This is a genomic window from Pseudomonas sp. IT-P4 (genome assembly GCF_949767755.1).
Classification (GTDB): domain Bacteria; phylum Pseudomonadota; class Gammaproteobacteria; order Pseudomonadales; family Pseudomonadaceae; genus Aquipseudomonas; species Aquipseudomonas monachiensis.
Genome location: NZ_CATKPX010000023.1, coordinates 445264 through 501900 on the forward strand (window position 1 = coordinate 445264; position 56637 = coordinate 501900).

The window sequence follows — 56637 nt, forward strand, 5'->3', positions numbered from 1 at the left end:
AGCGGGCTTGCTCGCGAAGGCGTCGTGTCAGTCGACATTAATGTTGTCTGATGCACCGCTTTCGCGAGCAAGCCCGCTCCCACAGTTGTTTTAAGGTGTGGCTGAGATCAGCGGCGGTCTGCCACAACGCCAATCAACACCAACACTACCAGCAACACCGGCGCGAGGCTGTAGTTATTGAACTGGCTCAAGCCGCGCACGACCCACGGCGTGGCATAGATCAGCGCCGCGCCGCTGCCGATCATGCACAGCAGGGACATCAGTGGCACGCGCAACGCGCCGGCGATGCTGCCCAGGCGTTGCTCGACCCAGCCTTTGAAATCCGCACCAAACAGCACCAGCAGGCAGCCCACCAGGGCCAGGGCGATTTCCGAGAGGTTGCTGCGGCTCCAGCGAGACACGGTGGCAAGCAGGTCGAGTACCAAATCCATTCGATTTCCTTATGTCAGAAATTTCTGCAGCAAGTCGTTGAGGAAGAGTTGTCCGCGTTCGGTGGCTACCAGACGTGACGGTTCGACCTGCAACAGGCCGCTTTGTTCGGCTTCGCGGCGGCCTTCAGCAAGGCTTTCCAGTGTCATGCCGGTGCGTTCCGGGTACAGCCGTGATTCGACGCCTTTAGTCAGGCGCAGCGCGTTCATCAGGAATTCGAACGGCATTTCATCGTTGCCCAGCGCTTTCTCGCCGGCCTGGAAGTTTTTTGCCGGATTCAGGTAATCCTTCGGCAGGCGGGTCTTCCAGGTGCGAATGATGCGCCCGTCCGGATGGCTGAGCTTGCCATGGGCGCCGGCGCCGATGCCAATGAAGTCGCCAAAACTCCAGTAATTGAGGTTGTGCCGTGCCGGGCGACCGGGCAGGGCGTAGGCCGAGACTTCGTATTGCGCGTAACCGTGTTCAGCCAGCAGCGCTTGCCCGGCTTCCTGGATGTCCCACAGCGTGTCGTCTTCCGGCAGCGTCGGCGGCTGGTTCCAGAACACCGTGTTCGGTTCCAGGGTCAGTTGATACCACGACAGGTGTGTCGGCTTCAGGGCGATGGCTGTGCGCAGGTCGGCCAAGGCATCGTCCAGGGACTGATTGGGCAAGCCATGCATCAAGTCCAGGTTGAAGTTGTCGAACCCGGCCTGCCGCGCCATGCCAGCGGCGCGTACGGCTTCGTCGCCGTTGTGGATGCGGCCCAAAGCCTGAAGCTTTTCTTGCTGGAAGCTCTGGATGCCGATCGACAGGCGATTGATCCCCAGTTTCCGGTACGCGACGAACTTGTCTTGCTCGAAGGTCCCCGGATTGGCTTCCAGCGTGATTTCGATGTCGCTGGCAAACGGGATGCGTTGTTCGATGCCTTTGAGCAAGCGACCCAGCGAATCAGCACTGAACAGGCTTGGCGTGCCGCCACCAAAGAAAATCGAGCTCAGCTCACGACCATAAACGGCGTGCAGGTCCTGGTCGAGATCGGCCAGCAATGCGTCGACGTACTCTTCTTCCGGCAACACAGGGCTGGCGGTGTGGGAGTTGAAGTCGCAATAAGGGCATTTGCGCACGCACCACGGGATGTGGATATACAGCGCCAGTGGCGGCAGCACAGGCAGGGCTGCCCGAGGCGATTGAGCATCGCCGCCGAAGATCAGCGGCGACGCGGATGATTCACGGGTCATTTCAAGCCCAGACGCTGGCGCAGCAGATCCATTGCACGGGCGCGGTGGCTGATCTGGTTCTTGTCGCCCGGGCTCAGCTCGGCGCTGGAGCAATCGCGCTCCGGCACCCAGAACAGCGGGTCGTAGCCAAAGCCGTGTTCGCCGCTGGCCTGGGTCAAGATTCGCCCGTGCCACAAACCTTCGCAGAGAATCGGCAATGGATCATCGGCGTGGCGCACCAGTGCCAGCACGCACACGAACTGCGCACCGCGCTCGGCTTCAGGCACGTCTTTCAATGCGTCGAGCAGCTTGGCGTTGTTCGCCGCATCGCCCTTGCCGTCGGCATAACGCGCCGAGTAGATGCCTGGCGCGCCGCCAAGGAAATCCACCGCCAGCCCGGAATCGTCGGCCAACGCCGGCAGGCCGGAAATGCGCGCGGCATTGCGGGCCTTGAGGATGGCGTTTTCGACGAACGACAAACCAGTCTCTTCGGGCTCGACACTGCTGAACTCGCCGATTGAGCGCAGATGCACCGACTCGCCGAGCATGGCCTGGAGTTCCTTGAGTTTGCCGGCGTTATGGCTGGCCAGTACGAGTTGCGTGAAGTTGATCATTGGCCAGGGAAGAGCTCTTGGTTGAAATTGATGGTGTTTATCTTGTCGCCGGTCTGCACCTTGATGTTGAAGGTGCGGACTTCCTGCTGGGGTACCGGGTATTGGGCGATGTAGTAGATCGCTCCTTGCTCGGTGACCTGCTTGAAGTTCAGTGTATAGCTTTGGCTGGTCAGGTCTTTGACGGTGCCGCTGACCTCGGCCGTCATCGGCGTGCCGGCCTTGATCACCGTAATGTTGATCACGCCCTGATCCTTGCTGCGAGTCAGTTGGGCGGCCTTGGCAACGTCCGGTAGCAGGTAGGTGGAGTTGAAGGTGTTGTAGTGCACCGTCACGTCACCGAAGGTTTCCTTGCGTTCGCTCTTGATGGCGTCGGCGGCCATGGCGGTGATGCTCAGGCAGGCAGTGAGTAAAAACAACGCTAGACGACCCATGATCGTTCTCCTTGAAATAGGGTGGATCAGACTGCGACCTTGTGATCGGAAAGTCCCGGGCTGCTGACCCGGTAGATACCGATCTCACCTAACAGATTAGGCCATAGCTTGCTGGCCCACCCGTGCCGATGCTGTTGATCCACGGCAAGCCGATCAATGACCTTCGCTTCACGTTCGCGACACAAGGCTTCAAAGTCCGCGAAGGTGCAGAAGTGAATGTTCGGCGTGTTGTACCAGGTGTACGGCAGGAACTCGGAAACCGGCATGCGGCCCTTGCTCGCCAGGTACCAGCGGCAGCGCCAATGACCGAAATTCGGGAAAGTGATGATGCACTGACGGCCGACGCGCAGCATTTCCTCGAGGATCCTGTCCGGGTAGTGCACCGCTTGCAGCGCCTGGGTCATGACCACGACATCGAAACTGTTGCTGGCAAAGTTGCCCAGGCCCTTGTCCAGGTCCTGTTCGATGACGTTGATGCCCTTGGCCACGCACTCGGCGATGTTGTCGGCGTCGTTTTCCAGGCCATAACCGGTGACTTGCTTGTTATCGCGCAGCCAGGTCAGCAGCTCGCCATCGCCGCACCCGAGGTCGAGCACGCGGCTGCCGGCGGGGATCCATTCCTGGATGATTTCCAGATCAGCTCTCATGGCTTTCTCACAACGTAATGCGGTTCATGTAATTGCCGAATGCCTGCAGGTAGCGCGGGATCGGAATCAGGAAGGCGTCGTGGCCTTGCGGAGCGTCGATCTCGAGGTAGCAGACGTCCTTGCGCGCGGCCATCAGTGCGTCCACCAGCTCCCGCGAGCGGGCAGGGGAGAAGCGCCAGTCGGTGGTGAACGACATTACGCAGAACCTGGCTTTTGCACCTTCAAAGGTTTTCGCCAGGTTATCGTCGAAGTTCGCTGCCGGATCGAAGTAATCGAGCGCTTTGGTCATCAACAGGTACGTGTTGGCATCGAAGCGTCCGGAGAACTCTTCGCCCTGATAGCGCAGGTAGCTTTCCACCTGGAACTCGACGCTGTGGAAGTCGTAGTTGAGCTTCTCGCTCTTGAGCCCGCGGCCGAATTTCTCGCCCATGGAGTCGTCGGACAGGTAGGTGATATGCCCGACCATCCGCGCCAGCATCAGGCCGCGCTTGGGGATCACGTTGTGTTCCTGGAACGAGCCGCCGTGGAATTCAGGGTCGGTGAGGATCGCCTGGCGCGCCACTTCGTTGAACGCGATGTTCTGTGCAGACAGCTTGGGCGCCGAGGCGATGGCCAGGCAATGACGGATGCGGTCTGGGTAGGTGATGCTCCATTGCATCGCCTGCATGCCGCCGAGGCTGCCGCCGATCACGGCCGCGAACTGGGCGATGCCGAGACGATCGGCCAGGCGCGCCTGGCTGTGCACCCAATCCTCGACGGTTAACACCGGGAAGTCGGCGCCGAACGGCTTGCCGGTGTCCGGGTTGATGCTGCTCGGGCCGGTGGAGCCGTTGCAGCCGCCGAGGTTGTTCAGGCTGACCACGAAGAACTTGCTGGTGTCGATCGGCTTGCCGGGACCGATGCAGCTGTCCCACCAACCGGGCTTGCGGTCGTCGACGCTGTGGTAGCCGGCGGCGTGGTGGTGACCGGACAGGGCGTGGCAGATCAGCACGGCGTTGCTCGCCGTGGCATTGAGCGTGCCGTAGGTTTCGTAAATCAGGTCATAGGCCGGAAGCGAACGGCCGCAGGCCAACGCCAGGGGTTCGCTGAAGTGCGCCACTTGCGGCGTCACCAGACCAACAGAATCGGGGGGAAAGGCAGCTGGCATCGACCCTGCTCTCATTGAAATGAGGCGTAAGTCTAAAGACCGCTGGGGTAAGCGGCAAGCAAAGGCCGGGCCTGATTTCATTCAGTAAGACTGAGGTGCACCATTCGCGAGCAAGCCCGCTCCCACAGGGGGACGCATTCCAATGTGGGAGCGGGCTTGCTCGCGAATGAGGCGACTCGGTGGATCAGGCTGGACGCACCAGATCAGGCAAGTCCGGCAGCTTCTTCGGCGAACAGATCCGCACCCGTTTCTGCCGGTTCAACTCGCCGCTGAGCAGGCTGACCTGGCTCTTGGATACGCCAAAGGCCTTGGCCAGGAACGCCATCAGATACGCGTTTGCCTTGCCCTCGACCGGCGGCGCGGTCAGGCGGATCTTCAGGCGATCGCCGTGCAGCCCGCAGAAGTCATCGCTACGGGCTGCCGGTTGCAGGTGACACTCCAGAATCAGGTCGTCACCGTCCCAGCGAAACCAGCTCACCGGGTCAGATCAACACGCGGAGGATTTCCGGCATCATGGTCATGGCGGCGAGGTTGTTGATCACCAGCATGTCGAACAGCTTGAGTGCCAGGAACGCAAAGATCGGCGACAGGTCCAGACCGCCCAGGTTCGGCAGGAACTTGCGGAACGGCGCCAGGGCCGGTTCGCAGACGTCGTTCACCAGTTCGGCGCCGGGGTTATGGCTGCCCGGGGCGACCCAGGACAGGATCACGCTGATGATCAGGGCGAAGAAGAAAATCTTCATGAACAGCGCGGTCACCCCGATGATCGACCAGATCAGCAGTTGCAGCGGGTTGCCGGTGGTGCCGTAGGTCAGCAGCAGGGTCAGGGCCATCAGCGCCAGTTGCACCAGGATCGCCAGCACCAGCGAGGACATGTCCAGGCCGAACACGCTCGGGATGATCCGGCGCAGTGGCTTGAGCAGTGGCTGAGTGGCCTTGACGATGAACTGGCAGATCGGGTTGTAGAAGTTCGCCCGCACCAGTTGCAGCACGAAGCGCATCAGCACGATCAGCAGGTACAGGCTGCCGAGGGTTTGCAGCACGTAGACCGCTGCGGTGTTCAATCCAATCATGAAAAGCTCCTTATTGACCCAGTTGTTCGGCCATCTCGGCCGAGCGATGCGCGGCAGCGCCGAGTGCTTTTTCGACCAGGGCTTCAAAGCCATTGGCCTGGAACGACTTGATTGCAGCTTCCGTGGTGCCCGCAGGCGAGGTGACGCGGCGGCGCAGCTCGGCGGCGTCGACGTCGCTGGAGACCGCCATGTGTGCGGCGCCCAGGGCGGTTTGCAGGGTCAGTTGCGCGGCGATGTCCGCCGGCAGGCCGAGCTTCACGCCGGCGGCGGTCATGGCTTCGATCAACAGGAAAAAGTACGCCGGGCCCGAGCCGGAAACGGCGGTGACGGCATCCAGTTGCTGTTCTTCATTCAGCCATAGGGCGATGCCGACCGCGGACAGCAACTCCTGGGCCTGCTGACGTTGTTCGGCGGACACCTCGGCTGTCGCAAACAGGCCGCTCGCGCCCTGACGCACCAGCGCCGGGGTGTTGGGCATGCAGCGCACGATCGGCTGGGCGCCGAGCCAGTTGTTCATGCTGGCGCAGGTGATGCCCGCTGCAATCGAAACCACCAGTTGATCGGGCTTGAGGCTTGGGCGAATGGCTTCGCACACGGCTTTCATCGCCTGCGGCTTGACCGCCAGCACGACCACGTTGGCGCCATCGATGGCCTGGGCGTTGTCGGCAAAGGTTTCGATGCCGTGTTCAGCGCTCATGCGGGCGCGGGTTTCTTCGCCCGGATCGCTGGCGCGGATCTGCGCTGCTTCCAGACCCTTGGCCCGCAGGCCGCCGATCAGGCTGGCGGCCATGTTGCCGGCACCGATAAAGGCAATACGTGTCTTGCTCATGTCAGGTCCTTATAAAGAGAGGAGTCAGCCATTTTTCAAGGCTGACCGTAGTCGCGGGCGCCAAACAGGGCGGTGCCGATCCGCACCCAAGTGGCGCCTTGGGCGATGGCCGATTCGAGATCGTGGCTCATACCCATGGAAAGTGTGTCGAGCGGCAGGTTCAGGCTGGCTTGCAGGCTTTGCACGGCCGCGAAAGAGGCATCCTGGGCGGCGCGATCTTCAGTCGGCTCCGGAATGGCCATCAATCCGCGCAGTTTCAGGCGCGGCAGGTTACTGATGGCGTTGGCCAAGGCTGGCAGGTCGGCCGGGGTGCAGCCGGATTTGCTGGCTTCACCGCTGACATTGACCTGAATGCAGATGTTCAGGGGCGGCAGATCGGCGGGACGTTGTTCGGACAGGCGTTGTGCGATTTTCAGGCGATCCACGGAATGCACCCAGTCGAAGTGCTCGGCGATAGCGCGAGTCTTGTTCGATTGAATGGGGCCGATGAAGTGCCAGATCAAGGGCAGGTCGGCCAGTTCCAGCTGTTTGCCCAGCGCTTCCTGCAAGTAGTTCTCGCCAAAGTCGCGCAGGCCGGCAGCGTAGGCTTCACGCAGGTCCTGAGCGGGTTTGGTCTTGCTCACAGCCAGCAACCGGACGCTGTTTTCGGCGCGGTTCGCGGCAAGTGTTGCGGCATGTATGCGCGAACTAACCTGAAGAATGTTGTCTGCTATGGTGGACATCAAGAGGCGCCAGCGGTCTGAAGGTTCGCGGCATTCTACTGGAATTGAGAGGCGCTATGGATATCACTGAGCTGCTGGCATTCAGCGCCAAACAGGGGGCATCCGACCTGCACCTGTCCGCCGGCCTGCCACCGATGATTCGGGTGGATGGCGATGTGCGGCGCATCAACCTGCCGGCCATGGACCACCAGCAGGTGCAGGCGCTGATCCATGCCATCATGAATGACACCCAGCGGGCGGACTTCGAAAAGCATCTGGAAACCGATTTTTCCTTTGAAGTGCCCGGCGTGGCGCGCTTTCGGGTCAATGTGTTCAACCAGAACCGTGGCGCGGGCGCCGTGTTTCGCACCATCCCGGCGAAAGTGCAGAGTATGGACGAACTGGGCATGGGCGACGTGTTTCGCAAGATGACCGACGCTCCCCGTGGCCTGGTGCTGGTGACCGGCCCGACCGGTTCCGGCAAGTCCACCACGCTGGCAGCGATGATCGATTACCTCAATACCCATCGTCATCACCACATTCTCACCATTGAGGACCCCATCGAGTTTGTTCACGAGTCGCGCAAATGCCTGATCAATCAGCGTGAAGTCCATCGCGATACCCGTAGTTTCGCCACCGCGTTGCGTTCGGCACTCCGGGAAGACCCGGATGTGATCCTGGTGGGGGAGATGCGCGATCAGGAGACCATTCGCCTGGCGTTGACCGCAGCCGAAACCGGCCATCTGGTGTTCGGCACGCTGCACACCACGTCGGCGGCGAAAACCATCGACCGGGTGGTCGACGTGTTTCCGGGGGACGAGAAGTCGATGGTGCGTTCTATGCTCTCCGAGTCGCTGCTGGCGGTGGTATCCCAGACCCTGGTGAAGAAAATCGGCGGCGGACGCATCGCGGCACACGAGATCATGCTGGGGACATCGGCGATCCGGAACCTGATCCGCGAGGACAAGGTGGCGCAGATGTACTCGGCGATTCAGTCGGGAGGGTCGCTGGGGATGCAGACGCTGGATATGAGCCTGAAGGATCTGGTGACCAAGGGGTTGGTCAGTCGTGATCATGCGCGGGAGAAGGCGCGGTCACCGGATGGTTTTTGATGACCCTGAAAGCAAAGGGTCGCAGCCTTCGGCAGGTCCTACACAGGAATATGCGATTCCATGTAGGAGCTGCCGAAGGCTGCGAGCCTTTGATCTTGCTTCAATCAGCGCTGAACAACCCGCAACGCATTTTGTTCTTTCGGCAGAACCCGCTTGGCAACTACGTAGTGGTTTTCCCAGTACGGCTTCTTCAAGGTGTCGATGGACACCGACTTGCCGCGGCGTGGCGCGTGGATGAAACGGTCGTTGCCCAGGTAAATGGCAACATGATTGACCCGACGGCTCTTGATGTTGAAGAAAATCAGGTCGCCCGGCTTCAGGTCGTCGCGATCGACTTTCTCCCCATGACCGCTGGCCATGGCGTTGGAGGTGCGTGGCAGGTCGAACGTGGCGTCGTTGAACGCGTATTTCACCAGGCCGCTGCAATCGAAGCCTTTGCTTGGGCTGCTGCCGCCCCAACGATAGGGAGTGCCAAGGACGTTCACGGCGCGGCTCAGCACGTCGCTGCTTTCCTTGGTGCCCATCGGTGGAACCAGGCCGCTTTTGCTGCTGGCCAGGCTTGGAGCGTATTTAGCGGATTTCTTGTCTTTGCTCGAAGGAGCAGAGGCATGGGATTTCGGGGTGTAACCATTAACGTTTGGAAGACGTTGCTCACGATTGGTGGCGTGGGCGGCCAGTGGCATCAAAAGGCAAATGGTTAGCCATGTCTTGAAAAATGAACGCATTAGGCAAGGCTCTTAATAAGTTAGCGCGCAACTTTATAACAGCTTTTTTCCCGCTTCCGAGGCCGTTGGTCGATTCAATAAGGGGGGCAATGGTGGCAAAAAAGCAGCAAAATGGCGCCATTGTCGGACAGGAGTCCGGTGTTACAAGGCTTTGACAGGTGCGAAGGTAGCACTTGCCATACGTCGGGTGCCTGTAAAAAAGTCACAAAGAATTAAAGAATATTTATCTATCGTGTGAATCGAGGTCATTCATGAACCCCTATCAACAGGCTGTCCAGCAGCAAGACACCCACAGCAAAGTGATCGGTTACCTGCTGTGGATTTTCGGTTTTACCGGTGCTCACCGCTTCTATTACGGCAGGCCGGTGACCGGGACGATCTGGTTCTTCACCTTCGGCTTGCTGGGGATCGGTTGGCTGATCGACCTTTTCCTGATTCCGGCGATGGACCGAGAGGCTGACCTGCGGTTTACCGCGGGCCCGATCGAATACAACGTGGCGTGGATCCTGCTGACGTTTCTCGGGGTGTTCGGCGTTCACCGGATGTATCAGGGGAAATGGATCAGCGGGTTGCTGTACCTGCTGACCGGCGGGTTGTTCTTTCTTGGGGTGCTGTATGACTTCTGGACGTTGAATGACCAGGTTTCTGTGCGTAATGCGCAGAATCGCGGCGCCTTTTAGTCAGTTGTGGCGAGGGAGCTTGCTCCCGTTGGGTCGCGAAGCGACCCCAAAACAGGTCTGCTGCGCAGCCCAGCGGGAGCAAGCTCCCTCGCCACAGTCTTAAGCCTGGTGGCTAATGCGCCCATCCACCAGGGTATAACGCACCACGCCTGGCAGGCTGTGGCCAATGAACGGGCAGTTTTCGCCCTTGGACAGCCAGCGTTCACCCGCCACGGTCGAGGCCGCAGGGTCGAACAGCACGATGTCCGCCGCGCCACCCACCGCCAGTTTGCCTGCCGGCAGACGCAAGGCCTCGGCAGGGCCGGCGCTCAGACGCTTGAGCAACGTCGGCAGGTCCAGCAAGCCGTCTTCGACCAGGGTCATTGCCAATGGCAAGAGCAGTTCAACGCTGCTGATGCCCGGCTCGGTCGCACCGAACGGTGCCAGTTTGGCGTCACGCTCATGGGGTTGGTGATGACTGGAGATGGCCGAGATCACGCCGGATTTCACCGCAGTGCGCAGGCCCTCGCGGTCGGCGCGGGTGCGTAGCGGCGGCTGGACGTGATACAGGCTGCTGAAGCCGATCAGGGCTTCGTCGGTCAGGATCAGCTGGTACAGGGCGACATCCGCGGTCACCTTCAGGCCTCGGGCCTGGGCTTGGGCGATGAGCTCCACGCCGCGGGTGCTGGTGAGCTGGCTGAAGTGTGCGCGTACGCCGGTCTGTTCAACCAGCAGCAGATCCCGGGCCAGGGCGACGGTTTCAGCGCTTTCCGGGATGCCCGGCAAGCCCAGGAAGCTGGCGGTCGGACCTTCGTGAGCCAGGCCACCTTCGGCCAGGTCGTAATCCTGGGAGTTGAAAATCACCGTCAGGTCGAAAGTCGCTGCATAGTCCAGTGCCCGGCACAGGGTGCGGGTGTTGCGGAAACTCTCCAGGCCGTTGCCGAAGGCCACGCAGCCGGCGTCGCGCAGTGCCACGAGCTCTGCCAGTTGCTCACCGTCCAGGCCTTTGCTCAGGGCGCCAATCGGGAAGACTTTGGTGTTGCCGGCCTCACGGGCGCGGTCGAGGATCAGCTCGGCCACCGCCGAGGTGTCCAGCACCGGTTTGGTCTTTGGCGGGCAGCACAGGCTGGTCACGCCGCCAGCCGCCGCCGCGCGGGTTTCGCTGACAATCGAGCCTTTGCGGCTGTAGCCCGGCTCGCGCAGGGCAACGTTGAGGTCGACCAGGCCGGGAGCGGCCACCAGGCCTTTGGCGTCGATGGTGTCGACTGCGACAAAACCGGCCGGCGCGGCGCCAAGGGCGACGATCTTGCAGGCTTCAATATGGATATCGGTGATTTGATCCAGGCCGCTGGCCGGGTCGATGACGCGTGCGCCGAGAATGCTGAGCTTCACTGAACGTTCTCCTGGTCGAATTGGCGCTGCGCAGTCTGCCCGCTCATGGCCATGGACAATACGGCCATACGAATGGCGATCCCGTAGGTCACTTGGTTGAGGATCACCGAGTGGGGGCCATCGGCCACCGCCGACTCGATTTCCACCCCACGGTTGATCGGCCCCGGGTGCATGACGATGCAATCGGGTTTGGCCCCGGCCAGGCGCGCGGTAGTCAGCCCGAACAGGCGATAGAACTCGCCTTCGCTCGGCAACAGGCCGCCGGTCATGCGTTCACGCTGCAGGCGCAGCATGATCACCACGTCGACGTCTTTGAGGCCTTCGGTCATGTCGGTGTAGACCTTCACGCCGTACTGCTCGATGCCGATCGGCAGCAAGGTTTTCGGCGCGATCACGCGGATGTCCGGGCAGCCCAGGGTTTTCAGGGCCAGCATGTTCGAGCGCGCAACCCGCGAGTGCAGGATGTCGCCGACGATGGCCACCGAAAGGTTTTCGAAGCCGCCCTTGTGCCGGCGGATGGTCAGCATGTCGAGCATGCCCTGGGTCGGGTGTGCGTGCCGGCCGTCACCGCCGTTGATGATCGCCACTTGCGGGCAGACATGTTCGGCGATGAAGTGCGCTGCGCCGGAATCACCGTGACGCACGACGAACATGTCGGCGGCCATGGCTTCCAGGTTGCGCAGGGTATCGAGCAGCGTTTCGCCCTTGCTCGCCGACGATGTCGACACGTTCAGGGTGATCACGTCCGCCGAGAGCCGCTGGGCCGCCAGTTCGAAGGTGGTGCGGGTGCGGGTCGAGTTTTCGAAGAACACGTTGCACACGGTCTTGCCGCGCAGCAACGGGACTTTCTTCACGGCCCGGGCGCCGACTTCAAGGAAGGAGTCGGCGGTGTCGAGAATTTCCGTCAACAGCTCGCGGCGCAAACCGTCGAGCGAGAGGAAGTGGCGCAACTGGCCCTGATCATTGAGTTGCAGCGGGCGCTTGGTTTCTAGAGGCGTCATCGCGATGGGGACTCTCAATAGGGCGAATTAAAGGGCGAGGTCTTGCAGTTCGAGCGCAAGCTCCGGGCCGGACAGCTTCACCCGTTCGTGGGCCGCCAGCGACAGGGTCGCGCCAACCACGTTCGGGCGGATCGGCAGTTCGCCGGCGTCCAGGTCCAGCAGACACACCAGCGTCACGCTGGCCGGGCGGCCGTAGTCGAACAGTTCGTTCATGGCGGCGCGGATGGTCCGGCCGCTCATCAGCACGTCGTCGATCAGCACCAGGTGCTGGCCTTCGATCTCGAACGGCAGCGCCGAAGGGCGAACCTGTGGGTGCAAGCCGTTCTGGCTGAAGTCGTCGCGGTAGAAGGACACGTCCAGGGTGCCGAGGGGCTCATTGCTGCCCAGCTCCTTGAGCAGGGCCTGGGCCACCCAGACACCACCGGTACGGATGCCGATGAAGCGCGGGTCGCTGATGCCTCGTTTGGCCAGATAGGCGTCAAGTCGGATCGCCATCTGGCTGATCAGTTCGGCGGGATTGGGCAGGCTCATGGTTGCTCCTTCTTTGGCCCGGGCCAGCCTGTGCGGGAGTGGCTCGGGTTGTAGCTAAGAGAGACGGACAGCGGCTCTTCAGGATTCAAACAGTGCGGTGTTTTCGTCGAGCCAGCCTTGCAGCAGCAGGGCGGCGGCGATGGCGTCGACCGGGTTGTCGCGGTAACTGCCTTTCTGGCCGCCGCGAGCCAGGCGTTCGCCCTTGGCCTCGAAGGTAGTCAGGCGTTCATCGTGGGTATAGAAGGGCAGATTGAAGCGGCCGTTCAGGCGCCGGGCGAACTTTTCCGCGCGGGCGCACATGTCACTGGGTGTGCCGTCCATATTCAACGGCAGGCCGACCACCACGGCATCGGGTTTCCACTCTTTGATGAGGGCTTCGACCTGGTTCCAGTCGGGAATGCCGTTCTGCGCCTTCAGGGTGCACAGCTCGCGGGCCTGGCCGGTAATCACTTGGCCGACCGCGACGCCGATCTGTTTGGTGCCGTAGTCAAAACCCAGAATCAGCTTCAGGGCCATCAAGCGTGCCCCGCCTGGCTGGTCAGCAGGCTGAGGTTGACGCCCAGGTGCCTGGCCGCCGCCTCCAGGCGCAACTCACTGCTGGTATTGAACAGGATGTCCGCGTCAAACGGGCAGGTCAGCCAGGCGTTTTGCGCCAGTTCGGCTTCAAGCTGCCCGGCTTCCCAACCGGCATAGCCGAGCGCAATCAGGCTTTTTGCCGGGCCGACGCCGTCAGCGATGGCGAACAGCACGTCCTGGGAGGTTGACAGGGCCAGTTCGTCTTCCAGATCAACGGTCGCCTGGAAGCTCAGGCCTTTGGGGTGAAGGACGAAACCGCGATCGGTCTGCACCGGGCCACCGATGAAGATCGGCACATGCTGGCAGAGCGCTGGCGGTTCGATTTCCGGGCGCAATTGCTCAAGGATATCGGCCAGGCTCAGATCTTGCGGACGGTTGACCACCAGCCCCATGGCGCCATTGGCCGTGTGCTCGACGATGTAGGTCAATGTGTGCGCAAAGTTCGGGTCGGCCATGTGCGGCATGGCGATCAGGAATTGATGCTTGAGGTAGCTGGGGCTGACGTTTTTCATGACCGCTAGTGTGGCGTTCGAGGGGCGAACTGACAAGCTTGAGCGAGCCAAAAGATCGTCCGAACGCGGCCCGAGCCTTCGGCAGCTCCTACAGGGGAATGTGTACATCTGTAGGAGCTGCCGAAGGCTGCGATCTTTTAATTACTGGAAAGTCGATCCCCGCGGGCAAATTTCCAGGTGCGGATGATCTCCAACCGGTCGATATCCGACAAATCCCCGGTAAACGGTGCAAACGGCGCCGCCAGCCGCACAATCCGTTGCGCTGCCTGGTCCAGCAGCGGTTGGCCCGAAGACTCCAGCACCAGCACTTCATACAGCGAACCGTCGCGGTTGATCGACACCATCAGGCGCAAGTTACCGTAGATCTGTTTGCGCCGCGCTTCATCGGGGTAGTTGAGGTTGCCGATGCGCTCGACCTTCTTGCGCCATTCGTCCTTGTACCAGGCGCCCTTGTCGCGCATGGTCGATGCCGCGCTCAAGCGGTGGATGCGCGGGCGCTTGGCGTACAACTGTTGTTCGGCGGCCAGTTCCGCTTCGAGGCTGGCGATGTCGCTGGACAGTTGCTCGCTGTCGAAGGTCGGCGCCTGGACCTGGGGCTTGACCTCTGTCTTGGGTTCCTCGGTCTTGGCGGGGGCCTTTTTCGGCTTCGGCGCCACTGTGGTCACGGCAGCCTTGGGCGGGGCTTCCTGAATTTCAGGCTTGGCGGCCGGCGGTGGCGTGACCTTTTGCACCTTGTTGTCCTGGAACGGCGCGACCTCGGTGGTCTTGGGAATCGCCTTTTTATCCAGGGTGCCGCTGCCTTGCTGATTCTCCTGAGCCAGGAAATCGGCTTTCTCGGGCTTCTTTTCGCTCTTGAAGGTGGCGAGGGTGATTTCCAGGGTTTTGCTGATCTGCTTGGGCTCGACGACTGCAAACCCGACACCCAACAGCAAGGCCAGGTGGATCAGCGCCGCCAGAAACAGGGTAAAACCGAGGCGATCGGCCGGGCGCACGCCACGGTGGGCGAGTTCGGCAGGCAGATCGGACGGGAGTGTCATGACAAGGAAACCAACATCGCGTTTTCACAGGCCGCGCATGATAACGCAATGTTGGTTTGGCTAATCAACGTGCCTTGAGCTTCTGATCGATGGCATCCATCAGCATGCCGCCGATGTCGGTGCCAAACGCATTATCGATCTCGCGAATGCAGGTCGGGCTGGTGACGTTGATTTCGGTCAGGTGTTCGCCGATCACGTCCAGGCCAACGAACAACAGGCCTTTTTCACGCAGGGTCGGGCCGACTTGCGCGGCGATCCAGCGGTCCTTGTCGGTCAGTGGGCGCGCTTCGCCACGGCCACCGGCGGCCAGGTTGCCACGGGTTTCGCCCGCCGCGGGAATTCGCGCCAGGCAGTAATCCACGGGCTCGCCGTCGATCATCAGGATGCGCTTGTCGCCATCGACGATGGCCGGCAGGTAACCCTGGATCATGATTTGCTGTTGACCATGCAGGGTCAGGGTTTCGAGGATCACCGACAGGTTCGGATGCCCTGCGGTGTGGCGGAAGATCGAAGAGCCGCCCATGCCGTCCAGCGGCTTGAGGATCACATCGCCATGATGGTCGGCGAATTCGCGCAGCACGTCAGGACGACGGCTGACGATAGTCGGCGGTGTGCACTGCGGGAACAACGTGGCAAACAGCTTTTCGTTGCAGTCACGCAGGCTTTGCGGCTTGTTGACCACCAGCACGCCAGCGCGCTCGGCCTGCTCCAGCAAATAGGTGGAGTAGACGAACTCCATGTCGAACGGCGGATCCTTGCGCATCAGGATCACGTCCAGATCGCTCAGCAGCGCGTCGCTTTCGGCGCCCAGTTCGAACCATTTTTCCGGGTTGGCGAAAACCTGCAGCGGACGCATCCGGGCCCGGGCCTGGCCTTCGCCCTGATACAGGTCGCGCTGTTCCATATAGAACAATTCCCAGCCACGCTTCTGCGCGGCCAGCAGCATGGCCAGCGAGCTATCCTTTTTATAGGAAATGCTGGCGATAGGGTCCATGACAATCCCGACGCGAACGCTCATTGGGTTTTCCTCGAAAATTGGCTACCGGATCGGTATGAAAAAAGTGGCGTCAGAGTGGCGCTGAGAGTGTTCCCGGTCAAGGAAAAACCACCTTGCGGGTCGTCCGATAGATTGGTTCTGGAGACTGTGCTAAAAAGGCTGCCATGTCGTGCCGGCCCTTGAGCATCAAGGGTTTCGAGCCGCGTTAACCGGCAAACGGACAATTTGTTTCGCAAAGGCGACGGTAGAGCATTTTATGGAACAGCACCCCAGCGCCTTGAAGGTCATGGTGATCGACGATTCGAAGACGATCCGTCGCACCGCCGAAACACTGCTCAAGAACGTGGGTTGTGAGGTCATCACGGCCATCGACGGTTTTGATGCCCTGGCCAAGATTGCCGACAACCACCCCGGCATCATCTTTGTCGACATCATGATGCCGCGCCTTGATGGCTATCAGACCTGCGCCCTGATCAAGAACAACAGCGCGTTCAAGTCCACGCCTGTGATTATGCTGTCGTCCAAGGACGGGCTGTTTGACAAGGCCAAGGGGCGCATCGTCGGCTCCGACCAGTTTTTGACCAAGCCGTTCAGCAAGGAAGAATTGCTTGATGCGATCCAGGCCCATGTTCCTGGCTTCGCCGCCGTTTTGCCGCAGTAGGACACGCACAGTGACGCTCGGCCATCGGGCCCGGCGTCGACAAGAATGGGGAAGACCATGGCACGTATTCTGATCGTCGATGATTCGCCGACCGAAATGTACAAACTGACCGGCATGCTGGAAAAGCACGGTCATGAAGTGTTGAAAGCCGAAAACGGCGCCGACGGCGTGGCCCTGGCCCGCCAGGAAAAGCCCGATGCGGTGCTGATGGACATCGTCATGCCCGGCCTCAACGGCTTCCAGGCCACCCGCCAACTGACCAAGGACCCGGAAACCGGGCACATCCCGGTGATCATCATCACCACCAAGGATCAGGAAACCGACAAGGTCTGGGGCACGCGCCAGGGTGCCAAGGACTACCTGACCAAGCCGGTCGATGAAGACACCCTGATCAAGACCCTGAATAACGTGCTGGCCGGTTGATCGTCGGGTCATGAACGAGTCGCTGACGGCTTTCGAACTGCTGCTGCAAATCGACCAGCGCTGTCGTCTGCTGGCGGCGGACCTGCCGTCCCAGCCTGCCCGGCGGGACAGCTGGAGCGGCATTGGTTTTCGCCTGGGCGAACACTGGTATGTCGCGCCCATGAGCGAAGTCAGCGAAGTCCTGCACGAGCCGCGCTCCACTCAGTTGCCGGGGGTCAAGCCTTGGGTCAAGGGTGTCGCCAACCTGCGCGGGCGTTTGTTGCCGGTCATGGATTTGTGCGGCTTCTTCGGGCACGAGCTTTCGGCGGCGCGCCGGCAGCGGCGGGTGTTGGTGGTGGAACATGAAGAGGTGTTTGCCGGGTTGCTGGTCGATGAAGTCTTCGGCCTCCAGCACTTTGCCCAGGACAGCCTGGAGCCAGTGCCGACGGACGAGTTGAAGGGCCCGGTGGCGGCGTTCGTCAAAGGCCGGTTTCAGCGCGAGCAGTGCTGGCAGGTGTTCAGCCCGTTTGCGTTGACGCAGTCTCAGGGGTTCATGAACGTCGCGGTGTAACCGGAACAACAGAGATCCAATGTGGGAGCGGCGGTGCGGCGATCCGACTTGCTCGCGAAGGCGGCAGTCCATTCGACATTGCTATTGGCTGATCTACCGCTTTCGCGAGCAAGCCCGCTCCCACAGGGTCTCGGGTAAGCGCAGAAGTTGGTTAACAGGCGAGGACCGATGATAAAAGCAAAAGCAGGCAAGCCAATGGAAGGGTCGCGCAGCCGGTCGCAGATTATCGTGCTGTTCATCGCGCTGATCGTCTTCATCATGCTGCTGTTCGCCAACTTCGCGTACCTCAACACCCAGGCTATCTACGACAAACAGTACATCGGCCACGCTGGCGAACTGCGCGTGCTGTCCCAGCGTATCGCCAAGAACGCCACCGAAGCCGCCGCCGGCAAGGCGGCCGCGTTCAAGTTGCTCAGCGATGCGCGCAACGATTTTGCCCGGCGCTGGGGTTATCTGAAGAAGGGCGACCCCGCCACCGGCCTGCCGCCGGCGCCCGCCACTGTGCGTCCAGAGATGCGCGCGGTGCAACAGGACTGGGAACGCCTGCTGAAAAACACCGACGCGATTCTGTCCAGCGAGCAAACCGTACTGTCGCTGCATCAGGTCGCCGCGACCCTGGCCGAAACCGTGCCGCAGCTGCAGGTCGAGTACGAGAAAGTCGTCGAGACTCTCCTGCAACGGGGCGCCCCGGCGGCCCAGGTGGCCATGGCCCAGCGTCAGTCGCTGCTGGCCGAGCGGATCCTCGGCGCGGTCAATACGGTGTTGGCCGGCGACGAAAATTCACAACAGGCAGCCGATGCGTTCGGACGCGACGCGACGCAGTTCGGCAAAGTGCTCAACGGCATGCTCCAGGGCGACCCTGCGCTCAAGGTCAGCCAGGTCGAAGACCGCGACGCCCGTGCTCGACTCGCGGAAATCTCCGAGCTGTTCGAGTTCGTCTCGGGCTCGGTGGACGAGATCCTCGAAACCTCGCCTGAACTGTTCAAGGTCCGCGAATCGGCCTCGAACATTTTCAGTCTGTCGCAAACCCTGCTCGACGAAGCCTCACACCTGGCCAGCGGGTTCGAAAACATGGTCGGCGGGCGTACCACCGACACCATTGGCGGTTATGTGCTGGGCTTGTTGGCGCTGGCTTCGATCATCCTGATCGGCATGGTGATGGTGCGCGAAACCAATCGTCAGTTGCGTGAAACCGCCGAGAAAAACGAGCGTAACCAGAACGCGATCATGCGTCTGCTCGACGAAATCGAAGACCTGGCCGACGGCGACCTCACGGTGACGGCCTCGGTGACCGAAGACTTTACCGGCACCATCGCCGACTCGATCAATTACTCCGTCGACCAGTTGCGCGATCTGGTCGCGACCATCAACCTCACCGCCGGCCAGGTGGCCGCCGCCGTGCAGGAAACCCAGGCGACCGCCATGCACCTGGCCCAGGCGTCGGAGCACCAGGCCCAGCAGATTTCCGAGGCCTCCATGGCGATCAACGACATGGCCGAGTCCATCGACCAGGTGTCGGCCAACGCGGCGGAATCCTCGGCGGTTGCCGAACGATCGGTGGAAATCGCCAACAAGGGCAACGAGGTGGTGCACAACACCATCCACGGCATGGACAACATTCGCGAACAGATTCAGGACACCGCCAAACGCATCAAGCGCCTGGGCGAATCCTCACAGGAAATCGGCGACATTGTCAGCCTGATCGATGATATTGCCGATCAGACCAACATCCTGGCCCTCAACGCGGCCATCCAGGCGTCCATGGCCGGTGACGCCGGTCGCGGTTTCGCTGTGGTCGCCGATGAAGTGCAGCGCCTGGCCGAGCGGTCGTCCGCCGCCACCCGGCAGATCGAAACCCTGGTGCGGGCGATCCAGACCGATACCAACGAAGCGGTCATCTCCATGGAGCAAACGACGACCGAAGTGGTGCGTGGCGCTCGTCTGGCGCAGGATGCCGGTGTGGCCCTGGAAGAAATCGAAGGCGTCTCCAAGACACTTGCGGCGTTGATCCAGAGTATTTCCAATGCGGCGCAACAGCAGACGTCGTCGGCCGGTCAGATTTCCCTGACGATGAACGTGATCCAGCAGATCACTTCGCAGACGTCCTCGGGTTCCACCGCCACGGCTGATAGCATCGGTAACCTGGCGAAAATGGCCAGTCAGTTGCGTCGTTCGGTGTCCGGCTTCACCTTGCCGGATGCCAAGGCGCAGGTTGTGGACAAAGCTTGAACCGCCCATGGGTGTCTGAATTGTGATTGGAGTGGTTATGGGTGATCGGCACGACTATGTGGCCCTCGAGTGGGTCAAGGGCGAGATTGCCGAAACGCTGAAACAGGCTCATCACGCGATTGAAAACCTGCTCGATGACCCGCAGGCGACCCAAGCGCTGGATGATTGCCTGGCATGCATCCATCAGGTCCACGGCAGTTTGCAGATGGTCGAGTTCTACGGCGCGGCGTTGCTCGCCGAAGAAATGGAACAACTGGCCATGGCCCTGCAAGGCAACCGTGTCAGCCATCGCGGCGAGGCGTTGCACCTGTTGATGCAGGCCCTCGGGCAACTGCCGATCTACCTTGACCGGGTGCAAGGTGCGCGTCGCGACCTGCCATTGGTGGTGTTGCCCTTGATCAACGACCTGCGCAGCGCCCGGGGCGAAAGCCTGCTGTCGGAAACCAGCCTGTTCAGCCCGCAATTGCCCGAGTTGCCAGCGTTGGACGCACAAACGCTGGCGCAGCTGGAACCGGCCGAGTTGCCCGGTGTGCTGCGCAAGCTGCGGCAGATGCTGCAAATGGCGCTGGTCGGATTCCTGCGTGAACAGGACAACGACACCAACCTCGATTACCTGGCCAAGGTCTTCACCCGCCTCGAAACACTGTGCGCAGACGCCCCCCTGAGCCCGTTATGGCAGGTGGCATCGGCGCTGGTCGAAGGCATGCAGGGCGGTGCGATCGCCAATAGCCCGGCCTTGCGCAGCCTGTTCAAGGAGGCCGACAAGGAACTCAAGCGCCTGCTCGAACAAGGCATGCCCGGTATCAATCAACCGGCCCCGCCGGAGCTGCTCAAGAGTTTGCTGTTCTACATTGCCAAGGCCGAACATCCCACCGGGCAGATGCTGACCATGAAAGAACGCTACTCACTGGACGACGCACTGCCCGACAGCGCGATGGTCGATGAAGAACGCGCGCGGCTGGCAGGTCCCGACCGTGACGCCATGCGCTCGGTGCTGGCTGCACTGTGCGAAGAGCTGGTGCGGGTCAAGGAGCGCCTGGACCTGTTCGTGCGCAGTGACCGCCAGCACACCTCCGACCTCGACAGCCTGCTGGCGCCGCTGCGGCAAATCGCCGACACCCTGGCGGTGCTGGGTTTCGGCCAACCGCGCAAGGTGATCATCGATCAACTGGCGGTGGTGCTCAGCCTCGCTCAGGGCCAGCGCGAACCCAACGATGCGATCCTCATGGACGTTGCCGGGGCCTTGTTGTACGTCGAAGCGACGCTGGCCGGCATGGTTGGAACCGTTGAGCCGGAGAGCCAGGACGACAACCGCCTGCCGACCACCGATCTGACGCAGATCCATCAGATCGTGATCAAGGAGGCCCGCATCTGTTTGCAGCAGGCCAAGGACATGATCGTCGACTATATCGACGCCGATTGGGACCGCCAGCACTTGCAGGCGTTGCCGGCCTTGCTGACCCAGGTGCGCGGGGCGCTGGCGATGATTCCCTTGAGCCGGGCGGCGAGCCTGGTGGAAACCTGCAATCACTTTATCCGCGAGCACCTGCTGCTCGAGCCGGGCCAACCGGGCTGGCAGGAACTGGACAGCCTGGCCGACGTGATCACCAGCATCGAGTACTACCTCGAGCGCCTCAGCGATGACCCGCAGGCCCAGGGCGAAAACCTGCTCGATGTCGCGGAAAAAAGCCTGGCGAGCCTCGGTTTTTTCCCTAGTGAGCAACACGTACCCGTGCTGGATGATGTGCTCAACCCGAGCGATGCGCAGGTCATGCAGATGATGCAGGAGCTGGATGATCCTCAGGTCGTCCAGACCCTGGCCGATGTGCTCGCCAGCCCGGTTTCGAGCCTGAACCCGCCCGCGCAGAACACCCCTGGCAGCCTGCTGCCGCCGCCCTCGGGCGAAGTGCCGGTGGACGAGGAACTGCGCGAAGTGTTCCTCGAAGAAACCGACGAAGTCCTGGAAATCCTGCGCGAGTACTTGCCGCGCTGGTCGGCCAACCCTGACAACCGCTCGGCCCTGAGCGAACTGCGCCGCGCTTTCCACACCCTCAAGGGCAGTGGTCGCATGGTGCGTGCCCTGGTGCTGGGTGAGCTGGCCTGGGCTGTGGAAAACCTGCTCAACCGGGTACTGGAAAGCAGCGTAGAGCCGGGTGCCAAGGTGCAGCAACTGATCGGCGATGTGCTGCATCTGCTGCCGGAGCTGGTGGCCGAATACGCCGCCAATGCCCAGCGCCAGCGCAACGATGTCGATCAGCTGGCCGCCCGCGCCCATGCCCTGGCCAAGGGCGATGAACCCGTGTCCGATGAGGATACGCAAGATGTCGCGGCCCTCGATCCGCTGTTGCTGGAGATCTTTCGCAAAGAGGCCGAAACCCATCTGGGCAGCCTCAATCGCTTCCTTGATCAGGCCGCCGAACATGTGCCGTTGCAGGCCAGCGACGAATTGCAGCGCGCCTTGCACACCCTCAAGGGCAGTGCCTACATGGCCGGCGTGTTGCCGATTGCCGAACTGGCCGCACCGCTGGATCAACTGGCCCGGGAATACAAGGCGCACCTGCTCGCGCTGGATCTGGATGAAGTCGAATTGCTGCTGGAAGCTGAAGGGCTGTTTCGCCTCGGCTTGCGCCAGCTCAAGACAGATCCGCTGGCGGAAATTCCCGGTGCCCGGGGTTTGAGCGAGCGCGCCAGGGCGCTGCTGGCCGAGCGCCTGGAAAGCCTCCTGAGCACACCAAACACCGGGCTGCGGATCAAGCGCGACCCGCAACTGATCAACAACTTCCTCGCCCAGGGCATGGACATCCTGCTGGACGCCGAAAGCCTGCTGCAGCGTTGGCAGCAACATCCCGGCGAACGTCAGGAACTCAGCGCTCTGCTGGACGAATTGACCACCCTTGGCGAAGGCGCCCATCTGGCCGACCTGCATCCGGTGGATGAACTGTGCGAAGCGTTGCTCGATCTGTACGGCGCCGTGGAAGAAAGCAGCCTGGCGGTCAGCGAGCGGTTTTTCCAGGAGGCACAGGCAGCCCACGAAGCGCTGATCAACATGCTCGACGAGTTGGCCGCGGGCCAGGAAGTCAGCCCCCAGCCGCAACGGATCAGGGCCTTGCGCGAACTGCTCGACGAGAGCCTTGACCCGTCGGCCATGGGCCTGATCCGCAGCGATGGCAGCCGCAGCCTGAGCATCCGTGAATTGGGTACGGCCACCGCCGAGCTTGAGCAGCGTGCGACGGCGCCGGGGGTGGATGATGAGATCGTCGCGATCTTCCTTGAAGAAGCGGTGGATATCCTCGAGAGCGCCGGTCAGGCCTTGCAGCGCTGGTTACGCGACTCGGACAACGCCGCGCCGCTGTCGTCCCTGCAACGGGATCTGCACACCCTCGAAGGCGGCGCGCGCATGGCCGAGATCGGGCCGGTCGGCGATCTGGCCCATGAATTGGAAAGCCTTTACCAGGGCCTGGTGGATCGTCGTTATGCCTTCAGCGATTCACTGGCGGTGCTGCTCAAACAGTGCCATGAGCGACTGGCGTTGTACCTCGAACAGTTGCAGCTCAACCAGCCGCTGGACAATTCCCGTGAGCTGATCGAAGCCATTCGCGCCTACCGTCAAGGGCATGCAGGTGTCGCCGAGGGGGCCCGGCAGGTGACCGGCAACGACCCGACTGCGCACGATCCGGAATTGCTGGAGATCTTCCTTGAGGAAGGTTTCGACATCATCGAAAGCTCGGGGGCGGCGCTGGCGCGCTGGCAGGCCCAGCCTTCGAGTCGCCAGGAAGTGGAAACCCTGCTGCGGGACCTGCACACCCTCAAGGGTGGTGCGCGCATGGTGGAAATCGCCGCGATTGGCGATCTGGCCCATGAACTGGAGTTCCTCTACGAAGGCCTGTCCACTGGCGTGCTGCAACCGACTGAACCCTTGTTCGCGTTGTTGCAGCGCAGCCATGACCGCCTGGCGCAGATGCTCGATGCGGCCCGCGCCGGTGAGCCGATGCCGCCGGCCGACCGCTTGATCGATGCAATCAAGAACTTCAGCCACCCGACCGTGCCGGAATCGCCCGCGCCGGTTGCGCCGCCGGCCAAGGCCAAGGCCGAGCCGCTGGCGCCGCCGCCCGATGCCGGCGCCGACATGGTCAAGGTCTCGGCGGAACTGCTCGACGATCTGGTCAACCTGGCCGGTGAGACCTCGATCTTCCGTGGCCGGATCGAACAGCAGGTCAACGATGCGCAGATCGCCCTGAATGAGATGGAGACCACCATCGAGCGGATGCGCGACCAGTTGCGCCGCCTCGATACCGAGACCCAGGGGCGGATCCTCAGCCGCCAGCAAGTCGACGCCGAACGCTTGGGCTACGAGGAATTCGACCCGCTGGAAATGGACCGCCACTCACAGTTGCAGCAGCTGTCCCGGGCGCTGTTCGAGTCGGCCTCTGACTTGCTCGACCTCAAGGAAACCCTCGAGCGACGCAATCACGACACGGAAAACCTGCTGCAACAGCAGGGCCGCATCAACACCGAATTGCAGGAAGGCCTGATGCGCACGCGCATGGTGCCGTTCGAACGCATGCTCCCGCGTTTGCAGCGCATCGTCCGGCAGGTGTCCAGCGAACTGGGCAAGGACGTGGACTTCATCGTCGACAACGCCGAAGGCGAGATGGATCGCAACGTTCTCGAGCGCATGGCCGCGCCGCTGGAACACATGCTGCGCAACGCCGTCGACCATGGCCTGGAGTCCGTCGAAGCGCGGCTGGCGGCAGGGAAACCGGCCAAGGGCAAGATCTCCCTGGATCTGCTGCGCGAAGGCGGCGACATCATTTTCGACATCCGCGACGACGGCGCCGGTGTGCCGCTGGACGCGGTGCGGCGCAAGGCGATCAAGCGCGGCTTGCTCGCCCCGGACAGCATCATCAGTGATCACGACGTGTTGCAGTTCATCCTGCAACCGGGGTTTTCCACTGCCGAAAAAATCACCCAGATCTCCGGGCGCGGCGTCGGCATGGACGTGGTGCACGAAGAGGTGCGGCAACTGGGCGGCACCATGAGCATCGACTCGGTGCCCGGGCAGGGCGTGCATTTCCGCATTCGCCTGCCGTTTACCGTATCGGTCAACCGGGCGTTGATGGTGCAGTGCGGTGAGGACCAATACGCGATCCCGCTCAATACCATCGACGGCATCGTGCGTGTCCTGCCCAATGAACTCGAAGGGTATTTTCGTTTCGATTCACCGACCTACGAATACGCCGGACAACGTTACGAGCTGTGCTATCTGGGCGAGTTGTTGAAAACCAGCCAGCGCCCGAAACTCTTGGGCCAGAGCCTGCCATTGCCGGTGTTGCTGGTGCAGTGCAACGAACGGCACATTGCGGTGCTGGTGGACGCCATGGCCGGCACTCGCGAAATCGTGGTCAAGAGCCTGGGGCCGCAGTTTGCGGCGGTACAAGGGGTATCCGGTGCGACGATTCTCGGCGATGGCCGGGTGGTGCTGATTCTGGATTTGCTGGCGCCGATCCGCGCCATGCAGGCCCGTGTCCCCCAGCGTTCGCCGGGGCAAGAGATCGAGGCCGAACCGCAGCGCCCGCTGCTGGTGATGGTAGTCGACGACTCGGTCACCGTGCGCAAGGTCACCAGCCGCTTGCTCGAACGCCATGGCATGAATGTGCTGACCGCCAAGGACGGGGTCGACGCCATGCTGCTGCTGGAAGAGCACATGCCCGACCTGATGCTGCTGGACATCGAGATGCCACGCATGGATGGCTTCGAAGTCGCGACCCAGGTGCGCAACGACGAGCGCCTGCAACACCTGCCGATCATCATGATCACCTCCCGCACCGGACAGAAGCACCGCGACCGCGCCATGGCCATCGGCGTCAACGACTACCTGGGCAAGCCGTACCAGGAATCGGTGCTGCTCGAAAGCATCGCCTTGTGGAGCAAGACCCATGCTTGAGCACCGCACCAGCAACCTCACCGGCCTGCTGCTGCCGTTGGCCGACCGCAACCTGATCCTGCCCAATGTCGCCGTTGCCGAGCTGATCGATTACCAGCAGCCGGGGACCTTCGACCTCGACACGCCGCCGTGGTACCTGGGCCTGGTGACGTGGCGCGACCGGCAGATTCCGCTGCTGAGTTTCGAGTCGGCATGCGCGCAGAAGATCGTCATTGGCGAACGCGCGCGGATCGTCATTCTCAACGCCCTCGGCGGGCGTCCCGAGCTGAAATTCATAGCGCTGTTGGTGCAGGGGATTCCGCGCTCCTGCAAGCTCGATAGCCAGTTGAGTTATGTGGATGTGCCGTTGTGTTCGCTGGAGCAGGCGGCGGTGCAGGTGGGCGAGCAGGTGGCCAAGGTGCCGGATTTGTTGGCGCTGGAGACGTTGTTGGTGGATGCCGGGTTAATCAACTGATCCCGATTCAGCGATGATCTGACTGACGCCTTCGCGAGCAAGCCCGCTCCCACAGTTGATCTGTGGTGAATACAAAACCCTGTGGGAGCGGGCTTGCTCGCGAAGAGGCCCGCATGAACGACGCAGATCTCGATCATTAACCTGAGCGTAACGATCCACCACTCTGCTTGATTGATACGCTGCGCCCAACACTCCTAAGGTAGCTCCACGACAGCGAACCCGTGGAGTGGTCATGACAACAACAATATCCCCCGACTCGCGATGGACGCGGCGGCGCAGCGAAAAGCAGCGGCGCCTCGAGCTGGTGCGAGGTCTTGCCGACGGTGTGGTGTTGCCCACCGACAACATCGTCGCGGCGCTTGAAGCGCTGATCCTGCCCGGCGACCGCGTGGTGCTCGAAGGCAACAACCAGAAGCAGGCGGATTTCCTTTCGCGATCCCTGGCCAAGGCCGACCCCGCGAAGCTGCATGACTTGCACATGATCATGCCCAGCGTCGGACGCTCCGAGCACCTGGACCTGTTCGAACGCGGCATCGCCCGCAAGCTCGACTTCTCTTTCGCCGGCACCCAGAGCCTGCGCATCAGTCAGTTGCTTGAAGACGGCCTGCTGGAAGTCGGCGCGATCCACACCTACATCGAACTCTACGCACGGCTGGTGGTGGACCTGATCCCCAATGTCGTACTTTCGGCCGGGTTCATGGCCGACCGCGCCGGCAACATCTACACCGGCCCCAGCACTGAAGACACCCCGGCACTGATCGAGCCGGCGGCCTTCAGCGACGGCATCGTCATCGTCCAGGTCAACCAGTTGGTGGACGACGTCAGCGACTTGCCACGCGTCGACATTCCCGCCTCCTGGGTCGACTTCGTGGTGGTGGCCGACAAGCCGTTCTATATCGAACCGCTGTTCACCCGCGACCCTCGGCACATCAAGCCCGTGCACGTGCTGATGGCGATGATGGCGATCCGCGGGATCTACGAAAAACACAACGTGCAGTCGCTCAATCACGGCATCGGTTTCAACACGGCCGCCATCGAACTGATCCTGCCGACCTATGGCGAGTCCCTCGGCCTCAAAGGCAAGATCTGCCGCAACTGGACCCTCAACCCGCACCCGACCCTGATTCCCGCCATCGAAAGCGGCTGGGTGGAAAGCGTGCATTGTTTCGGCACCGAACTGGGGATGGAAAACTACATTGCGGCGCGGCCGGATGTGTTCTTTACCGGACGCGACGGCTCCCTGCGTTCCAATCGGATGTTCAGCCAACTGGCTGGGCAATACGCCGTGGACCTGTTCATCGGCGCGACTTTGCAAGTCGATGGCGACGGGCATTCTTCCACCGTGACCCGCGGGCGTCTGGCCGGTTTCGGCGGGGCACCGAACATGGGTCACGACCCGCGCGGTCGTCGTCACAGCACACCGGCCTGGCTCGACATGCGCAACACCGACGTGGCAGAGCCGATGCTTGAGCGCGGCAAAAAGCTCGTGGTGCAGATGGTCGAAACCTTCCAGGAGGGCGGCAAACCGACTTTCGTTGAAACCCTCGATGCGGTCGATGTGGCGAAGAAGAGCGGCATGCCACTGGCGCCGATCATGGTCTACGGTGACGACGTGACCCACCTGTTGACCGAAGAAGGCATCGCCTACCTGTACAAGGCGCGCTCGCTGGAAGAACGCCAGGCGATGATCGCCGCCGTCGCCGGGGTGACCGCCATCGGCCTGCGCCACAACCCCAAAGACACCGCACGCATGCGCCGCGAAGGGCTGATCGCCTTGCCCGAAGACCTCGGCATCCGCCGCACCGACGCCACCCGCGAACTGCTCGCGGCGAAAAGCGTGGCCGATCTGGTGGAATGGTCCGGTGGCCTCTACAACCCGCCCGCCAAGTTCAGGAGCTGGTAATGCACGCACTTAACCTGCAACCCAAAAGCCTGAGCCTGGCCGAACGGCTGGCGGACCTGGCAGTGGACGCGCTGATCGACGAGGCTGATCTGTCGCCAAAGCCGGCACTGGTCGACCGTCGCGGCAATGGCGCCCACACCGATTTGCACCTGGGGCTGATGCACGCTTCAGCGCTGTCTTTGTGGCCGGCCTTTAAAGAAATGGCTGAAGCCGCCATCGAGCTCGGCGAAATCGGCTTGCCCCTGCGCGAAGCCGTGGGCCGCATCGGTCGCGAAGGTGAGCAAGTCATGCTCGACACTACCGGCGGGGTGAACACCCATCGCGGGGCAATCTGGGCCTTGGGCTTGTTGATCACTGCCGCTGCACTGGAACCTCAATCCTGCAGCGCCAATAGCGTGGCGTTACGTGCTGCGAGGTTGGCCTTGCTCGACGACCGTTTTGCACCACGTCCGCTCAGTCACGGTGCGCAAGTCGCCCAACGCTACGGCGCTCGCGGCGCCCGTGAAGAAGCGCAGCTGGGTTTTCCTGCGGTGACTCAACGTGCTCTGCCACAACTGCTGCGCAGCCGCGCCGCCGGTCATGGCGAACAGAACGCCCGGCTCGATGCGCTGCTGGCGATCATGACCGATCTGGCCGACACCTGCGTGCTTTATCGCGCCGGTGAAGAAGGCTTGAACAGCATGCAACTGGGCGCCCGGGCGGTGCTCGATGCCGGTGGCAGTGCCAGCCTCGGCGGACGTCGCCGCCTGCATGAGCTGGACCAACAACTCATCGCGTTGAATGCCTCGCCCGGCGGCGCTGCCGACCTGCTCGCAGCCTGCCTGTTCATCGACCGTATCGCGTCTGGCGACGGCCTTATCCAGGGAGTGTTTTGATGGAAACCTTATCCTTTGAATTCCCCGCCGGGCAGCCGTCACGCGGTCGTACCCTGGTGGGCTGTGTCGGCTCTGGCGATCTGGAAGTACTGATCGAACCGGGCCAGGCCGGCAAGCTGACGATCAATGTGCAGACCTCGGTCAATGGCAGCGAACAACGCTGGCAGCATCTGTTCGCACGGATGTTCGACGGCCAGACGCCACCGGCCATGGATATCGACATCCACGATTTCGGCGCGACACCCGGCGTGGTGCGCCTGCGCCTGGAACAGGGCTTCGAGGAGATCGGCCATGACTGACAGCGCATCCCTGCTCAACAAGCACAGCTTCGTCGAACTCGGTGCCCGGCAACGGACCAGGGCCCTGCTCGACGCCGGCACCTTCCGTGAATTGCTCGACCCCTTTCAACGGATCATGTCGCCGTGGCTATCGCGCCAGGGCGTGGTGCCGCAAGCCGACGACGGCGTGGTGATCGCCAAGGGCAATCTCGATGGTTTGCCGGTGGTGATCGCAGCCATCGAAGGGGCGTTCCAGGGCGGCAGCCTCGGTGAAGTCGGCGGAGCAAAAATTGCCGGCGCACTGGAACTGGCCGCCGAAGACAACCGCAACGGCATCCCGACCCGCGCCGTGCTGCTGCTGGAAACCGGCGGCGTGCGCTTGCAGGAAGCCAACCTCGGCCTGGCGGCCATTGCCGACATCCACGCGGCGATTGTCGATTTGCAGCAGTACCAACCCGTGGTCGGGGTGGTGGCGGGCAGCGTCGGTTGCTTTGGCGGCATGTCGATTGCCGCCGGGTTGTGCAGCTATCTGTTGGTGACCCGGGAGGCGCGACTGGGCCTGAACGGTCCACAGGTGATCGAACAGGAAGCCGGACTCGAGGAGTACGACTCCCGCGACCGGCCCTTCATCTGGAGCCTGACCGGTGGTGAGCAGCGCTTTGCCAGTGGCCTGGTGGATCGCTATGTTGCCGACGACGTGGCGCAGATCCGCCAGCAAGTCGGCGAGTTGCTCCAGCAAGGTTTGCCTGAACAACCGCGCAGCCGTCAGGCGGAGTTGTTCCTGCAACGCCTGGCGCGTCTGGATGCCGAGCCGCAAATCGAGCCATCTGTGGTTCGCGATCTGTACCAAGGAGAACGCCCATGAGTTCGTATTCCCTGCGAGGCTTGAACTGGTTCAATGCCTTGAGTGCCGGGGCGAAAGCGGTCGAGGGTTTGCCGGCTTCGCTGAAGGTCGCCGACGGTTCGCTGGGCGATCAGCCTGTGCGTTTCATCGCGGTGGTGGCCGACCCGGAAAACCGCTTCGTCCGTGCCCGTAACGGCGAGGTTGGCTTGCTCGAAGGCTGGGGCCTGGCCAAGGCTGTGGATGAAGTCATCGCCGCCGATCAGGACAAGGCACAAAAACGTGCCCTGATCGCCATCGTCGACGTGCCGAGCCAGGCTTACGGTCGACGCGAAGAAGCCCTCGGCATTCATCAGGCGCTGGCCGCTGCGGCGGACAGTTATGCCCGTGCCCGTCTGGCCGGTCATGCGGTGATCGGCTTGCTGGTGGGCAAGGCGATGTCCGGGGCGTTTCTGGCCCACGGCTATCAGGCCAGCCGCTTGATCGCCCTGCGCGATCCGGGGGTGATGGTGCATGCCATGGGCAAGGCGTCGGCGGCGCGGGTAACCTTGCGCAGCGTCGAAGAACTCGAAGCCCTGGCGGCCAGCGTGCCGCCGATGGCCTATGACATCGACAGTTATGCCAGCCTCGGGCTGCTGTGGGAAACCTTGACGGTGGAGCAGATTGAGCAGCCGACGGCGGCGGATCTGGCGCGGGTGACCGAGTGCCTGCATCTGGCGATTGGCGATGTGGCCGCCACTGGCCGTGATCTGGGCGGTCGCCTGGGGGCGGCCAATCGGGCGGCGTCGAGCAAGGTTCGCCAATTGCTGAGAGCGCAGTGGTGAGCACGCTCTTGGCTCACGACCTGCTGTGGGGCATGACCCCACGGCAGTTGCCGGCGGATGCGCCTGCCTGGGTGATCGAGTCGATCAGTGCCGGCCAGCCGGTGGTGGTTCGTCGCGCCTTGAGTGAGGCGGGGCAGGTGGCGGTGGGCGTGCGCGGGCCGTTGCGCGAACAGCGATTTGCGGCGGTGATGGAAGTCGCTGCCATTACGCGGCGGGTGCGGCCGCAAGAGCTGTGCCATGTTCAAGGCCAGCGCGATTTCCCGGCGCTGCGGGCCTTGGCGCAACTGCGCTCGCACCTCGATGACAGCGGTTGGGTCTGGGGTGTCAGCGGCAGCGCCGGGTTCGAGTTGGCCAGTGGATTTGCCGCCTTGCACGAGGGCAGCGATCTCGATCTGATCCTGCGTACGCCACGTCCGTTGAGTCGTGTCGATGCCCGGGCGTTGGTGGCTGTTCTCGATGCAACTGTGTGCCGCGTGGACCTGCAATTGCAGACACCGTCGGGCGCCGTTGCCTTGCGCGAATGGGCCGGCGCTTCGTCGCGGGTCCTGCTGAAAAGTGCCACTCAGGCCAGCCTGGTGACTGATCCGTGGAATCCACAGGAGCAAGCAGCATGAGCAGCTTGCTGGTGTTCCCCGGCCAGGGCGCGCAACAACCCGGAATGCTCGCGCGTTTGCCTCGGGAAACATTGAACGAGGCGAGCGACCTGCTCGGTGAGGATGTGACGCAGCTGGATTCTGCCGAGGCGTTGCAGTCGACGAGGGCGGTGCAGCTTTGCCTGCTGATCGCTGGTGTCGCCGCTTCACGCCAGTTGGGCTTGACCCCGGACTACGTGGCCGGCTTGTCGATCGGTGCTTACCCGGCAGCGGTGGTGGCCGGTGCCCTGGGGTTCAGCGATGCGTTGCATCTGGTCAGCCTGCGCGGTGAGCTGATGCAGCAGGCTTATCCGCAGGGCTACGGTATGACCGCGATCATCGGTCTGGACCTGGCCACGGTGGAAGGATCGCTGGCCCGGGTGCACAGCGCGCAAATGCCGGTTTATCTGGCCAATATCAACGCCGATAACCAGGTGGTGATTGCCGGTAGCGACACGGCGATGAAAGCAGTGGCCGAGTTGGCGAAAGGTTGCGGGGCTGGCCTGGCCAAGCGTCTGGCAGTGAGCGTGCCGTCCCACTGCCCATTGCTTGAGGTGCCCGCGCAACGGTTGGCCGAAGCCTTCGCCAAGGTGCCGCTGCAAACCCCGAAGATCGGTTACCTGAGCGGCAGTCGCGCGCGCCCGCTGATCAAGCCTGAAGCCTTGCGTGACGACCTGGCCTTCAATATGTGCCGCATCGTCGATTGGCGCGGCACGGTACAAGGCGCCTACGAGCGTGGTGTACGTCTACAGATCGAACTGCCGCCCGGTGCGGTGCTGACCGGACTGGCGCGCCGGGTGTTCGAGCAGGGTACCGTGATTGCCTTCGACGGTGCCCGGCTCGATACCTTGCAGGCGCTGATGCGAGAGGAGGATGGCCGCCACTCTTAAATCACCCGACTTAAGGCTTCGAACAACAAAAACAACATTCGAAATGCACTTTGAGGACTACAACAATGATTATTTACGGTGTGGCGCTGTTGGCGATCTGTACGCTGGCAGGGGTGATCATGGGTGACATGCTCGGTGTGTTGCTGGGAGTGAAGTCAAACGTCGGCGGAGTCGGGATCGCGATGATCCTGCTGATCTGCGCACGGTTGTGGATGCACAGGCGTGGCGGCATGACCAAGGATTGCGAGCTGGGCGTCGGCTTCTGGGGCGCCATGTATATCCCGGTGGTGGTGGCGATGGCCGCGCAACAAAACGTGGTCACGGCGCTGCATGGCGGTCCGGTGGCGGTGTTGGCGGCGATCGGTTCGGTGGTGATCTGCGGCTGCACCATTGCCCTGATCAGCCGGACCCACAAAGGCGAACCCTTGCCCGATGAACCGGTGGATGTAACACCGGTTGGCGCACCGGCAGGAGGTCGCTGATATGTGGGATCTCATCAAGAGCGGTCTGGAGCACAACGGTCTGGTCACCGCATTCGCCTTCGTCGGCGTGATCATGTGGGTGTCAGTGCTGATCTCCAAGCGCCTGACCTTCGGGCGTATCCACGGCTCGGCGATTGCCATCGTCATTGGCCTGGTACTGGCCTGGGTCGGCGGCACGATGACCGGCGGGCAAAAAGGCCTGGCGGACCTGACACTGTTTTCCGGTATCGGGCTGATGGGCGGCGCGATGCTGCGGGACTTCGCCATCGTCGCCACGGCATTCGAGGTGCAAGCCACGGAAGCGAAAAAGGCCGGCTTGATCGGCGTGATCGCGCTGCTGTTGGGCACGGTGCTGCCGTTTATTGTCGGCGCATGCATGGCCTGGGCATTCGGCTACCGCGATGCGGTAAGCATGACCACCATCGGCGCGGGTGCGGTGACTTACATCGTCGGGCCGGTGACCGGTGCGGCCATTGGTGCCAGTTCCGATGTGGTGGCGCTGTCGATTGCCACGGGTCTGATCAAGGCGATTCTGGTGATGGTCGGCACGCCGATGGCGGCGCGCTGGATGGGCCTGGACAACCCGCGCTCGGCGATGGTGTTCGGCGGGCTGGCCGGGACGGTCAGTGGCGTCACCGCCGGCTTGGCGGCGACGGATCGGCGTCTGGTGCCTTATGGTGCGTTGACTGCGACCTTCCACACCGGGCTTGGCTGCTTGCTCGGGCCTTCGCTGTTGTACTTCATTGTTCGCGGGATTGTTGGGTAGTCCAGTGACTGCTGTTTGTGGCGAGGGAGCTTGCTCCCGCTGGGCTGCGTAGCAGCCCTGAAATCTACCACCGAGATGAGTCAGGTAAATCCGGTGGCCTGATTTTGCGGGCGCTTCGCACCCGAACGGGAGCAAGCTCCCTCGCCACAAGGGCTCCGTCAGACCTGCCGATTGGCATACATCCGACACTCCGCCAGCAACGCCAGCAGATTCGGATCACGCTCCTTGGCTTTCAGGAACACCACGCCAATGTGCTGCTGCAACCGGTACTTTTCCTGCAACGGGATCAGCTTCACCCGGTTCTCGTACACCGCCGCAATCCGCCCCGGCAGCAACGCATAACCCACACCTGAACTGACCATGCTCAGCAGGGTGAAGATGTCGTTGACCTGCATCGCCACCTTCGGCTCGAACCCTGCCTGCTCGAATACCCGCTTGCCGTCCTGATGGGTGGCGAAGCCTTGGGTCAGGGTGATGAAAGTTTCGTCGCGGACCTCGGCCAGGTCGACTTCGGTGCGCTGGGCAAACTTGGAATCGGCGGGTGTGGCGAGGAAAATATCGTCGGAAAACAGCGGGATCTGCTCGCAATCCGGATCGTTGACACTCTCGTCCAGGGACACCAGGGCCGCATCGACTTCCATGTTCTTGAGCTTGTAGAGCAGGTCGATGTTGGAACCCAGAATCAGGTCGATGTTGAGCTCGCTGCGACGGATCTTCAAACCCATGATCAGCTGTGGCACGGTCTTCACCGTCAGTGAGTACAGCGAGCCGAGTTTGAAACGCTCGGCCGAGAATCCGGCGGCTTCGCGGGTCAGGCGCACGCTTTCGACGACATCCTGAATCAGCTTCTGCGCTCGCTCTTCCAGCACATATGCGCTTTCCAGCGGCGTCAGGCTGCGGCCTTCGTGCTTGAACAAAGGACAGCGCAGGGCGCTTTCCAGGGAATGGATCGCCCGATGCACGCTGACGTTGCTGGTCTGCAACTCGGCCGCGGCCCGCGCCAGGTTGCCGGTGCGCATGAAGGCCAGGAACACCTCGAGTTTTTTAAGGGTCAACTCTTCATCGATCAGCATGGGGCGGACTCTTTTTGGAATGACTCGATTGTGCCCAATTACGCCGGGCCCGTCGTACAGAAACATTGCGCTTTTACGCTGCAAGCCTGAGCCTTGCGCTCTGCGGCAATGAAATTCGAGGTGAGCAACGTATGTATCACGGGGAAAGACTGAACGCCTGGACGCATCTGGCCGGGGCCGTGGCGGCGTTTATCGGCGGGGTTTGGCTGATTGTGCTGGCCAGTCTCGACGGCAGCCCGTGGAAGATCGTCAGCATGGCGATCTACGCCTTTACCTTACTGGTGCTCTACAGCGCATCGACCGTGTACCACAGCGTGCGCGGGCGCAAGAAAGCGATCATGCAGAAGGTCGATCACTTTTCGATCTACCTGTTGATCGCCGGCAGCTATACGCCGTTTTGCCTGGTGACCCTGCGCGGGCCGTGGGGCTGGACGTTGTTCGGGATTGTCTGGGGACTGGCACTGATCGGCATCCTGCAGGAGATCAAGCCACGTTCGGAAGCGCGGATTCTGTCGATCGTGATTTATGCGGTGATGGGCTGGATTGTGCTGGTGGCGGTCAAGCCGCTGCTCGCGGCGCTGGGCGGCGCCGGGTTTGCGTGGCTGGCATCAGGCGGGGTGCTGTACACCGTCGGGATTATCTTTTTTGCCCTCGATCATCGCCTGCGCCATGCCCACGGGATCTGGCATCTGTTCGTGATCGCCGGGAGCTTGCTGCACTTTGTGGCGATTTTCTTTTATGTCCTTTAAGGCTGTACCGGGACCAGGCGATCCAGCTGCTCCCGGGCTCGACGGCTGAATACCTGCAACAGATCGTTCAAGGTGTGGGGCGGCGGTTCGGCGGCGCGGGTCACTGCGTACAGGGTGATGGGTAACGGTGGTGCCAGGGGGCGGATCGTTGTGGTGGCGGGAGAGGCGCCAAGGGCGGTGAACGGATCGATCACCGCCAGGCCCGCGCCGGACTCCACCATCGCCCGTGCCAGTGAGTAGGTTTGTACGGCGATGCGTACCCTAGGCGGCGGTTCGACCGCTTCCAGGTAACTGTCGAGTCGCGCGGCCAGTGGATCGGCGCTGGATAAACCGATCAGCGGCGCATCCGCCAGCGCCAGCAGAGGCAACGGTTTACCCACCTCTTCCTGGGGCCAGTAACCAATCGGAGCCAGCGCCACCAGCACGCCGGACGCCAGCGCCTGGGCCTTGAGCCCCGGGTGATCCGGACGTTGCAGGGTCAGGGCGACATCCACTTCGCGCATCAACAGGTTCTGCACCAGTTCGCGACTGTGGGCGCTGGAGAGTTCGCAAGCGATGTCCGGGTAACGCCCGGTCCATTCGTGAATGGCCGGCGGCAGCAATGACAGGGCCAGCGCCGGGGTGGCACCGATGCGCAGGCTGTGGCCCGGTTCGCGGCGCAGGCTCTGCGCCAGGCGTCGCACGCCTTGCAGGCTTTCGCTGACCTTGTCCACTTCGCGCTCCAGTTCCAGCGCTTCCGGCGTCGCCTGCAACTTGCCGCGTACCCGCAGGAACAGCGGAAAACCCAATTGTTGCTCGGCGTGCTGCAACACCTTGCTCACCGCCGGTTGCGAGACGTGCAGCAATTGCGCGGCAGCGCTGATCGAACCGGTCTGGCGGATGGCCTGGAAAATCTCGATATGGCGAAGACGCATGGCAAGTCCATAACCTTTGTTTATGGGTTTGCCATCTTTATGCATTGTTCAGCGTCTGTCACCTGGCTCTAACCTTGGCCTCGTCTTCACAACAGTTTTAAGGACGGACATGGCTCAGCGTGTGTGCATCATCGGTGGCGGTGTGATTGGCCTGGCAACGGCCTACGCGCTGGTGCGCGACGGCTTTGAGGTGACGGTGGTCGAGGCCCGGGACTCGCTGGGCAGCGAAACCAGCTTCGCCAACGGCGGCCAGTTGTCCTATCGCTATGTCGCGCCCCTGGCCGACGCCGGTGTGCCATTGCAAGCCATCGGCTGGATGCTGCGCGGCGATTCACCGCTGAAGCTACGCCCGCGCTTCGACCTGGCCCAGTGGCGCTGGATGGCGTCGTTCCTCGGCGCTTGCCGTCGCTCGGTCAACCGCGAGAACGCCGCGCACTTGCTGCGCCTGGCGCTGTTCAGCCAGGACACATTGAAGTCTTGGCGCGAGGATGATGGATTGGCGGGATTTCAGTGGCGGCGCAACGGCAAACTGGTGACTTTCCGCCAGAGCAGCAGCTTCGAGCATGCGCGCCTGGGCCTGGCTGACCCGCAGCACCAGCAGGTGTTGTCGCCGGCCGAATGCGCGCACCTTGAACCGGCGCTGATCGATGCGCCCTTTGTCGGCGCGATCTACACCCCGGGCGAAGAGGTCGGCGACTGCCACGGTTTTTGCCAGCAACTGGCCGCCCGGCTGCAAGCGTCCGGCCGTTGCGAATTTCGTCTCGGACAAGCAGTGACCGGCATCCGCCACAGCAACGGCGGCGTCAACGCCATCGAACTGGGTGAGCTAGTGCTGTCGGTCGATCAACTGGTGATCGCCGCCGGTCACCGCAGTCCGCTGTTGGCGCTTCCCGGGCTGCAACTGCCGCTTTATCCGCTAAAGGGCTACAGCCTGACCGTGCCGATCGACGCCGGTCACCGGGCGCCGGACGTGAGCATCACTGACTACGACCGCAAGATCGTTTACGCCCGCATCGGCCAGCAATTGCGAGTGGCGGCGATGGTCGACATCGTCGGTTTCGACCCTGCCCTGGACCCCAAGCGCCTGGCGCTGATCAAGCGTCAGGCCCATGACACCTTTCCCAATGCCGGCGCCTATGACGAAGCCATTGAGTGGGCCGGCATGCGTCCGGCCACCCCCAGCGGCGTGCCGTTGCTGGGCGCGACGGCGTATCGCAACCTGTGGCTCAACCTCGGCCACGGCGCGCTGGGTTTCACCCTGGCCTGCGGCAGCGGGCACTTGCTCAGCGAGCTGATCGGCGAGCGCCGGCCGTCCATTGACCTTCAGGGTTTCAGCCACCGGGCCGCCTGAATACTGATTTTTGAAGAGGGCACTGCAATGACCATTACCCGACTGCACAGCAACCCGCGCCTGTCTGGCGCCGTGACCTTTGGCGACCTGGTGTTTCTCTCCGGGCAGGTGCCGGGCGATGCCCGGGATGCCAGCGGTCAGACCCGCGAAGTGCTGGCGAAAATCGATACCTTGCTGGCCGAGGCGGGCAGCGACAAGGATCATCTGCTCAGTGCGACCATTTACCTGAAGAACATCACCGAGGATTTTGCCGCGATGAACGAGGTCTGGTCGGCCTGGCTATCGCCGGGACAGGCACCGAGCCGCACCACCGTGCAGGCCGAGCTGGCCCGACCGCAGGTGCTGGTGGAAATCACCGTCATCGCTGCGCGCGTCTGATAAACCAACACCCACAACGGAGAATAACAATGCAAAAAATCACGTTGCTCGCTTGTACGCTTGGCCTGTTGCTCGGCAGTCAGGTCCGGGCCAATGAAGCACCGCTGACCGGCACCCTGAGCAAAATCGCCAGCGCCAACAGCATTACCCTGGGCTATCGCGATGCTTCGGTGCCGTTTTCCTACGTGGGTGATCACAGCGGCAAGCCGATGGGTTACTCGGTGGATCTGGCGGGCAAGATCGTCGAGCGCATCCAGCAGCAACTGGCGCTGCCGGACTTGAAGGTGAAGTACAACCTGGTGACCTCGCAGACCCGCATTCCACTGGTGCAGAACGGCACCGTGGACCTGGAGTGCGGCTCCACCGGCGTGACCGCCGAACGGCAGAAGCAGGTGGCGTTCTCCTATGGCTTCATCTACGTCAAAGGCCAGTTGCTGACCGCGAAGGACAGCGGGATCAAGAGCTTCGCCGATCTGCGTGGCAAGAACGTGGTGACCACCGCCGGTACTACCAACGAGCGCTTCCTGAAAAGCTACAACGTCGATCACAAAATCGACATGTTCGTGATCAGCGCCAAGGACCACGGCGAAGCCTTCCAGATGCTGCAGTCGGGCCGGGCGGCGGCGTTCTACATGGACGACGCGCTGCTCTATGGCGAGCGCGCCAAGGCCAATGACCCGCACAAGTGGGTGGTGGTCGGGGAGGAGCAATCTCGGGAGATCTACAGCTGCATGGTGCGCAAGGACGATCCGCAGTTCCTGGCGCTGGTCAACGGCGCGTTGGCGGATCTGTACAGCTCGGGCGAGATCAATGGCATCTACAAGCGCTGGTTCGAGCAGCCGATCCCGCCGAAGGGGTTGAACCTTGAGTTCCCGATGACCAGCGAACTCAAGGCAATCATTGCCAAACCGGTGAGTGATCCGGTGCAGTAAATGCAAAAGATCGCAGCCTGCGGCAGCTCCTGCAATTGGATGGCGTTCATCCTGTAGGAGCTGCCGCAGGCTGCGATCTTTTTAGAAATCACCCCAGAGTTGCTGGGCCACCGCCAGTGCAACAACCGGCGCGGTTTCGGTGCGCAGTACCCGTGGACCGAGGCGGGCGGCGTGGAAGCCGCTGGCCTTGGCCTGATCGACTTCGGCATCGGACAAGCCACCTTCCGGACCGATCAGGAATGCCAGACTTGAAGGTTTGGCATGGCTCACCATCGGCTCCGCCACCGGATGCAGCACCAGCTTCAATTCGGCTTCGGTCTGCTTCAACCAGTCAACCAGTAACAGCGGCGGATGAATCACCGGTACTCGCGAGCGTCCGCACTGTTCGCATGCGCTGATCGCCACCTGGCGCCAGTGCAGCAGGCGTTTGTCGGCGCGCTCGTCCTTGAGCCGGACTTCGCAGCGCTCGGTGAAGATCGGGGTGATTTCGGTGACGCCCAGCTCCGTGGCTTTCTGGATCGCCCAGTCCATGCGTTCGCCCCGGGACAGGCCCTGGCCGAGATGGATCTGCAGCGGCGATTCGATCTGCCCGGCGAAGCTTTCATCGATCTGTACCACGACACGCTTTTTGCCGACGTCGACCAGCCTGGCGCGAAACTCCTGGCCCGAACCGTCGAACAACTGCAACGCATCACCCTCGGCCATGCGCAGCACGCGGCTGATGTAATGGGCCTGGGCTTCGGGCAACTCGTGCTCGCCGATGCTCAGGGGGGCGTCGATAAAGAAGCGGGACAGTCTCATGCGGGGTCTCTGTAATTCATGTATAGGTCTTATGGGTGTCTTCGCGAGCAAGTCGGATCGCCGCACCGCCGCTCCCACAGGGGATTGCGGTCAACTGTGGGAGCGGGCTTGCTCGCGAAAGCTTCAGCCCTGACACCACAGAAACTCAGGAAACTAATCAGCCCGGATCACGGAACCCAGGATGGAAGTCTTTCGGCACCGCCACGCTGACGCTGTCACGGGTCGCAATGTCGATCCCTTCGCTGGCCACTTCGGCAAGGAAGTCGATCTGCTCCGGGGTAATCACATAGGGCGGCAGGAAATACACCACGCTACCCAGCGGGCGCAGTAAAGCACCGCGCTCCAGGGCATGCTGGAACACCTTCAGGCCGCGACGTTCCTGCCATGGGTAAGCTTCCTTGGTGGCCTTGTCCTTGACCATCTCGATGGCCAGCACCATGCCGGTCTGGCGCACTTCGGATACGTTCGGGTGATCGACCAGGTGCGCCGTCGACGAAGCCATGCGCTGGGCCAGGGCCTTGTTGTTCTCGATGACGTTGTCTTCTTCGAAAATATCCAGGGTCGCCAGGGCCGCCGCGCACGCCAGCGGGTTGCCGGTGTAGCTGTGGGAGTGCAGGAAGGCGCGCAGGGTCGGGTAGTCGTCGTAGAACGCGCTGTAGACGTCGTCTGTGGTCATGCATGCCGCCAGCGGCAGATAGCCGCCTGTCAGGGCCTTGGACAGGCACAGGAAATCAGGGCGGATGCCGGCCTGTTCGCAGGCGAACATCGTCCCGGTGCGGCCGAAGCCGACGGCGATTTCGTCGTGGATCAGGTGCACGCCGTAACGGTCGCAGGCCTCTCGCAGCAGCTTGAGGTACACCGGGTGGTACATGCGCATGCCACCGGCGCCCTGGATCAGCGGCTCGACGATCACCGCCGCGACCGTGTCGTGGTTTTCGGCCAGGGTCTGCTCCATGGCGGCGAACATGTTGCGCGAGTGTTCTTCCCAGCTCATGCCTTGGGGGCGCAGGTAGCAGTCCGGGCTCGGTACCTTGATGGTGTCCATCAACAGCGCTTTGTAGGTCTCGGTGAACAGCGGTACGTCGCCCACTGACATCGCCGCCATGGTTTCGCCGTGGTAGCTGTTGGTCAGTGTGACGAAGCGCTTCTTGTTCGGCTGGCCGCGATTGAGCCAGTAGTGAAAGCTCATTTTCAGTGCGACTTCGATGCAGGACGAGCCATTATCGGCGTAGAAGCACCGGGTCAGGCCTTCCGGTGTCATCTTCACCAGGCGCTCGGACAACTCGATCACCGGTTGATGGCTGAAGCCGGCAAGAATCACATGTTCGAGCTGGTCGACCTGGTTCTTGATGCGTTGGTTGATCCGCGGGTTGGCGTGGCCGAACACATTGACCCACCAGGAGCTGACCGCATCGAGGTAGCGCTTGCCTTCGAAGTCTTCCAGCCACACGCCTTCCCCGCGCTTGATCGGGATCAGCGGCAGTTGTTCGTGATCTTTCATCTGGGTGCAGGGATGCCACAGCACGGCGAGGTCGCGTTGCATCCACTGATTATTCAGGCCCATTTTCACTCTCCTGGAGGCGGTCCGTGACCAGCGCGGACAAACAATCGCGCAAGCCTATGCAATGCGTGCCACGGGGACAACCCATTGTGTCGAATGAGCTACTTTGTACAGGCCGATAGACGTTGCTGGCGGGCGTCTGAAGGCTGACGTATCCTTCGCCGTTCTTGAGCCGTCTGGCTCGCAAAAACTGCTGTTTTCCTCGTGTGATTCCGGAGTTCGCTGAATGTCTGTCGGTTGGCTGCGCGCCTGTGCGCTGGTGATGTTGGGGCTGTTCAGCGTGTCTGCGCTGGCCAAGGATAAAACCGCGATCGTGATCGGCGGCGGCCTGTCGGGCCTGACTGCCGCGTACGAACTGCAGAACAAGGGCTGGCAGGTCATCTTGCTGGAAGCCAAGTCGAGCCTGGGCGGTCGCTCGGGCATGGCCACCAGCGAGTGGATCGGCAACGACAAGGTCCAGCCGGTGCTGAACAAGTACGTCTCGACCTTCAAGCTGAGCACCACGCCGGCCCCTGAGTTCGTGCGGACCCCAGGCTACCTGATCGATGGCGAGTATTTCTCCGCCGCCGACCTGGCGACCAAACAGCCGGCCACCGCCGAGGCGCTCAAGCGCTTTGACAAGACCGTGGACGATCTGGCTCGCTCGATCGACGACCCGCAGAACCCGGCCGCCAACAATACGCTGTACGCGCTGGACCAGATCAACGTGTCGAACTGGCTCGACAAGCAGAACCTGCCGGCCACCGCCCGCCAGTTGATCAACCAGCAAATCCGTACCCGCTACGACGAACCTTCGCGCTTGTCGCTGCTGTACTTCGCGCAACAGAGCCGCGTCTATCGTGGCGTCTCCGATCGTGACCTGCGAGCTTCGCGCCTGGTCGGTGGCAGCCCGGTGCTGGCCCAGGCCTTCGTCAAGCAGCTGAAAACCATCAAGACCAGCTCCCCGGTCTCGTCGATCACCCAGGACAAGGACGGCGTGACCGTCAAAGTCGACAACGTCGGCTATCAGGCGGACTACGTGGTACTGGCCGTGCCACTGCGCGCCCTGAACAAGATCCAGATGACCCCGGCGCTTGACGCCCAGCACCTGGCGGCGATCAAGGGCACCAACTACGGTTGGCGCGACCAGATCATGCTCAAGTTCAAGACGCCGGTGTGGGAAAGCAAGGCGCGCATGTCCGGCGAGATCTACAGCAACGCCGGCCTGGGGATGTTGTGGGTCGAGCCTGCCATGAAGGGTGGCGCCAACGTGGTGATCAACCTGTCCGGCGACAACGCGCGGGTGATGCAGGCATTCGGCGACAAGCAGATGGTCGACCAGGTGTTGATCCGCCTGCACGCGTTCTATCCACAGGCGCGTGGTTCGTTCACCGGTTATGAAATCCGTCGCTACAGCACCGACCCGTCCACCGGCGGCGCCTACCTGGCCTTCGGTCCGGGCCAGATCAGCAAGTTCTGGCGCCTGTGGGAGCGCCCGATTCAGCGCGTAGCCTTCGCTGGTGAACACACCGATACCCTGTACCCGGGCACCCTGGAAGGCGCGCTGCGTACCGGTCAGCGTGCAGCCAGTCAGGTTGAAGACCTGGCGGCGGGCAAGTCGTTCGAACCGGCGAAAGTGGGTCCGGCTGCCGCAGCGGCGGGCGCTGGTGCGGTGGTGGCGAAGAAAGGCAATTTCTTCAGCAACCTGTTCGGCGGCTCCGACGACGAGAAGAAGCCGGAGCCGGTCAAGGCGCCAGAGCCGGTAGCGCCGGCAACTCCGGCACCTGCTCCGGTACCGGTTGTTGCACCGGCTCCGGTCGAAGCACCGAAGCCAGTAACCCCGGCAAAAGCCGAGCCGGTCAAAAAGGCTCCGGCGAAACCGGCTGCCAAGACCGAGGCGAAAAAAGCCCCGGCCAAGGCACCGGTAAAGAAGGCCGAGCCAGTGAAGAAGCCAGTGGCTAAACCCGCGGCGACTCCGACAACGGATGCCAAGGCGTAGTCAGCCCTGGGATAAAAAAACGCGGCGCAAATGCCGCGTTTTTTTATGCCCGGAGAAATCTGGGCACACAATCGAATAAACCTTTGGCAGGAAGTGTTATTGAGTTGGGCTACATTTTTGTACACACATTGGCCTTTAATCTTTTCTTAACTCATCTGTTTCAGACTCTTGATCGTATTTCTCGATATTTCAAAGCAAAATTTTCCGCTTTAATTCGATAGATAACTCGATAGTCTTGGGCCAGCACTTACAGGGATCTAGGCAATGCAGCTACGTAACTCTACCTCCCGCTACGGCTGGGTCAGCATCGTCATTCACTGGGTGGTGGCACTGGCGGTCTTCGGTCTGTTCGCGCTTGGGCTGTGGATGGTCGGGCTCGATTACTACAGCACCTGGCGCAAAGACGCGCCGGACCTGCACAAGAGCATCGGCCTGGTGTTGCTGGGTGTGATGCTGCTGCGGGTGCTTTGGCGCTTCATCAGCCCGCCGCCACCGACCTTGTCCAGCTACAGCCGCATGACGCGCCTCGGCGCCAGGTTCGGCCATGGATTTCTCTATCTCAGTCTGTTTGCCGTGTTGATTGCCGGTTACCTGATTTCCACCGCAGAAGGTGTCGGTATCCCGGTATTTGGCTTGTTTGAAGTCCCGGCGCTGATATCCGGACTGCCGGACCAGGCAGATACCGCTGGCGTGATTCACCTCTATCTGGCGTGGGTGCTGGTAATTTTTTCCGGCCTCCATGCGTTGGCAGCATTGAAGCACCACTTTATCGACCGTGATGTGACCCTCAAGCGAATGCTGGGTCGCAAAGCCTGAAGTTCAACCTCGACTCCAAAGGAAAACAAAGCATGTTGAAAAAGACTCTGGCCGCCCTGGCAATCGGTTCGGCCCTGTTGTCCGCCGGTAACGTAATGGCCGCTGACTATGTGGTCGACAAAGAAGGCCAGCACGCCTTCGTTGACTTCAAGATCAGCCACCTGGGCTACAGCTTCATCACCGGTACTTTCAAGGACATCGACGGCAAGTTCAGCTTCGACGCTGCCAAGCCTGAAGACAGCAAGATCGAGTTCAACGTGAACACCGCCAGTGTGTTCACCAACAACGCCGAGCGTGACAAGCACATTGCCAGCAAAGACTTCCTGAACGCCAGCAAAGCCACGTTTGTGTCCACCAGCGTCAAACCCACCGGCAAAAACGCCGCTGGCAAGGACACTGCTGACGTGGCTGGTGACCTGACGATCCTCGGTGTAACCAAGCCAATCGTGGTCAAGGCCACGTTCCTGGGCGAAGGCAAGGATCCATGGGGCGGCTACCGTGCAGGCTTTGAGGGTACTTTCAGCCTCAAGCGTTCCGATTTCGGCAAGCAGAAAGACCTGGGCCCATCGTCCGATGCGGTTGAGATGTACGTGACCTTTGAAGGTGTAAAAGCGAAGTAATGCTGAGACCGTAGGAGCTGGCGCAGGCTGCGATCTTTTCAGAATCAAAAGATCGCAGGCTTCGCCAGCTCCTGCAAAAGCAATTCGCGGCACAAACAAAAATGCCCTGATCGCGAGATCAGGGCATTTTTTATTTCAGCGATAACTCAGCGATTGCGGGTCAGCAACGCTGGTTTTTCACCACGAGGACGGCTTGGCAGTTGATCCAGCTGCTCAGGTGTCGGGAAGCGGTCAGCCTTCGACTCCTTGTGCATGATCTTCGGCGCGGGACCGCGCGGGTTCTGTACGGCAGGCTCCGAACGCGGCTGGTCGTCACGGGCCGGGCGGCGATTGCGCGAGTCTTCGCGGCGAGCCTGGCCGTCGCGCGGTGCGCCACTGCGAGGACCGCTACGCTTGGCCGGTGGGGTGCCAGTGCTGGCGCCATCGCTGTTGCGTGGACCGTTCTGGCGACCTTGTGGCTTGCCGGAACGTGGAGCGCCCGAACCTGCCGCGGTGCCCTGTGCCGGAGCGCCCGGACGGCGACCACGGCCTTGAGCCGGCTTTTGCTGTGGCACGTAGTCGACGCGGTTACCGAAGTTATCCACATCGTCGTCCAGGAACTCGTCCGGGGCACGGTCAACGGCGGCACGAGGAGGCTGCGACGGACGCTGTTCGCGAGCCGGAGTGCCTTCACGTGGTTTTTGCTGACGGGCCGGGCGCTCACCGCGTTCGCCGGCCGGTTTTTCCTTGCCCTTGTCCTTGCCTTTGTCCTTGCGACCACCGCCGCCACCGCTGCCATTCGGACCGTCGCCGCGCGGGCCACGTGGATTGCGTGGGTTACGCATGTCCGGACGCTCGCGCACTTCAGGCTTTTCCGCCTCGATGGTGCTGGCATCGAAGCCCATCAGGTCGCCGTCGGCGATTTTCTGCCTGGTCATGCGTTCGATGCTTTTCAGCAGTTTTTCTTCGTCCGGGGCTACCAGCGAAATCGCCTCGCCCGAACGGCCGGCACGGCCGGTACGACCGATACGGTGCACGTAGTCTTCATCGACGTTCGGCAGCTCGAAGTTGACCACGTGTGGCAACTGGTCGATGTCCAGGCCGCGAGCGGCGATGTCGGTGGCGACCAGGATGCGCACGGTGCCGGCCTTGAAGTCGGCCAGGGCTTTGGTGCGGGCGTTCTGGCTCTTGTTGCCGTGGATCGCGACGGCGCTCAGGCCGTGCTTGTCCAGGTACTCGGCCAGGCGGTTGGCGCCGTGCTTGGTGCGGGTGAACACCAACACTTGTTCCCAGGCGCCAGCGGTGATCAGGTGCGCCAGCAGCGAACGCTTGTGGCTGGCCGGCAGGCGGAACACGCGCTGTTCGATGCGCTCGACCGTGGTGTTCGGCGGCGTGACTTCGATGCGTTCCGGATTGTGCAGCAGCTTGCCGGCGAGGTCGGTGATGTCCTTGGAGAAGGTCGCCGAGAACAGCAGGTTCTGGCGTTTGGCCGGCAGACGGGCCAGGACCTTCTTCACGTCATGGACGAAGCCCATGTCGAGCATGCGGTCGGCTTCGTCCAGCACGAGGATTTCCACGTGGGACAGATCGACGCTGCCTTGGCCGGCGAGGTCGAGCAGGCGGCCAGGGCAGGCCACCAGCACGTCTACGCCACGGGACATGGCCTGAACCTGCGGGTTCATGCCGACACCGCCGAAGATGCAGGCGCTGACGAACTTCAGGTCACGGGCATAGACCTTGAAGCTTTCATGCACTTGGGCTGCGAGTTCGCGAGTCGGGGTCAGGACCAGTACGCGCGGTTGGCGCGGGCCGTGACGCTGGGATTTGTCCGGGTGACCGTTGGGGAACAACCGCTCCAGAATCGGAAGGGCGAAACCGCCGGTTTTACCAGTACCTGTCTGTGCCGCGACCATCAGGTCGCGACCTTGCAACACGGCGGGAATGGCCCGCTGTTGCACCGGAGTAGGCTCGGTATAGCCCGCTGCCTCGATGGCGCGGACTAAAGCCTCGGAGAGACCGAGGGAAGCAAAGGACATGAGTAATCCTGTTCTAGTTAGGGCTTGGCCCAATGGGAGTCTTGCCTGGCGCGAATCGCGTTTAAGAGGACGCAATCCCGTCCGGTCCTGCTGGGTCTCGAAGGCTCGTCTGCAAGCGCTCGCGCGGGCTGAAAGCTGCGCAGTAGCGGGGTTGAGATGCCTTTAACGATTCCGAGCGTCCGGGCGTGAGCCTGGCGGGAAGGCCGGAGTATAACAGAGCAATCACTGCGCGCCGCTTTCCTGCTGCTCAACGGTTTTTTCCGTGGCAACCGTGGCCTTTTCAGTCTTCACGCTGGCTGCCGGTTCCGCGCCGTAGCGGGCACTCAGTTCAGCGTAGGCGGGCTCACGTTTGAAACGCTTGAGTTCGGCGCCGAAACGCTGCACCAGCAGATCCATGCCCGCATTGCGCCGCACGGCGAGAAACTGGCTTTGCTGGCTGATGATCGTGGGGTTTTCGGTGATCTTGTCGCGGATGCCCAGTTCGTCGAGCAAATGCTGACCGACCCGGCGGTCGGTGATCAGCAGGTCAATCCGTCCGCGCACCAGTTTGCCGAAGTTGGCTTCATGGGTAGGGGCCGGCTCGCGGGTGAACAACGTCGAATCGCTGAAATCCTTGCTGTAAAGGTAACCCGGCGAGGTGCCAATGGTCAGGCCTTGCAAGTCATCGAGGGTGCGAAACGGATGGGGCCGTTCATTGGCGTAGAACATCACGAACTGGACTTCAGACAGGGGTTCGCTGGGGTAGAGCAGGGTCGCTTCGCGTTCTTCGCTGTGAAAGATGTCCAGCGCGCCGTCGGCCTGGCCTGTCTCCAGCATCGACAGGCAGCGTTTCCATGGCAGGAACTGCCACTCCACTTCGATGCCCAGGCGCTTGAAGACAATGGCGGTGGTTTCGTAGTCCAGGCCCAGGGATTTGCCGTTGTTGTCTTCGTATACGTAGGGCGCCCAGGGTTCCGTGACAATGCGCAGCTTCTCGCCCCGGGCGGTGAGGCTCAGGCAAGTGAAGACAAGCACGGCGATTAGCTGCGTGATCAAAGGCATGGGCTGAGATTACGACGAGAAACCGGAAAGAGCCAGAAACTGACCGCAGATGCTCTAACTCCGTGGATTGCCGCACATTAATAGTGCGTTGAAAGCAAAAGATCGCAGCCTGCGGCGGCTCCTGCAGGGAATACACATTTCTCTGTAGGAGCTGCCGCAGGCTGCGATCTTTTAATCGTGCTTTAACGACTTTTAACGCGGCAACTTCAGGTTGTTCCACACCGCCAGGCTCGCTTCAGCCTGGTTCAGGGTGTAGAAGTGCAGCCCTGGAGCGCCACCCTGCAGCAGTTGTTCGCACATCTCGGTGATGACCTGTTCGCCAAAGCGTTGAATGCTCTGGGTGTCGTCGCCGTAGGCTTCCAGTTGCTTGCGGATCCAGCGCGGGATTTCCGCACCGCAGGCATCGGAGAAGCGCGCCAGCTTGCTGTAGTTGGTGATCGGCATGATGCCCGGCACGATCGGGATGTTCACGCCCAGCGCCCGCACGCGTTCCACGAAGTAGAAGTAGCAGTCGGCGTTGAAGAAGTACTGGGTGATCGCACTGTCGGCGCCAGCCTTGGCCTTGCGCACGAAGTTGGCAACATCGTCTTCGAAATTGCGCGCTTGCGGATGCATTTCCGGGTAAGCGGCGACTTCGATGTGGAAATGATCACCGGTTTCTTCACGAATGAATTCAACCAGGTCATTGGCGTGGCGCATTTCACCGCTGGCCATGCCCATGCCCGAAGGCAGGTCACCGCGCAGGGCGACGATACGCTTGATGCCGGCGGCCTTGTACTGGGCCAGCAGGCCACGCAGGTCAGCTTTGCTATCGCCCACGCAGGACAGGTGCGGAGCGGCAGGGATTTTGACTTCGCTTTCGAGCTGCAACACGGTGTTCAGCGTGCGATCACGGGTCGAACCGCCGGCGCCGTAGGTGCAGGAGAAGAAATCGGGGTTGTAGGCGGCCAGCTGGCGAGCAGTGGCCAGCAGCTTTTCTTGCCCAGCATCGGTCTTCGTAGGGAAGAACTCGAAGCTGTAGCGACGATCTTGGGACATGGGAATACCCTTGAAAACGCGTAAGCCTGTGAGGCTTGCACATCCCATGTGGGAGCGGGCTTGCTCGCGAAAGCAGTGGGTCAGTCGACATTAATGTTGAATGATAAATCGCTTTCGCGGGCAAGCCCGCTCCCACAGGGAGAGCAGGCAGCAGATCCGATCAGTAGCGGTAAGCGTGCGGCTTGAACGGACCTTCGACGGTCACGCCGATGTAGTCGGCCTGGGTCTTGGTCAGTTGAGTCACAACGCCGCCGAAGCCGCGAACCATTTCCAGGGCCACTTCTTCGTCGAGTTTCTTCGGCAGTACTTCAACGGTCAGGCGCTCGGCTTTCTGGGCTGGCGACAGGTCGGCGTACTTCTGGCCGAACAGGAAGATCTGCGCCAGAACCTGGTTGGCGAACGAACCGTCCATGATGCGGCTCGGGTGGCCGGTTGCGTTACCCAGGTTAACCAGACGGCCTTCGGCCAGCAGGATCAGGTAGTCGTCGTTCTGCGGGTCGAAATCGCCAGCGCCGGTACGGTGGATCTTGTGAACCTGCGGCTTCACTTCTTCCCATGCCCAGTTCTTGCGCATGAAAGCGGTGTCGATTTCGTTGTCGAAATGGCCGATGTTGCAGACAACAGCGCGCTTCTTCAGGGCTTTGAGCATGTTTGCATCGCAAACATTGACGTTACCGGTGGTGGTCACGATCAGGTCGATCTTGCCCAGCAGTGCCTTGTCGATGCTTGCTTCAGTACCGGTGTTGATACCGTCGATGAACGGCGAAACCAGTTCGAAACCGTCCATGCAGGCTTGCATGGCGCAGATCGGGTCGACTTCGGAGACTTTGACGATCATGCCTTCCTGACGCAGGGACTGGGCCGAACCCTTGCCCACGTCGCCGTAGCCGATGACCAGCGCTTGCTTGCCGGACAGCAGGTGGTCGGTGCCGCGCTTGATCGCATCGTTCAGGCTGTGACGGCAGCCGTACTTGTTGTCGTTCTTGCTCTTGGTCACCGAGTCGTTGACGTTGATGGCCGGGATTTTCAGCTCGCCCTTGGCCAGCATGTCCAGCAGGCGGTGAACGCCGGTGGTGGTTTCTTCGGTCACGCCGTGGACGCGGTCCAGAACGGCTGGGTACTTCTTGTGCAGCAGTTCGGTCAGGTCGCCGCCGTCGTCGAGGATCATGTTGGCATCCCAAGGCGCGCCATCTTTCAGGATGGTTTGCTCCAGGCACCATTCGTACTCTTGTTCAGTCTCGCCTTTCCAGGCGAAAACCGGGATGCCGGCAGCGGCGATGGAAGCGGCGGCCTGATCCTGAGTCGAGAAAATGTTGCAGGACGACCAGCGCACTTCGGCACCCAGGGCAACCAGGGTTTCGATCAGCACGGCAGTCTGAATGGTCATGTGGATGCAGCCGAGGATCTTCGCGCCCTTGAGCGGTTGCTCTTCGGAGTACTTGCGACGCAGACCCATCAGGGCCGGCATTTCGGATTCGGCGATGATGGTTTCGCGACGGCCCCAGGCAGCCAGGGACATGTCGGCGACTTTGTAGTCGGTAAAATCTGCAGGCGTGATAACAGCGCTCATGAAGAGCCTCCATTCGTAATGTATGCGAATGGGCGCCGTTGTGCGTTTAGTGTCCAGCCACTGAAGGCCAGGCAACGCCCCATCCGAGCCTGACAGGTCGAACCTGCTGCAGCGCCCCTCGGACAGGTGGCGGGAAACGGTATCAAGTAGAGGTTACCGTTTTGAAACGGTGGCGATTATAGCGGGCTCTGCCGATCTTCCAAAGCGTTTCTGTCGGTCAATGTCCGAACGGTAATCGAGACCATAGACGACGCTCAATAGAGCTCTAGGTCGGGCTCTGCCATGATGGTCAGCATCATTCGGCAAGACGCTCAGGAGTGAACATGAATTTCCACACCCGCAAATGGGTAAAACCCGAAGACCTCAACCCCAACGGCACGCTGTTCGGCGGCAGCCTTCTGCGCTGGATCGACGAAGAGGCGGCGATCTACGCCATCGTCCAGTTGGGCAACCAGCGTGTGGTCACCAAGTACATCTCCGAAATCAACTTCGTCAGCGCCTCGCGCCAGGGCGACATCATCGAGTTGGGCATTACCGCTACCGAGTTCGGTCGCACCTCGATCACCCTGACGTGCGAAGTACGCAACAAGATCACCCGCAAGAGCATTCTCACCGTTGAAAAAATGGTGTTCGTGAACCTCGGTGAAGACGGCTTGCCGGCACCTCACGGCCGGACCGAGATCAAGTACGTCAAGGATCAGTTCAAGGATGATGACGTCGGCTCGTAAGACGAGCCCCGTAGGAGCTGCCGCAGGCTGCGATCTTTTGATCTTGATTTTAAGCAGTCAGTGATGACGCCAGGATCCAAGTCAAAAGATCGCAACCTTCGGCAGCTCCTACCGAACGTAACTTGATCGGCGCGTGTCGTAGCTAAATAGCCCGCCACCGGTTGCGCATCCCATGAACTCGGCACAAGACGGCAAGACCCCGAACCTTTCGGCGCAAGAAGAGCACGAAGTCGAAAAGAGCCAGCCACCCCGCGCCGCGGTGCTGCACGAGATCATCCGTACCCAGGGCGATCAGGAACTGGACCGCAGCATTGGCGCGTTGTGGTGGTCGGCGCTGGCGGCGGGGTTAACCATGGGCCTGTCGCTGATGGGCATGGGGTTGCTCAATTCGCGTCTGCCGGATGGCGAAGGGTTCAAGGTGATCGCGAGTTTCGGTTATTGCGCCGGTTTTCTCGCGGTGATCCTGGCCCGCCAGCAGCTGTTCACCGAAAACACTCTGACCGCCGTGCTGCCGGTAATGACCAAACCGACGCTGGCCAACTTCGGCCGGCTGCTACGACTGTGGGCGGTGGTGCTGGTCGGCAACCTCTGTGGCACCTTGCTGGTGGCGTACGTGATGCTGGAACTGCCGATTTTCGACAGCAAGACCGATGTCGCCTTCCTCGATATCGGCCGCAAGGTCATGGAAAACCACGCCAGCCAGATGTTCGCCAAGGGCATCATTTCCGGATGGATGATCGCCACCATGGTCTGGATGATCCCGTCCATGGAGAGCGCCAAGATGTGGATCATCATCCTCATCACCTACTTCATGGCGCTGGGGGATTTCACCCACATCGTGGTCGGTTCGCTGGAGGTTTCGTATCTGGTGTTTGCCGGCGAGCTGCCGTGGAGTGATTTCTGGCTGGTGTTCGCCGGGCCGACGCTGGTGGGGAACATCATCGGTGGCAGTTTTATTTTCGCGCTGATCAGCCATGCGCAGATTCGCAGCGAAACCGGGGCTGCCCCTCCGGACAAGAAACGAAGCGATGATTCGCCATGAAGAGCCTATGTTCGTACGGCACGGGTGGTAACCGGCTACCACCTTTGCAGTTGCTGCGTGAGCCACGCTGGTGCACGGGCTGACTGGCGAACTCTGCGTACAGGGCCCGCTTCTCGATCAAGGACTCGATTAATGGCCACCCCCTCACTCCCTCCGCATTTGACCGCCCTGTTGGCGGTCGCCCGAAAGATTCAAACGCTGTTTGCCGCCCGCTCCTCATTGCAGGTGGTTGCCGCCCGTGACCTGCAGAAGACTCTGCGCTGCAATTATCCGCAATTGGTGATTACTGACAGCACCCCGGTACTGATGTCACCGCATTACGAATATGTCGATAGTACGGTCCGCAAAACGCGGTTCAGCCGCTCCTCCATGACGGATGAACTGATCAACCGCTTCGTCGATGACAAGCTGGTTGATTACAGTGAAGGCCAGGTCATTACGGATCAGCCCGATGCGCAACCTGTGGTGCCGGGCGCACTGAAGAACTTCGATGCCCAGACCGCCGTCAATGCCGGTGGTACCCGTTTGACCCAGCTTTGCCAGCAAGCGTTGCTGGATGACTGGAGCGAACTGTCGGAAACCGCGCAATCACGCTTCGAACTTCTGGCTGCACTGCTCAAGGAGGCGCTCAGGGACGTGGCCCGCCAGACACCAACGCTCAATGCCAAGCAGCAACAGATGATAGCGGACGTCCTGCTAACGCCGGATAACAACCTGCGCACAGGAGCGACCCGTGCGTATCTGATCGATCAATGGGGCAAGCAGGGCGGCGAGCAGTTTGAGCTGCTCAGGGGCATGGTGCTGGTATCAACTCAGGACGCTACCACCGACGTCGTCCTGTTTACCCTGGCTGCGGGTATCGAGGTGTTTGCTTCCCTGGCCGCGCTGGGGGCGGCGTTATTCAATCGTATGACCGGACTGTCGCCCGAGAGCTTGATGCAATGGCGCTTGTTTGAACCCGATACAAACATTTTCGACGGTTTCGCCTTGACCTTTCTGGTCAAGCAACTGGCCGACCTTGAATACGCTGTCGCCCATGGCCGTGGCTCACCCTATTGGAGCGCGGCCTTGCTGGACCGGGCTCACGAGTTGGCGACCGGTGACTTTGACAGCCTTGATCTCAAGCCACATAGCGACCTGCAACGACTGTACGCGGCTATGCCACTTTGGCTGAAACAGGCCAATCGTGAAGTCCGTGGCTTGTTCAGCGAGTACTTCGAAGCGCTGGGCACGCTGTTCAAACGGGCGGACTGGAAGTTCTTCAACGACGGCTTGCCATCGATTCTCGATTACACCCGGGAAAAGCTCATGGACAAGTATCCACAGCCCGAGACGCTCAAGCCCGATGACGTGATGATCACCATTCATACCGTCAGGGGTGTTTCCGCGGCAGGCGGTTTTCCGGTGAGAGTCATCACCACTTTGCTCCATGTCGCCCTGGAAAATCTCGGCGGCCTGCCGGGCAGTTCCATCACCCTCAAGCGCAGGGACGGCAGCGCGGTGCCCTCATGGATGACGCCCGATACCATCAAGCAGTGGATCAGCGATCTCGATATCGGCCAGAACTATCCCGCCCTTATTGCCTCCTCGCTCAAAGATGACGCGGTTGAAGTGAGCTTGCGGCGTCGTCGCTTTCTCCAGCAATTGCGCATTGAGTTACCCATGCTCGCCCTGGAATTGTTTGCTCGCGGTCAGGCGGGTTTCACGCGCGCCGCCTACCAGATGGTCGTGGCGGTCATGAGCAAGCGGGCCGAGGATCGCTACGTGGCACAGAAGGCTATCGTGTTGCGACCGCTGACGTTCAAGGCGGGTGCCTTGAGCGAACCGGACAGCGTGACGAACATGTTTGTGATCGGTCCCAAGGATTTCGATCAGGGGCCGCAAATCCTCTACTGCCCGATGAGCGCAACGAAGTTGCAGGCATTTGTCAGTCATCAGGCATTGTTCGAGGCCATCAAGCGACCTGGCCAGTTGCAGCAACAGGTCCTGGCCTGGATGAGCGAGACTGGCCGTGCGACTTATCAGGCTGGCGGGTTCCAGGATCCCCACTTCAACAGTATCGATGGCCTGACAATGTTGATCGACGCCATGACCAGCAAGCCGGCCCAGCTTGGGCGCGAGGAGGTCGAAGGCGACTACGGTGATCACCTTTATAAAAGTCAGGTCCAGGCGCTTATGGAACAAGCGGACCGGCAGTCGGTGTCCAACAGCGAAAACCGCTGGGCGCGCCGCAAGGAGGGCTTGTACCTGGGGCTGAACAGTGTCATGCCGTTTGTCACGGGGCCGCTAGCGGCGGTGGGCTGGTTGTTGGTGGCATGGGACGTTCAACAGCAAATCAATATGGTCCGCGGCAAAAAGGCAGAAGGCAAGGAGGTGGCCATGGCCGGTTTCCTGATGAACATGGCGTTGGTGACGGCGCATTACTCGCGCACAAACATCGAAAGCCCTCTGGATGAAGCGTCCTCCAGCGAAACTCAGGAAACGTCGCAGGGCGCCAGGATCATTGAAGCAGAAGTAACGCCGGGCGAAGCAATTACTCCCGTCGTCGCATCAGACAATCCCCAGGTGCTGGCGCCGCAAACATCCGTCGCGGGCGGCTTTTGCATGTCGACCGCACGGGTCGACTATGGCTGGATAACGCCCTCCAGTCGATTGACGGCCTCCCAGGAGGCCAGCCTGAACACCTTTACGGTATCCGAACCCCAACGAGCCGAGTCGATCAGCAGCGGCTTGAACACAGGGTTGCATGATGCCCTTGGCCAGTTGTATGTCCGGGTCAAGGATGACTGGTTCAAGGTGACGAGGTTCTCCGAAGGGGTTCGGATTGCGTCGGCAGAGGGCGATGGGCGTCCGGGACCTTGGCTCAAGTCCAATGGCCGGGGGGGATGGATGCTGGACCTGAGACTGCGCTTGCTCGGGGGCAGCTCGGGCGTACAGGCGTCGACCACTGCTCAGGCGGGCGTTGAACTCAAGGCGCGATTTGATGAGCTCTATGCCGAATTCGACGGACAGTCCGCGGTGGAGGTGAATACGCAGGAGGCGCTCGGTAACGTTCAAGACCCTGCAACGGGTATCAGGCAGCTCAGCGGTGAGTTCGCCAGGGTTGAAACCTTGGGAGGCCGGGCGAAACAACTGTTGGAGTTGCTCGAACAGCGTCGTCGGTTTGAAGTCGTGAGCGGGTTTTCGACGTTGCGCAGTGCATTCCTTGGCCGGCAGATCCATTGCCTGCGCAAGCAAATCGAACTCAAGACGGCACTGCGGCAATTACGTTATACGGAGTTGGGCGGGCCGCAACAGGATATCAGCGTCCTGAGCCTGAGTGATTTTGGCCGTACGTCCATCACCTCACAAAACCGCCTCGCCCTGTTTCAGTTGGGCAAGCTTCATGAGCAGGTCATCGGCCTCCATCGGCAAGCGTATCTACTGCTTGGGCAGATGCGAAAAACGGCCGTTACCGGCGATGCTCAACTCAGCGAACTGGACGTCGCCCCCTGGGCTGACCAGGGGGCGATGGTCGCCTGGCAAGAAGCCGGTTTGCGCCCGAAAATGTTGTATTGCCTCAAGCAATCCACGGTAGGGCAGGCCCTGGAAAAGTTGGTGCAGATCACACTGCTCTGCCAGGTGAAGCTCTCGACCTATCGACGGTTGCAGGGCGCAGAACGCCCGGAATTGGAGACGCGGATTCGGGTGATGAATGACGTGATCGACGCACTTGCCTGGGCCGATGTCCGGCTGGGCAGACTGAGCGAAGCGTCAGGCGAATTTTTAGACCAGGCCGCATTCAATGACTTTCGAAAATACCTGCAGCAATTGCGTGGAAATGTCCTGAAGGATGTCCTCAAGCAATATGCGCAGCGTGCAGGTGAAACGCGGAAAAAGCAGTTCGCCAGGCAAACGCTCAGGGTCCAAAGCCGTGAGTGGGGGGCGCTTATCGGCGAAAAGTCACTCAATCCTGACATTGGCGATGCTGTGACCTTTACCGATCCCTACAGCCGGCGGGTCTACGCGACCTTTGAAAAAATCACGACGTCCGGCCAGGTGGACTGGAGGTTGCGCCGAGTGCCAGGGGGGGCCGCATCGAGTGCCCTGCACTACCTCAGGGCGGCTGAACTCAAGCAACTCGGAGAGCGCCGCAAGGAACGGCTACCGACCCTGGAAGCCAATCTGCGCCTGGCGCCACGCACTATCAGGAGGGAACTTGAGACATTGGCCGAAAGCATGCTGGAACTGCGCGAGCACTTTGCAGGTGAAGAGCCGATCGACAAGCAGTGGCACCAACAGATGACTGACCAGGCCAACGACTTGAAAAAACTCGCCCGTGAGGCGTATGCACGTATGGTGCTGGCCCGTGAACCGACGGCGGCGGGGGTCGAGGACCTGTTGGCCGAGGGCGTCATATCAATCAAGGAAGTACCCGGTAGCGGTATCGTATCGGGCGGAGGCAGGGCGCCGCTGTTTCGCTGCTTCTATATCAGCAAGGTGGCCCCCTCCGGCGACGCCGTGACACCCCCGCAAATCATCTGGTTCGCCCACTTTCGCTATCCTGCAGGCACCGTCAGCCGCAGTGGCGTGGACTTTTCCAAAGCCTATCTGCGCCGTTACGCCGATCCCTATCTGAGCTTCGAGCAACGTTTGGGCGAGGCCCGTGATCTGGAGCGACGGCTGAGCC

At 61.5% G+C, this 56637-nt stretch carries 53 protein-coding genes and 1 riboswitch (1 of these 54 only partly in view); of the genes, 27 read left to right on the top strand and 26 right to left on the bottom strand.

From position 1 onward, the window contains the following. Positions 1-107 precede the first annotated feature (107 nt). The 10 genes from ACM6IT_RS08615 to ACM6IT_RS08660 all read right to left on the bottom strand — a co-directional run bounded on the left by ACM6IT_RS08615 (position 108) and on the right by ACM6IT_RS08660 (position 7088). A complete protein-coding gene (locus ACM6IT_RS08615; protein ID WP_007987827.1) occupies positions 108-431 on the bottom strand; it encodes a DUF3392 domain-containing protein in 324 nt (107 codons plus the stop codon). Between the two features lie 9 nt (positions 432-440). Beyond that, on the bottom strand, positions 441-1646 hold the full coding sequence (gene hemW / locus ACM6IT_RS08620) for a radical SAM family heme chaperone HemW (RefSeq protein WP_414913464.1): 1206 nt from the start codon (positions 1644-1646) through the stop codon (positions 441-443). After that, a complete protein-coding gene (gene rdgB / locus ACM6IT_RS08625; protein WP_409078152.1) occupies positions 1643-2239 on the bottom strand; it encodes an RdgB/HAM1 family non-canonical purine NTP pyrophosphatase in 597 nt (198 codons plus the stop codon). The genes hemW and rdgB overlap by 4 nt, the downstream gene beginning before the upstream one ends. Then, positions 2236-2670 carry a DUF4426 domain-containing protein gene (locus tag ACM6IT_RS08630; protein WP_056726484.1) on the bottom strand — a complete coding sequence of 145 codons (435 nt, stop codon included), beginning with the start codon at positions 2668-2670 and terminating at the stop codon, positions 2236-2238. The genes rdgB and ACM6IT_RS08630 overlap by 4 nt, the downstream gene beginning before the upstream one ends. Before the next feature lie 26 nt (positions 2671-2696). Continuing rightward, positions 2697-3317, bottom strand: a complete 621-nt coding sequence (gene metW, locus ACM6IT_RS08635; RefSeq protein ID WP_056726485.1) for a methionine biosynthesis protein MetW — start codon at positions 3315-3317, stop codon at positions 2697-2699. A gap of 7 nt (positions 3318-3324) precedes the next feature. Beyond that, complete coding sequence (gene metX / locus ACM6IT_RS08640) at positions 3325-4464, bottom strand: homoserine O-succinyltransferase MetX (protein ID WP_056726486.1); 1140 nt, start codon at positions 4462-4464, stop codon at positions 3325-3327. Between the two features lie 184 nt (positions 4465-4648). Continuing rightward, a complete protein-coding gene (locus tag ACM6IT_RS08645) occupies positions 4649-4942 on the bottom strand; it encodes a DUF167 domain-containing protein (RefSeq protein ID WP_056726487.1) in 294 nt (97 codons plus the stop codon). A gap of 4 nt (positions 4943-4946) precedes the next feature. Further along, positions 4947-5537, bottom strand: a complete 591-nt coding sequence (locus ACM6IT_RS08650; RefSeq protein ID WP_056726488.1) for a YggT family protein — start codon at positions 5535-5537, stop codon at positions 4947-4949. Between the two features lie 10 nt (positions 5538-5547). After that, on the bottom strand, positions 5548-6366 hold the full coding sequence (gene proC, locus ACM6IT_RS08655) for a pyrroline-5-carboxylate reductase (protein WP_414917814.1): 819 nt from the start codon (positions 6364-6366) through the stop codon (positions 5548-5550). Between the two features lie 35 nt (positions 6367-6401). Next, a complete protein-coding gene (locus ACM6IT_RS08660) occupies positions 6402-7088 on the bottom strand; it encodes a YggS family pyridoxal phosphate-dependent enzyme (RefSeq protein WP_056726490.1) in 687 nt (228 codons plus the stop codon). A gap of 56 nt (positions 7089-7144) precedes the next feature. Here ACM6IT_RS08660 and ACM6IT_RS08665 point away from each other — a divergent pair, with 56 nt between their 5' ends. Next, the gene (locus ACM6IT_RS08665; protein WP_056726491.1) at positions 7145-8179 is read left to right on the top strand and encodes a type IV pilus twitching motility protein PilT; all 1035 of its coding nucleotides are present in this window, start codon (positions 7145-7147) and stop codon (positions 8177-8179) included. 104 nt (positions 8180-8283) lie between these two features. Here ACM6IT_RS08665 and ACM6IT_RS08670 read toward each other — a convergent pair whose 3' ends face one another. Continuing rightward, entirely contained in the window at positions 8284-8904 is a 621-nt protein-coding gene (locus ACM6IT_RS08670; protein ID WP_056726492.1) for a C40 family peptidase, read from the bottom strand. Between the two features lie 251 nt (positions 8905-9155). On the opposite strand from ACM6IT_RS08670, the gene ACM6IT_RS08675 reads away from it, so the two are divergent. Then, entirely contained in the window at positions 9156-9584 is a 429-nt protein-coding gene (locus ACM6IT_RS08675; RefSeq protein WP_056726493.1) for an NINE protein, read from the top strand. A 99-nt stretch (positions 9585-9683) separates the two neighbouring features. Here the strand turns inward: ACM6IT_RS08675 and ACM6IT_RS08680 are convergent, their stop codons facing one another. The 7 genes from ACM6IT_RS08680 to gshB all read right to left on the bottom strand — a co-directional run bounded on the left by ACM6IT_RS08680 (position 9684) and on the right by gshB (position 15630). Continuing rightward, positions 9684-10955 (bottom strand): dihydroorotase, encoded by a 1272-nt coding sequence (locus ACM6IT_RS08680; RefSeq protein ID WP_414917815.1) that lies wholly within the window; start codon positions 10953-10955, stop codon positions 9684-9686. Beyond that, a complete protein-coding gene (locus tag ACM6IT_RS08685; protein ID WP_056726495.1) occupies positions 10952-11956 on the bottom strand; it encodes an aspartate carbamoyltransferase catalytic subunit in 1005 nt (334 codons plus the stop codon). Before ACM6IT_RS08685 ends, ACM6IT_RS08680 begins: the two co-directional genes overlap by 4 nt. A 27-nt stretch (positions 11957-11983) precedes the next feature. Then, positions 11984-12487 carry a bifunctional pyr operon transcriptional regulator/uracil phosphoribosyltransferase PyrR gene (gene pyrR, locus ACM6IT_RS08690; RefSeq protein ID WP_056726496.1) on the bottom strand — a complete coding sequence of 168 codons (504 nt, stop codon included), beginning with the start codon at positions 12485-12487 and terminating at the stop codon, positions 11984-11986. Positions 12488-12565: 78 nt separating this feature from the next. Next, complete coding sequence (gene ruvX, locus ACM6IT_RS08695; RefSeq protein ID WP_056726497.1) at positions 12566-13003, bottom strand: Holliday junction resolvase RuvX; 438 nt, start codon at positions 13001-13003, stop codon at positions 12566-12568. Continuing rightward, positions 13003-13575 carry a YqgE/AlgH family protein gene (locus ACM6IT_RS08700; protein ID WP_056726498.1) on the bottom strand — a complete coding sequence of 191 codons (573 nt, stop codon included), beginning with the start codon at positions 13573-13575 and terminating at the stop codon, positions 13003-13005. The genes ruvX and ACM6IT_RS08700 overlap by 1 nt, the downstream gene beginning before the upstream one ends. Before the next feature lie 137 nt (positions 13576-13712). Then, positions 13713-14612 carry an energy transducer TonB gene (locus ACM6IT_RS08705; protein ID WP_056726499.1) on the bottom strand — a complete coding sequence of 300 codons (900 nt, stop codon included), beginning with the start codon at positions 14610-14612 and terminating at the stop codon, positions 13713-13715. A gap of 64 nt (positions 14613-14676) precedes the next feature. Then, entirely contained in the window at positions 14677-15630 is a 954-nt protein-coding gene (gene gshB, locus ACM6IT_RS08710; RefSeq protein WP_056726500.1) for a glutathione synthase, read from the bottom strand. 235 nt (positions 15631-15865) lie between these two features. On the opposite strand from gshB, the gene pilG reads away from it, so the two are divergent. From pilG to madM, 15 genes are all read left to right on the top strand, one after another. Then, positions 15866-16270, top strand: coding sequence for a twitching motility response regulator PilG (gene pilG / locus ACM6IT_RS08715; protein ID WP_007987791.1), 405 nt, complete (start codon positions 15866-15868; stop codon positions 16268-16270). 57 nt (positions 16271-16327) lie between these two features. Continuing rightward, on the top strand, positions 16328-16693 hold the full coding sequence (gene pilH, locus ACM6IT_RS08720; protein ID WP_007897961.1) for a twitching motility response regulator PilH: 366 nt from the start codon (positions 16328-16330) through the stop codon (positions 16691-16693). Positions 16694-16703: 10 nt separating this feature from the next. Then, the gene (locus ACM6IT_RS08725) at positions 16704-17243 is read left to right on the top strand and encodes a chemotaxis protein CheW (RefSeq protein ID WP_056726501.1); all 540 of its coding nucleotides are present in this window, start codon (positions 16704-16706) and stop codon (positions 17241-17243) included. A gap of 168 nt (positions 17244-17411) precedes the next feature. Next, positions 17412-19472 carry a methyl-accepting chemotaxis protein gene (locus tag ACM6IT_RS08730; protein WP_056726502.1) on the top strand — a complete coding sequence of 687 codons (2061 nt, stop codon included), beginning with the start codon at positions 17412-17414 and terminating at the stop codon, positions 19470-19472. A 37-nt stretch (positions 19473-19509) separates the two neighbouring features. Next, positions 19510-25416 (top strand): Hpt domain-containing protein, encoded by a 5907-nt coding sequence (locus tag ACM6IT_RS08735; protein ID WP_414917816.1) that lies wholly within the window; start codon positions 19510-19512, stop codon positions 25414-25416. Next, positions 25409-25870: a chemotaxis protein CheW gene (locus ACM6IT_RS08740; protein ID WP_223541328.1), complete on the top strand. Its 462-nt coding sequence runs from the start codon at positions 25409-25411 to the stop codon at positions 25868-25870. The genes ACM6IT_RS08735 and ACM6IT_RS08740 overlap by 8 nt, the downstream gene beginning before the upstream one ends. A 232-nt stretch (positions 25871-26102) precedes the next feature. Beyond that, positions 26103-27773, top strand: a complete 1671-nt coding sequence (gene mdcA, locus ACM6IT_RS08745) for a malonate decarboxylase subunit alpha (RefSeq protein ID WP_056726505.1) — start codon at positions 26103-26105, stop codon at positions 27771-27773. After that, positions 27773-28648 carry a triphosphoribosyl-dephospho-CoA synthase gene (locus tag ACM6IT_RS08750; RefSeq protein ID WP_414917817.1) on the top strand — a complete coding sequence of 292 codons (876 nt, stop codon included), beginning with the start codon at positions 27773-27775 and terminating at the stop codon, positions 28646-28648. The genes mdcA and ACM6IT_RS08750 overlap by 1 nt, the downstream gene beginning before the upstream one ends. After that, positions 28648-28947, top strand: coding sequence for a malonate decarboxylase subunit delta (locus tag ACM6IT_RS08755; RefSeq protein WP_056726507.1), 300 nt, complete (start codon positions 28648-28650; stop codon positions 28945-28947). The genes ACM6IT_RS08750 and ACM6IT_RS08755 overlap by 1 nt, the downstream gene beginning before the upstream one ends. Continuing rightward, complete coding sequence (locus tag ACM6IT_RS08760) at positions 28940-29791, top strand: biotin-independent malonate decarboxylase subunit beta (RefSeq protein WP_056726508.1); 852 nt, start codon at positions 28940-28942, stop codon at positions 29789-29791. The genes ACM6IT_RS08755 and ACM6IT_RS08760 overlap by 8 nt, the downstream gene beginning before the upstream one ends. After that, positions 29788-30591 carry a biotin-independent malonate decarboxylase subunit gamma gene (mdcE, locus tag ACM6IT_RS08765; protein ID WP_056726509.1) on the top strand — a complete coding sequence of 268 codons (804 nt, stop codon included), beginning with the start codon at positions 29788-29790 and terminating at the stop codon, positions 30589-30591. The genes ACM6IT_RS08760 and mdcE overlap by 4 nt, the downstream gene beginning before the upstream one ends. Further along, positions 30585-31205 carry a malonate decarboxylase holo-ACP synthase gene (locus ACM6IT_RS08770; RefSeq protein ID WP_414913459.1) on the top strand — a complete coding sequence of 207 codons (621 nt, stop codon included), beginning with the start codon at positions 30585-30587 and terminating at the stop codon, positions 31203-31205. The genes mdcE and ACM6IT_RS08770 overlap by 7 nt, the downstream gene beginning before the upstream one ends. Then, complete coding sequence (gene mdcH / locus ACM6IT_RS08775) at positions 31202-32113, top strand: malonate decarboxylase subunit epsilon (RefSeq protein ID WP_414917818.1); 912 nt, start codon at positions 31202-31204, stop codon at positions 32111-32113. The genes ACM6IT_RS08770 and mdcH overlap by 4 nt, the downstream gene beginning before the upstream one ends. A gap of 65 nt (positions 32114-32178) precedes the next feature. Continuing rightward, positions 32179-32595: a malonate transporter subunit MadL gene (gene madL, locus ACM6IT_RS08780; protein ID WP_056726512.1), complete on the top strand. Its 417-nt coding sequence runs from the start codon at positions 32179-32181 to the stop codon at positions 32593-32595. Between the two features lies 1 nt (position 32596). After that, positions 32597-33361 carry a malonate transporter subunit MadM gene (gene madM / locus ACM6IT_RS08785; protein ID WP_414913457.1) on the top strand — a complete coding sequence of 255 codons (765 nt, stop codon included), beginning with the start codon at positions 32597-32599 and terminating at the stop codon, positions 33359-33361. A gap of 158 nt (positions 33362-33519) precedes the next feature. Here madM and ACM6IT_RS08790 read toward each other — a convergent pair whose 3' ends face one another. Next, positions 33520-34434 carry a LysR substrate-binding domain-containing protein gene (locus ACM6IT_RS08790; RefSeq protein ID WP_046039288.1) on the bottom strand — a complete coding sequence of 305 codons (915 nt, stop codon included), beginning with the start codon at positions 34432-34434 and terminating at the stop codon, positions 33520-33522. Positions 34435-34565: 131 nt separating this feature from the next. On the opposite strand from ACM6IT_RS08790, the gene trhA reads away from it, so the two are divergent. Then, on the top strand, positions 34566-35183 hold the full coding sequence (gene trhA, locus ACM6IT_RS08795; RefSeq protein ID WP_007975433.1) for a PAQR family membrane homeostasis protein TrhA: 618 nt from the start codon (positions 34566-34568) through the stop codon (positions 35181-35183). Here trhA and ACM6IT_RS08800 read toward each other — a convergent pair. After that, complete coding sequence (locus tag ACM6IT_RS08800) at positions 35180-36097, bottom strand: LysR family transcriptional regulator (RefSeq protein WP_056726514.1); 918 nt, start codon at positions 36095-36097, stop codon at positions 35180-35182. The genes trhA and ACM6IT_RS08800 overlap by 4 nt on opposite strands. Positions 36098-36206: 109 nt before the next feature. Between ACM6IT_RS08800 and ACM6IT_RS08805 the strand changes: the two genes are divergently transcribed. The 3 genes from ACM6IT_RS08805 to ACM6IT_RS08815 are packed head-to-tail and all read left to right on the top strand — an operon-like array spanning position 36207 to position 38758. Then, positions 36207-37448 (top strand): D-amino acid dehydrogenase, encoded by a 1242-nt coding sequence (locus tag ACM6IT_RS08805; protein ID WP_414917819.1) that lies wholly within the window; start codon positions 36207-36209, stop codon positions 37446-37448. A gap of 27 nt (positions 37449-37475) precedes the next feature. Next, the gene (locus ACM6IT_RS08810) at positions 37476-37826 is read left to right on the top strand and encodes a RidA family protein (RefSeq protein WP_007975437.1); all 351 of its coding nucleotides are present in this window, start codon (positions 37476-37478) and stop codon (positions 37824-37826) included. Between the two features lie 29 nt (positions 37827-37855). Continuing rightward, positions 37856-38758: a transporter substrate-binding domain-containing protein gene (locus ACM6IT_RS08815; protein ID WP_414913455.1), complete on the top strand. Its 903-nt coding sequence runs from the start codon at positions 37856-37858 to the stop codon at positions 38756-38758. An 81-nt stretch (positions 38759-38839) separates the two neighbouring features. Here ACM6IT_RS08815 and ACM6IT_RS08820 read toward each other — a convergent pair whose 3' ends face one another. Both ACM6IT_RS08820 and ACM6IT_RS08825 read right to left on the bottom strand, forming a co-directional pair. Then, positions 38840-39559, bottom strand: coding sequence for a 16S rRNA (uracil(1498)-N(3))-methyltransferase (locus ACM6IT_RS08820; RefSeq protein WP_056726517.1), 720 nt, complete (start codon positions 39557-39559; stop codon positions 38840-38842). A gap of 157 nt (positions 39560-39716) precedes the next feature. Next, a complete protein-coding gene (locus ACM6IT_RS08825; protein ID WP_414917820.1) occupies positions 39717-41123 on the bottom strand; it encodes an adenosylmethionine--8-amino-7-oxononanoate transaminase in 1407 nt (468 codons plus the stop codon). A 223-nt stretch (positions 41124-41346) separates the two neighbouring features. Here ACM6IT_RS08825 and ACM6IT_RS08830 point away from each other — a divergent pair, with 223 nt between their 5' ends. The 3 genes from ACM6IT_RS08830 to ACM6IT_RS08840 all read left to right on the top strand — a co-directional run bounded on the left by ACM6IT_RS08830 (position 41347) and on the right by ACM6IT_RS08840 (position 44534). Beyond that, on the top strand, positions 41347-43098 hold the full coding sequence (locus ACM6IT_RS08830) for a flavin monoamine oxidase family protein (RefSeq protein ID WP_414913453.1): 1752 nt from the start codon (positions 41347-41349) through the stop codon (positions 43096-43098). A gap of 264 nt (positions 43099-43362) precedes the next feature. Further along, complete coding sequence (locus ACM6IT_RS08835) at positions 43363-43914, top strand: cytochrome b (RefSeq protein ID WP_414913452.1); 552 nt, start codon at positions 43363-43365, stop codon at positions 43912-43914. A 32-nt stretch (positions 43915-43946) separates the two neighbouring features. Next, positions 43947-44534 carry a YceI family protein gene (locus tag ACM6IT_RS08840; protein ID WP_015097179.1) on the top strand — a complete coding sequence of 196 codons (588 nt, stop codon included), beginning with the start codon at positions 43947-43949 and terminating at the stop codon, positions 44532-44534. Between the two features lie 146 nt (positions 44535-44680). Here the strand turns inward: ACM6IT_RS08840 and ACM6IT_RS08845 are convergent, their stop codons facing one another. From ACM6IT_RS08845 to ahcY, 4 genes are all read right to left on the bottom strand, one after another. Next, positions 44681-46549 (bottom strand): DEAD/DEAH box helicase, encoded by a 1869-nt coding sequence (locus ACM6IT_RS08845; RefSeq protein WP_414917821.1) that lies wholly within the window; start codon positions 46547-46549, stop codon positions 44681-44683. Between the two features lie 222 nt (positions 46550-46771). After that, positions 46772-47590, bottom strand: a complete 819-nt coding sequence (locus ACM6IT_RS08850) for a substrate-binding periplasmic protein (protein ID WP_056726522.1) — start codon at positions 47588-47590, stop codon at positions 46772-46774. Between the two features lie 192 nt (positions 47591-47782). Beyond that, positions 47783-48628, bottom strand: a complete 846-nt coding sequence (gene metF, locus ACM6IT_RS08855; RefSeq protein ID WP_056726523.1) for a methylenetetrahydrofolate reductase [NAD(P)H] — start codon at positions 48626-48628, stop codon at positions 47783-47785. A gap of 160 nt (positions 48629-48788) precedes the next feature. After that, positions 48789-50198, bottom strand: a complete 1410-nt coding sequence (gene ahcY / locus ACM6IT_RS08860) for an adenosylhomocysteinase (RefSeq protein ID WP_056726524.1) — start codon at positions 50196-50198, stop codon at positions 48789-48791. Positions 50199-50221: 23 nt separating this feature from the next. Beyond that, a riboswitch (S-adenosyl-L-homocysteine riboswitch) is annotated at positions 50222-50324 on the bottom strand. Positions 50325-50521: 197 nt separating this feature from the next. On the opposite strand from ahcY, the gene ACM6IT_RS08865 reads away from it, so the two are divergent. The 3 genes from ACM6IT_RS08865 to ACM6IT_RS08875 form a co-directional block, all read left to right on the top strand. Next, positions 50522-50926, top strand: a complete 405-nt coding sequence (locus tag ACM6IT_RS08865; protein WP_056726525.1) for an acyl-CoA thioesterase — start codon at positions 50522-50524, stop codon at positions 50924-50926. 172 nt (positions 50927-51098) lie between these two features. After that, entirely contained in the window at positions 51099-51968 is an 870-nt protein-coding gene (locus ACM6IT_RS08870; protein WP_414913450.1) for a formate/nitrite transporter family protein, read from the top strand. A gap of 132 nt (positions 51969-52100) precedes the next feature. Then, positions 52101-56637: the 5' portion of a dermonecrotic toxin domain-containing protein gene (locus ACM6IT_RS08875; protein ID WP_414917822.1), read on the top strand. It continues 68 nt past the right edge of the window; the window shows 4537 of its 4605 coding nt (coding positions 1-4537); its start codon is at positions 52101-52103; the stop codon falls past the right edge of the window.

Coding starts and splice junctions, on each gene's coding strand:
- ACM6IT_RS08805 (WP_414917819.1), top strand. CDS start 36,207: ATGGCTCAGCGTGTGTGCATCATCGGTGGCGGTGTGATTGGCCTGGCA.
- pyrR (WP_056726496.1), bottom strand. CDS start 12,487: ATGAGCCTGCCCAATCCCGCCGAACTGATCAGCCAGATGGCGATCCGA.
- mdcA (WP_056726505.1), top strand. CDS start 26,103: ATGACAACAACAATATCCCCCGACTCGCGATGGACGCGGCGGCGCAGC.
- ACM6IT_RS08675 (WP_056726493.1), top strand. CDS start 9,156: ATGAACCCCTATCAACAGGCTGTCCAGCAGCAAGACACCCACAGCAAA.
- ACM6IT_RS08705 (WP_056726499.1), bottom strand. CDS start 14,612: ATGACACTCCCGTCCGATCTGCCTGCCGAACTCGCCCACCGTGGCGTG.
- ACM6IT_RS08730 (WP_056726502.1), top strand. CDS start 17,412: ATGATAAAAGCAAAAGCAGGCAAGCCAATGGAAGGGTCGCGCAGCCGG.
- ACM6IT_RS08685 (WP_056726495.1), bottom strand. CDS start 11,956: ATGACGCCTCTAGAAACCAAGCGCCCGCTGCAACTCAATGATCAGGGC.
- ACM6IT_RS08700 (WP_056726498.1), bottom strand. CDS start 13,575: ATGAAAAACGTCAGCCCCAGCTACCTCAAGCATCAATTCCTGATCGCC.
- ACM6IT_RS08630 (WP_056726484.1), bottom strand. CDS start 2,670: ATGGGTCGTCTAGCGTTGTTTTTACTCACTGCCTGCCTGAGCATCACC.
- metW (WP_056726485.1), bottom strand. CDS start 3,317: ATGAGAGCTGATCTGGAAATCATCCAGGAATGGATCCCCGCCGGCAGC.
- ACM6IT_RS08850 (WP_056726522.1), bottom strand. CDS start 47,590: ATGCCTTTGATCACGCAGCTAATCGCCGTGCTTGTCTTCACTTGCCTG.
- ACM6IT_RS08830 (WP_414913453.1), top strand. CDS start 41,347: ATGTCTGTCGGTTGGCTGCGCGCCTGTGCGCTGGTGATGTTGGGGCTG.
- trhA (WP_007975433.1), top strand. CDS start 34,566: ATGTATCACGGGGAAAGACTGAACGCCTGGACGCATCTGGCCGGGGCC.
- ACM6IT_RS08665 (WP_056726491.1), top strand. CDS start 7,145: ATGGATATCACTGAGCTGCTGGCATTCAGCGCCAAACAGGGGGCATCC.
- ACM6IT_RS08820 (WP_056726517.1), bottom strand. CDS start 39,559: ATGAGACTGTCCCGCTTCTTTATCGACGCCCCCCTGAGCATCGGCGAG.
- ACM6IT_RS08615 (WP_007987827.1), bottom strand. CDS start 431: ATGGATTTGGTACTCGACCTGCTTGCCACCGTGTCTCGCTGGAGCCGC.
- ACM6IT_RS08825 (WP_414917820.1), bottom strand. CDS start 41,123: ATGGGCCTGAATAATCAGTGGATGCAACGCGACCTCGCCGTGCTGTGG.
- ACM6IT_RS08755 (WP_056726507.1), top strand. CDS start 28,648: ATGGAAACCTTATCCTTTGAATTCCCCGCCGGGCAGCCGTCACGCGGT.
- mdcH (WP_414917818.1), top strand. CDS start 31,202: ATGAGCAGCTTGCTGGTGTTCCCCGGCCAGGGCGCGCAACAACCCGGA.
- ACM6IT_RS08800 (WP_056726514.1), bottom strand. CDS start 36,097: ATGCGTCTTCGCCATATCGAGATTTTCCAGGCCATCCGCCAGACCGGT.
- ACM6IT_RS08725 (WP_056726501.1), top strand. CDS start 16,704: ATGAACGAGTCGCTGACGGCTTTCGAACTGCTGCTGCAAATCGACCAG.
- ACM6IT_RS08790 (WP_046039288.1), bottom strand. CDS start 34,434: ATGCTGATCGATGAAGAGTTGACCCTTAAAAAACTCGAGGTGTTCCTG.
- pilG (WP_007987791.1), top strand. CDS start 15,866: ATGGAACAGCACCCCAGCGCCTTGAAGGTCATGGTGATCGACGATTCG.
- ahcY (WP_056726524.1), bottom strand. CDS start 50,198: ATGAGCGCTGTTATCACGCCTGCAGATTTTACCGACTACAAAGTCGCC.
- ACM6IT_RS08740 (WP_223541328.1), top strand. CDS start 25,409: ATGCTTGAGCACCGCACCAGCAACCTCACCGGCCTGCTGCTGCCGTTG.
- pilH (WP_007897961.1), top strand. CDS start 16,328: ATGGCACGTATTCTGATCGTCGATGATTCGCCGACCGAAATGTACAAA.
- hemW (WP_414913464.1), bottom strand. CDS start 1,646: ATGACCCGTGAATCATCCGCGTCGCCGCTGATCTTCGGCGGCGATGCT.
- ruvX (WP_056726497.1), bottom strand. CDS start 13,003: ATGGCCCTGAAGCTGATTCTGGGTTTTGACTACGGCACCAAACAGATC.
- madL (WP_056726512.1), top strand. CDS start 32,179: ATGATTATTTACGGTGTGGCGCTGTTGGCGATCTGTACGCTGGCAGGG.
- rdgB (WP_409078152.1), bottom strand. CDS start 2,239: ATGATCAACTTCACGCAACTCGTACTGGCCAGCCATAACGCCGGCAAA.
- madM (WP_414913457.1), top strand. CDS start 32,597: ATGTGGGATCTCATCAAGAGCGGTCTGGAGCACAACGGTCTGGTCACC.
- ACM6IT_RS08650 (WP_056726488.1), bottom strand. CDS start 5,537: ATGATTGGATTGAACACCGCAGCGGTCTACGTGCTGCAAACCCTCGGC.
- ACM6IT_RS08870 (WP_414913450.1), top strand. CDS start 51,099: ATGAACTCGGCACAAGACGGCAAGACCCCGAACCTTTCGGCGCAAGAA.
- gshB (WP_056726500.1), bottom strand. CDS start 15,630: ATGAGCGTTCGCGTCGGGATTGTCATGGACCCTATCGCCAGCATTTCC.
- ACM6IT_RS08845 (WP_414917821.1), bottom strand. CDS start 46,549: ATGTCCTTTGCTTCCCTCGGTCTCTCCGAGGCTTTAGTCCGCGCCATC.
- mdcE (WP_056726509.1), top strand. CDS start 29,788: ATGAGTTCGTATTCCCTGCGAGGCTTGAACTGGTTCAATGCCTTGAGT.
- ACM6IT_RS08670 (WP_056726492.1), bottom strand. CDS start 8,904: ATGCGTTCATTTTTCAAGACATGGCTAACCATTTGCCTTTTGATGCCA.
- ACM6IT_RS08660 (WP_056726490.1), bottom strand. CDS start 7,088: ATGTCCACCATAGCAGACAACATTCTTCAGGTTAGTTCGCGCATACAT.
- ACM6IT_RS08735 (WP_414917816.1), top strand. CDS start 19,510: ATGGGTGATCGGCACGACTATGTGGCCCTCGAGTGGGTCAAGGGCGAG.
- ACM6IT_RS08760 (WP_056726508.1), top strand. CDS start 28,940: ATGACTGACAGCGCATCCCTGCTCAACAAGCACAGCTTCGTCGAACTC.
- proC (WP_414917814.1), bottom strand. CDS start 6,366: ATGAGCAAGACACGTATTGCCTTTATCGGTGCCGGCAACATGGCCGCC.
- ACM6IT_RS08840 (WP_015097179.1), top strand. CDS start 43,947: ATGTTGAAAAAGACTCTGGCCGCCCTGGCAATCGGTTCGGCCCTGTTG.
- ACM6IT_RS08815 (WP_414913455.1), top strand. CDS start 37,856: ATGCAAAAAATCACGTTGCTCGCTTGTACGCTTGGCCTGTTGCTCGGC.
- metX (WP_056726486.1), bottom strand. CDS start 4,464: ATGCCAGCTGCCTTTCCCCCCGATTCTGTTGGTCTGGTGACGCCGCAA.
- ACM6IT_RS08865 (WP_056726525.1), top strand. CDS start 50,522: ATGAATTTCCACACCCGCAAATGGGTAAAACCCGAAGACCTCAACCCC.
- ACM6IT_RS08810 (WP_007975437.1), top strand. CDS start 37,476: ATGACCATTACCCGACTGCACAGCAACCCGCGCCTGTCTGGCGCCGTG.
- metF (WP_056726523.1), bottom strand. CDS start 48,628: ATGTCCCAAGATCGTCGCTACAGCTTCGAGTTCTTCCCTACGAAGACC.
- ACM6IT_RS08750 (WP_414917817.1), top strand. CDS start 27,773: ATGCACGCACTTAACCTGCAACCCAAAAGCCTGAGCCTGGCCGAACGG.
- ACM6IT_RS08835 (WP_414913452.1), top strand. CDS start 43,363: ATGCAGCTACGTAACTCTACCTCCCGCTACGGCTGGGTCAGCATCGTC.